This window comes from Streptomyces sp. NPDC021080 (genome assembly GCF_044333225.1).
Classification (GTDB): domain Bacteria; phylum Actinomycetota; class Actinomycetes; order Streptomycetales; family Streptomycetaceae; genus Streptomyces.
Genome location: NZ_JBIRQM010000031.1, coordinates 1 through 55,053 on the forward strand (window position 1 = coordinate 1; position 55,053 = coordinate 55,053).

57 protein-coding genes and 4 pseudogenes (1 of these 61 only partly in view) are annotated in these 55,053 nt (G+C 71.0%); 25 read left to right on the forward strand and 36 right to left on the reverse strand.

Annotation, left to right across the window (positions count from 1 at the left end; genetic code table 11):
- A partial coding sequence (locus tag ACH4S8_RS42420) for a maltotransferase domain-containing protein (protein ID WP_398404194.1) occupies positions 1–626 on the reverse strand: 626 nt, incomplete at its 3' end.
- 101 nt (positions 627–727) lie between these two features.
- Positions 728–919 (reverse strand): annotated as a pseudogene (locus ACH4S8_RS42425) (DUF5133 domain-containing protein); the annotation flags it as partial.
- Between the two features lie 302 nt (positions 920–1,221).
- Between ACH4S8_RS42425 and ACH4S8_RS42430 the strand changes: the two are divergent.
- Positions 1,222–1,737, forward strand: a complete 516-nt coding sequence (locus tag ACH4S8_RS42430) for a pep a2 (RefSeq protein ID WP_398404196.1) — start codon at positions 1,222–1,224, stop codon at positions 1,735–1,737.
- A gap of 279 nt (positions 1,738–2,016) precedes the next feature.
- A complete protein-coding gene (locus ACH4S8_RS42435; protein ID WP_398404198.1) occupies positions 2,017–3,414 on the forward strand; it encodes an FAD-binding oxidoreductase in 1,398 nt (465 codons plus the stop codon).
- 18 nt (positions 3,415–3,432) lie between these two features.
- Here ACH4S8_RS42435 and ACH4S8_RS42440 read toward each other — a convergent pair whose 3' ends face one another.
- The 4 genes from ACH4S8_RS42440 to ACH4S8_RS42455 form a co-directional block, all read right to left on the reverse strand.
- Entirely contained in the window at positions 3,433–4,239 is an 807-nt protein-coding gene (locus ACH4S8_RS42440) for an SAM-dependent methyltransferase (RefSeq protein ID WP_398404200.1), read from the reverse strand.
- 35 nt (positions 4,240–4,274) lie between these two features.
- Positions 4,275–4,823, reverse strand: a complete 549-nt coding sequence (locus ACH4S8_RS42445; RefSeq protein WP_398404202.1) for a hypothetical protein — start codon at positions 4,821–4,823, stop codon at positions 4,275–4,277.
- Positions 4,824–4,914: 91 nt separating this feature from the next.
- Positions 4,915–5,151, reverse strand: a complete 237-nt coding sequence (locus tag ACH4S8_RS42450; RefSeq protein WP_398404204.1) for a DUF397 domain-containing protein — start codon at positions 5,149–5,151, stop codon at positions 4,915–4,917.
- 3 nt (positions 5,152–5,154) lie between these two features.
- Positions 5,155–5,976, reverse strand: a complete 822-nt coding sequence (locus ACH4S8_RS42455) for a helix-turn-helix domain-containing protein (RefSeq protein WP_398404306.1) — start codon at positions 5,974–5,976, stop codon at positions 5,155–5,157.
- 297 nt (positions 5,977–6,273) lie between these two features.
- Between ACH4S8_RS42455 and ACH4S8_RS42460 the strand changes: the two genes are divergently transcribed.
- Positions 6,274–7,683 carry a hypothetical protein gene (locus tag ACH4S8_RS42460; RefSeq protein ID WP_398404206.1) on the forward strand — a complete coding sequence of 470 codons (1,410 nt, stop codon included), beginning with the start codon at positions 6,274–6,276 and terminating at the stop codon, positions 7,681–7,683.
- Positions 7,684–7,774: 91 nt separating this feature from the next.
- Here the strand turns inward: ACH4S8_RS42460 and ACH4S8_RS42465 are convergent, their stop codons facing one another.
- Entirely contained in the window at positions 7,775–8,566 is a 792-nt protein-coding gene (locus tag ACH4S8_RS42465) for an SDR family NAD(P)-dependent oxidoreductase (protein ID WP_398404208.1), read from the reverse strand.
- A gap of 176 nt (positions 8,567–8,742) precedes the next feature.
- On the opposite strand from ACH4S8_RS42465, the gene ACH4S8_RS42470 reads away from it, so the two are divergent.
- From ACH4S8_RS42470 to ACH4S8_RS42485, 4 genes are all read left to right on the forward strand, one after another.
- Positions 8,743–9,495: an ATP-binding protein gene (locus ACH4S8_RS42470; protein ID WP_398404210.1), complete on the forward strand. Its 753-nt coding sequence runs from the start codon at positions 8,743–8,745 to the stop codon at positions 9,493–9,495.
- A complete protein-coding gene (locus ACH4S8_RS42475; RefSeq protein ID WP_398404212.1) occupies positions 9,492–10,070 on the forward strand; it encodes a DUF6624 domain-containing protein in 579 nt (192 codons plus the stop codon). The genes ACH4S8_RS42470 and ACH4S8_RS42475 overlap by 4 nt, the downstream gene beginning before the upstream one ends.
- Positions 10,071–10,242: 172 nt before the next feature.
- Entirely contained in the window at positions 10,243–10,758 is a 516-nt protein-coding gene (locus tag ACH4S8_RS42480; RefSeq protein WP_398404214.1) for a hypothetical protein, read from the forward strand.
- 114 nt (positions 10,759–10,872) lie between these two features.
- Positions 10,873–11,706, forward strand: coding sequence for a hypothetical protein (locus ACH4S8_RS42485; RefSeq protein WP_398404216.1), 834 nt, complete (start codon positions 10,873–10,875; stop codon positions 11,704–11,706).
- A 233-nt stretch (positions 11,707–11,939) separates the two neighbouring features.
- Here the strand turns inward: ACH4S8_RS42485 and ACH4S8_RS42490 are convergent, their stop codons facing one another.
- On the reverse strand, positions 11,940–12,482 hold the full coding sequence (locus tag ACH4S8_RS42490) for a hypothetical protein (RefSeq protein ID WP_398404218.1): 543 nt from the start codon (positions 12,480–12,482) through the stop codon (positions 11,940–11,942).
- Positions 12,483–12,951: 469 nt separating this feature from the next.
- Between ACH4S8_RS42490 and ACH4S8_RS42495 the strand changes: the two genes are divergently transcribed.
- Entirely contained in the window at positions 12,952–13,602 is a 651-nt protein-coding gene (locus ACH4S8_RS42495; RefSeq protein ID WP_398404220.1) for a DUF4360 domain-containing protein, read from the forward strand.
- A gap of 84 nt (positions 13,603–13,686) precedes the next feature.
- Here the strand turns inward: ACH4S8_RS42495 and ACH4S8_RS42500 are convergent, their stop codons facing one another.
- Entirely contained in the window at positions 13,687–13,893 is a 207-nt protein-coding gene (locus tag ACH4S8_RS42500; protein ID WP_398404222.1) for a hypothetical protein, read from the reverse strand.
- Between the two features lie 195 nt (positions 13,894–14,088).
- On the opposite strand from ACH4S8_RS42500, the gene ACH4S8_RS42505 reads away from it, so the two are divergent.
- The 5 genes from ACH4S8_RS42505 (at position 14,089) to ACH4S8_RS42525 (ending at position 18,681) form a co-directional block, all read left to right on the forward strand.
- Positions 14,089–14,325 carry a chaplin gene (locus ACH4S8_RS42505; protein ID WP_398404224.1) on the forward strand — a complete coding sequence of 79 codons (237 nt, stop codon included), beginning with the start codon at positions 14,089–14,091 and terminating at the stop codon, positions 14,323–14,325.
- Between the two features lie 235 nt (positions 14,326–14,560).
- Positions 14,561–15,442 (forward strand): hypothetical protein, encoded by an 882-nt coding sequence (locus ACH4S8_RS42510; RefSeq protein ID WP_398404226.1) that lies wholly within the window; start codon positions 14,561–14,563, stop codon positions 15,440–15,442.
- 129 nt (positions 15,443–15,571) lie between these two features.
- Positions 15,572–15,823 (forward strand): hypothetical protein, encoded by a 252-nt coding sequence (locus ACH4S8_RS42515; protein WP_398404228.1) that lies wholly within the window; start codon positions 15,572–15,574, stop codon positions 15,821–15,823.
- Positions 15,824–15,834: 11 nt separating this feature from the next.
- Positions 15,835–17,028 carry an SPFH domain-containing protein gene (locus tag ACH4S8_RS42520; protein ID WP_398404230.1) on the forward strand — a complete coding sequence of 398 codons (1,194 nt, stop codon included), beginning with the start codon at positions 15,835–15,837 and terminating at the stop codon, positions 17,026–17,028.
- Positions 17,029–17,205: 177 nt separating this feature from the next.
- Positions 17,206–18,681, forward strand: a complete 1,476-nt coding sequence (locus tag ACH4S8_RS42525) for an FAD-binding protein (protein WP_398404232.1) — start codon at positions 17,206–17,208, stop codon at positions 18,679–18,681.
- A gap of 181 nt (positions 18,682–18,862) precedes the next feature.
- Here ACH4S8_RS42525 and ACH4S8_RS42530 read toward each other — a convergent pair whose 3' ends face one another.
- From ACH4S8_RS42530 to ACH4S8_RS42560, 7 genes are all read right to left on the reverse strand, one after another.
- Positions 18,863–19,810 (reverse strand): TauD/TfdA dioxygenase family protein, encoded by a 948-nt coding sequence (locus ACH4S8_RS42530; protein WP_398404234.1) that lies wholly within the window; start codon positions 19,808–19,810, stop codon positions 18,863–18,865.
- A 354-nt stretch (positions 19,811–20,164) separates the two neighbouring features.
- Complete coding sequence (locus tag ACH4S8_RS42535; protein WP_398404236.1) at positions 20,165–20,632, reverse strand: peroxiredoxin; 468 nt, start codon at positions 20,630–20,632, stop codon at positions 20,165–20,167.
- Positions 20,629–21,009, reverse strand: coding sequence for a MauE/DoxX family redox-associated membrane protein (locus tag ACH4S8_RS42540; RefSeq protein ID WP_398404238.1), 381 nt, complete (start codon positions 21,007–21,009; stop codon positions 20,629–20,631). The genes ACH4S8_RS42535 and ACH4S8_RS42540 overlap by 4 nt, the downstream gene beginning before the upstream one ends.
- A 156-nt stretch (positions 21,010–21,165) precedes the next feature.
- Positions 21,166–21,609, reverse strand: coding sequence for a cell envelope biogenesis protein OmpA (locus ACH4S8_RS42545; protein ID WP_398404240.1), 444 nt, complete (start codon positions 21,607–21,609; stop codon positions 21,166–21,168).
- 90 nt (positions 21,610–21,699) lie between these two features.
- Positions 21,700–22,110 carry a hypothetical protein gene (locus tag ACH4S8_RS42550; protein ID WP_398404242.1) on the reverse strand — a complete coding sequence of 137 codons (411 nt, stop codon included), beginning with the start codon at positions 22,108–22,110 and terminating at the stop codon, positions 21,700–21,702.
- A gap of 110 nt (positions 22,111–22,220) precedes the next feature.
- The gene (locus ACH4S8_RS42555; RefSeq protein WP_398404244.1) at positions 22,221–22,655 is read right to left on the reverse strand and encodes an ATP-binding protein; all 435 of its coding nucleotides are present in this window, start codon (positions 22,653–22,655) and stop codon (positions 22,221–22,223) included.
- A 111-nt stretch (positions 22,656–22,766) separates the two neighbouring features.
- Positions 22,767–23,027: a WhiB family transcriptional regulator gene (locus ACH4S8_RS42560; RefSeq protein ID WP_398404246.1), complete on the reverse strand. Its 261-nt coding sequence runs from the start codon at positions 23,025–23,027 to the stop codon at positions 22,767–22,769.
- 199 nt (positions 23,028–23,226) lie between these two features.
- Between ACH4S8_RS42560 and ACH4S8_RS42565 the strand changes: the two genes are divergently transcribed.
- Complete coding sequence (locus ACH4S8_RS42565) at positions 23,227–23,931, forward strand: GAF and ANTAR domain-containing protein (protein WP_398404248.1); 705 nt, start codon at positions 23,227–23,229, stop codon at positions 23,929–23,931.
- An 81-nt stretch (positions 23,932–24,012) separates the two neighbouring features.
- On the opposite strand, the gene ACH4S8_RS42570 is transcribed toward ACH4S8_RS42565, so the two are convergent.
- Positions 24,013–25,227, reverse strand: a complete 1,215-nt coding sequence (locus ACH4S8_RS42570) for a phosphatidylserine/phosphatidylglycerophosphate/cardiolipin synthase family protein (RefSeq protein ID WP_398404250.1) — start codon at positions 25,225–25,227, stop codon at positions 24,013–24,015.
- A gap of 462 nt (positions 25,228–25,689) precedes the next feature.
- Here ACH4S8_RS42570 and ACH4S8_RS42575 point away from each other — a divergent pair, with 462 nt between their 5' ends.
- Positions 25,690–26,100, forward strand: coding sequence for an ATP-binding protein (locus ACH4S8_RS42575; protein WP_398404252.1), 411 nt, complete (start codon positions 25,690–25,692; stop codon positions 26,098–26,100).
- A gap of 235 nt (positions 26,101–26,335) precedes the next feature.
- Positions 26,336–26,812: a MarR family winged helix-turn-helix transcriptional regulator gene (locus ACH4S8_RS42580; RefSeq protein WP_398404254.1), complete on the forward strand. Its 477-nt coding sequence runs from the start codon at positions 26,336–26,338 to the stop codon at positions 26,810–26,812.
- Positions 26,813–26,914: 102 nt separating this feature from the next.
- Here the strand turns inward: ACH4S8_RS42580 and ACH4S8_RS42585 are convergent, their stop codons facing one another.
- The 6 genes from ACH4S8_RS42585 to ACH4S8_RS42610 form a co-directional block, all read right to left on the reverse strand.
- On the reverse strand, positions 26,915–28,687 hold the full coding sequence (locus tag ACH4S8_RS42585) for a PP2C family protein-serine/threonine phosphatase (RefSeq protein ID WP_398404256.1): 1,773 nt from the start codon (positions 28,685–28,687) through the stop codon (positions 26,915–26,917).
- Complete coding sequence (locus ACH4S8_RS42590; protein WP_398404258.1) at positions 28,684–29,757, reverse strand: SpoIIE family protein phosphatase; 1,074 nt, start codon at positions 29,755–29,757, stop codon at positions 28,684–28,686. Before ACH4S8_RS42590 ends, ACH4S8_RS42585 begins: the two co-directional genes overlap by 4 nt.
- Positions 29,754–30,149 carry an anti-sigma regulatory factor gene (locus ACH4S8_RS42595; RefSeq protein ID WP_398404308.1) on the reverse strand — a complete coding sequence of 132 codons (396 nt, stop codon included), beginning with the start codon at positions 30,147–30,149 and terminating at the stop codon, positions 29,754–29,756. The genes ACH4S8_RS42590 and ACH4S8_RS42595 overlap by 4 nt, the downstream gene beginning before the upstream one ends.
- A 47-nt stretch (positions 30,150–30,196) precedes the next feature.
- Positions 30,197–30,610 carry an STAS domain-containing protein gene (locus ACH4S8_RS42600; protein ID WP_398404260.1) on the reverse strand — a complete coding sequence of 138 codons (414 nt, stop codon included), beginning with the start codon at positions 30,608–30,610 and terminating at the stop codon, positions 30,197–30,199.
- Complete coding sequence (locus tag ACH4S8_RS42605) at positions 30,607–31,506, reverse strand: STAS domain-containing protein (protein WP_398404262.1); 900 nt, start codon at positions 31,504–31,506, stop codon at positions 30,607–30,609. Before ACH4S8_RS42605 ends, ACH4S8_RS42600 begins: the two co-directional genes overlap by 4 nt.
- A 176-nt stretch (positions 31,507–31,682) precedes the next feature.
- Positions 31,683–32,858 (reverse strand): PP2C family protein-serine/threonine phosphatase, encoded by a 1,176-nt coding sequence (locus ACH4S8_RS42610; RefSeq protein ID WP_398404264.1) that lies wholly within the window; start codon positions 32,856–32,858, stop codon positions 31,683–31,685.
- 198 nt (positions 32,859–33,056) lie between these two features.
- Here ACH4S8_RS42610 and ACH4S8_RS42615 point away from each other — a divergent pair, with 198 nt between their 5' ends.
- Positions 33,057–33,488, forward strand: a complete 432-nt coding sequence (locus ACH4S8_RS42615; protein WP_398404266.1) for a MarR family winged helix-turn-helix transcriptional regulator — start codon at positions 33,057–33,059, stop codon at positions 33,486–33,488.
- Positions 33,489–33,782: 294 nt separating this feature from the next.
- Here the strand turns inward: ACH4S8_RS42615 and ACH4S8_RS42620 are convergent, their stop codons facing one another.
- Entirely contained in the window at positions 33,783–34,160 is a 378-nt protein-coding gene (locus ACH4S8_RS42620; protein ID WP_398404268.1) for an STAS domain-containing protein, read from the reverse strand.
- A gap of 184 nt (positions 34,161–34,344) precedes the next feature.
- Here ACH4S8_RS42620 and ACH4S8_RS42625 point away from each other — a divergent pair, with 184 nt between their 5' ends.
- The 6 genes and pseudogenes from ACH4S8_RS42625 to ACH4S8_RS42650 all read left to right on the forward strand — a co-directional run.
- Positions 34,345–34,806, forward strand: a complete 462-nt coding sequence (locus ACH4S8_RS42625) for a MarR family winged helix-turn-helix transcriptional regulator (protein ID WP_398404270.1) — start codon at positions 34,345–34,347, stop codon at positions 34,804–34,806.
- Positions 34,803–35,711: an ATP-binding cassette domain-containing protein gene (locus ACH4S8_RS42630; protein WP_398404272.1), complete on the forward strand. Its 909-nt coding sequence runs from the start codon at positions 34,803–34,805 to the stop codon at positions 35,709–35,711. Before ACH4S8_RS42625 ends, ACH4S8_RS42630 begins: the two co-directional genes overlap by 4 nt.
- Positions 35,671–35,910, forward strand: a pseudogene (locus ACH4S8_RS42635) (multidrug ABC transporter permease); the annotation flags it as partial. The gene ACH4S8_RS42630 and the pseudogene ACH4S8_RS42635, both read left to right, overlap by 41 nt.
- Positions 35,911–36,193: 283 nt before the next feature.
- Complete coding sequence (locus ACH4S8_RS42640) at positions 36,194–37,291, forward strand: RNA-guided endonuclease InsQ/TnpB family protein (protein ID WP_398404274.1); 1,098 nt, start codon at positions 36,194–36,196, stop codon at positions 37,289–37,291.
- 14 nt (positions 37,292–37,305) lie between these two features.
- Positions 37,306–37,638: a zinc ribbon domain-containing protein gene (locus ACH4S8_RS42645; RefSeq protein WP_398404310.1), complete on the forward strand. Its 333-nt coding sequence runs from the start codon at positions 37,306–37,308 to the stop codon at positions 37,636–37,638.
- Positions 37,539–37,929: pseudogene (locus tag ACH4S8_RS42650) on the forward strand (multidrug ABC transporter permease); the annotation flags it as partial. The gene ACH4S8_RS42645 and the pseudogene ACH4S8_RS42650, both read left to right, overlap by 100 nt.
- Before the next feature lie 61 nt (positions 37,930–37,990).
- Here the strand turns inward: ACH4S8_RS42650 and ACH4S8_RS42655 are convergent.
- The 5 genes from ACH4S8_RS42655 to ACH4S8_RS42675 all read right to left on the reverse strand — a co-directional run bounded on the left by ACH4S8_RS42655 (position 37,991) and on the right by ACH4S8_RS42675 (position 44,720).
- Entirely contained in the window at positions 37,991–38,854 is an 864-nt protein-coding gene (locus ACH4S8_RS42655) for an NAD-dependent epimerase/dehydratase family protein (protein WP_398404276.1), read from the reverse strand.
- Positions 38,855–39,302: 448 nt separating this feature from the next.
- Positions 39,303–41,660: an arylsulfatase gene (locus ACH4S8_RS42660; RefSeq protein WP_398404278.1), complete on the reverse strand. Its 2,358-nt coding sequence runs from the start codon at positions 41,658–41,660 to the stop codon at positions 39,303–39,305.
- 204 nt (positions 41,661–41,864) lie between these two features.
- Entirely contained in the window at positions 41,865–42,293 is a 429-nt protein-coding gene (locus ACH4S8_RS42665) for an SRPBCC family protein (protein ID WP_398404280.1), read from the reverse strand.
- 166 nt (positions 42,294–42,459) lie between these two features.
- The gene (locus ACH4S8_RS42670) at positions 42,460–43,722 is read right to left on the reverse strand and encodes a cation:proton antiporter (RefSeq protein ID WP_398404282.1); all 1,263 of its coding nucleotides are present in this window, start codon (positions 43,720–43,722) and stop codon (positions 42,460–42,462) included.
- 26 nt (positions 43,723–43,748) lie between these two features.
- The gene (locus tag ACH4S8_RS42675) at positions 43,749–44,720 is read right to left on the reverse strand and encodes a formylglycine-generating enzyme family protein (protein ID WP_398404284.1); all 972 of its coding nucleotides are present in this window, start codon (positions 44,718–44,720) and stop codon (positions 43,749–43,751) included.
- A 403-nt stretch (positions 44,721–45,123) separates the two neighbouring features.
- Between ACH4S8_RS42675 and ACH4S8_RS42680 the strand changes: the two are divergent.
- Positions 45,124–45,360, forward strand: a pseudogene (locus tag ACH4S8_RS42680) (ABC transporter permease); the annotation flags it as partial.
- A 71-nt stretch (positions 45,361–45,431) separates the two neighbouring features.
- Here ACH4S8_RS42680 and ACH4S8_RS42685 read toward each other — a convergent pair.
- Positions 45,432–45,830: a hypothetical protein gene (locus ACH4S8_RS42685; RefSeq protein WP_398404286.1), complete on the reverse strand. Its 399-nt coding sequence runs from the start codon at positions 45,828–45,830 to the stop codon at positions 45,432–45,434.
- Positions 45,831–46,075: 245 nt separating this feature from the next.
- A complete protein-coding gene (locus ACH4S8_RS42690) occupies positions 46,076–46,933 on the reverse strand; it encodes a hypothetical protein (protein ID WP_398404288.1) in 858 nt (285 codons plus the stop codon).
- 158 nt (positions 46,934–47,091) lie between these two features.
- Between ACH4S8_RS42690 and ACH4S8_RS42695 the strand changes: the two genes are divergently transcribed.
- Complete coding sequence (locus ACH4S8_RS42695) at positions 47,092–49,110, forward strand: trypsin-like serine protease (RefSeq protein ID WP_398404290.1); 2,019 nt, start codon at positions 47,092–47,094, stop codon at positions 49,108–49,110.
- A gap of 378 nt (positions 49,111–49,488) precedes the next feature.
- Here ACH4S8_RS42695 and ACH4S8_RS42700 read toward each other — a convergent pair whose 3' ends face one another.
- The 5 genes from ACH4S8_RS42700 to ACH4S8_RS42720 form a co-directional block, all read right to left on the reverse strand.
- A complete protein-coding gene (locus ACH4S8_RS42700; protein ID WP_398404292.1) occupies positions 49,489–50,379 on the reverse strand; it encodes a prohibitin family protein in 891 nt (296 codons plus the stop codon).
- Positions 50,380–51,136: 757 nt separating this feature from the next.
- On the reverse strand, positions 51,137–52,345 hold the full coding sequence (locus ACH4S8_RS42705; RefSeq protein WP_398404294.1) for a DUF6236 family protein: 1,209 nt from the start codon (positions 52,343–52,345) through the stop codon (positions 51,137–51,139).
- A 430-nt stretch (positions 52,346–52,775) separates the two neighbouring features.
- The gene (locus ACH4S8_RS42710) at positions 52,776–53,318 is read right to left on the reverse strand and encodes a hypothetical protein (RefSeq protein WP_398404296.1); all 543 of its coding nucleotides are present in this window, start codon (positions 53,316–53,318) and stop codon (positions 52,776–52,778) included.
- 283 nt (positions 53,319–53,601) lie between these two features.
- On the reverse strand, positions 53,602–53,904 hold the full coding sequence (locus tag ACH4S8_RS42715; RefSeq protein ID WP_398404298.1) for a tetratricopeptide repeat protein: 303 nt from the start codon (positions 53,902–53,904) through the stop codon (positions 53,602–53,604).
- A protein-coding gene (locus tag ACH4S8_RS42720) for an NB-ARC domain-containing protein (protein WP_398404300.1) crosses the window boundary here: on the reverse strand, positions 53,838–55,053 show its 3' portion. 206 nt of this gene lie beyond the right edge of the window; the window shows 1,216 of its 1,422 coding nt (coding positions 207–1,422); its start codon lies beyond the right edge, outside the window; the stop codon is at positions 53,838–53,840. Before ACH4S8_RS42720 ends, ACH4S8_RS42715 begins: the two co-directional genes overlap by 67 nt.

Below are 55,053 nucleotides of genomic sequence, written 5' to 3' on the forward strand. Positions count from 1 at the left end.
TCGTACCACGCCCCGAACAACGCCCGCTCCCGCTCCACCAGCAGCGGCAACGGCTCGCAGGAGGTCACCAGGTCACGCAGCGGATGCTCCGCGAGAGTGGACGCGACCTCGGGGTCCAGGGCCGCCGCGAGCCGTTCGGCCGGGGGCAGGGAGTCGTCCCGCAGGGTGTCCGCGGCGGCCAGCACCGTGCCGCGGCCGGCGGCCGCGGGCACGCCCGCGGCGGCCCGCTCGTGCAGGGCCGCGCCCTCCTCGAGGACCGGTCCGACATCGATGCCGGCGGGGATCTTGATCTCGGCGGAGCGCCGCCACCCGGTCACCGGGTCGCTCCACGCCTCCACCCGGTAGGTCCAGTGGCCCGTCGCCGACGGGGTGACATGGGCGCCCCAGCGGTCGCTCCCGGGGGCCAGTTCGCGCATCGGAACCCGCGGGCAGGGGTGGCCGTCCGGATCGCACAGGACGACATCGGCGCCGACCACGGCATGGCCTTCGCCGAAAAGGGTGGCGGTGACCTGGAAGGTCTCGCCCACCACCGCTTTGGCGGGCCGTCTGCCGCAATCGACGACCGGCCGCACGTCCCTGACGGGTATGCGGCCGGTCGTCGTGTGCCCGTCCATGATCGCGTCCATGCGTGTCGCCTCCGCGGTTCCGGGCCGGAATCGTCGTCGCCGCGAAAGGCCCTCTCGTTGCGGTCCCCGAGGACCGTCGCTCAGATCCGTGCCGTGACGTCCTGCAGGTAGACCTCGGCGGCGTTCGCCGCCTCCCGCGCGCAGCGCTTCCCCATCAGGACGCACAGGGTGTATCCGGTGTTCTCGAAGTTCCCCCGCACCACACGGTCGGCGGGGGTCGCGAGAAGCAGGCGTTCCCACGCCCGGTAGCGCTCCAGATGCCTGGCGACCTCGGCTTTGGCAGGCAGCAGCATCACGCTGGTCACCTTCCCGATCTCTCGACCGCGTACGGCTCGCCTGGCCGGCGGATGAGGGCCGTACGCGAAGGGGAGCCGGTCCGGCACGGAGCGACACCCTCACTCATGGTGCCTGTGCGGCGACCGAGCGTCTTGTTGGTTCTTCAACCATCCAGGGCCGCGCTCGTGTTGCACGAATGGAGTAGCCCTCTCATGCTGAGGGTGACTCAGGAGCGATGAGTGCTCACGCTTCGCAATCGGGGCCCGGTCCCGCGGGGGGCGAAAGCGAGCGAGAGCTTCGCCGGTGAGGAGCCAACGAGATGAAAGCCGCAGTCCCCTGCTACTACCACCTGGATGTGGAGCTCAGTCAGGAAAGGGTCGGACAGGTCGGGCGGATCCTGGCCGCGCACCTCAGGTACTGGAACCTGGAGAATCTCGTCGAGTCCGTCTGTCGCTGTGCGGAAGCGCTGCTGCGCACCATCGAGCAGCACGCGACGGACAAGAACACGACGATCGAGATGTGGTGGAACGGCCGGCGTCTGTTCGCCGCCGTCTCGGACAACAGCCAGGACATCCGCCCGCACCGGGCGCCGCAGGGATGTCTGGCCCAGATCGCCGCGCTGAGCGACGGCTGGGGCTGCTGTGCCACGGACGCCGGCGGGAAGATCATCTGGTCCTCGTGGCGGGCCCGTGCCGCCGACCGCGCCCCGCTGGACCCGCCGGTGCCCGCGCCCTGTCTGCGCGTGGCGCGTCCGACCCCCCTGTACGTCGTCCTGCCGGAACCCGCGCTCGCCGCCGGATGCGACGAGACCGAGTCGGTCGCCTCCCACGGGTGAGCCGCCGCCGGCCCGGCAGGGCCGCCCGATCACATCGCCGAGCGCGTCGATCCCTTGCGGACCGACGCGCTCGGCGACGTCCGCCGGGGCCGCCGACGGGATGCGTCACAGGCGGACCGGGGTTGCCGAGCCAGGCGGATGGTGCGGGGTTAGGCTGGTCATTGATCGGGCTGAAACGGGCACATCGGACCCATCGACGGGAGCCGGTCCACGGCCCGGGAGCCGGTTCACGGCCCGGGCGCCGGGACCTCGGGGCGGTCTCCAGATACAGGGATGCACATGTCCATCACACCGGTACAAGCGGCACGCCAGGAACTGTCGGCGTTCAAAGGGCAGTTGATCGGCCCGGACGATTCCGGGTACGACGAGGCCCGCGCCGTCTACAACGCGATGATCGACCGGCGGCCCGCCCTGGTGGCGCGCTGCACCTCCCCGGAGGACGTCGCCCTGATCATCGGCTTCGCCCGCGACCACACCCTGCCGCTCGCGGTGCGCGGCGGCGGCCATCACGGGGCGGGCCTGAGCACCTGTGACGACGGAGTCGTCCTCGACCTCTCCCCGCTGAAGGACATCACGGTCGATCCGGCGGCGCGCACGGCACGCGTCGGCGGCGGCTGTCTCCTGGGCGAGGTCGACCGCGCCACCCACGAGCACGGGCTGGCCACACCGAGCGGCATCATCTCCACCACCGGGGTCGGCGGCATCACCCTCGGCGGCGGTCTCGGCCATCTCACCCGCGGGTTCGGGCTGGCCATCGACAATCTGCTGGAGGCCGAACTGGTCCTGGCGAACGGCGAACACGTCCGCGCGAACGCCGACGAGAACACCGACCTCTACTGGGCGATCCGCGGCGGCGGCGGCAACTTCGGAGTCGTCACCTCGTTCCTCTTCCGGCTGCACGAGGTGAGCACGGTCGTCGCCGGCCCCACGTTCTGGCCCGTCGAGAGCGGCGCCGAAGTCCTCACCGCCTACCTCGACTTCATCTCGGGCGCGCCGCGCGAACTCGGCGGCTTCTTCCTCTTCGGCTCGGTCCCGCCGGGGCCGCCGTTCCCGGAGGAGCTGCATCTGAAGAAGGTCTGCGGCGTGATGTGGTGCCGGGTCGGGGACGACACCGACGCGGCGGCCCGGGACATGGCCCCGCTGCTCGGCGCCCTGCCCGAGCCCCTGCTGCACGGCGCCGCGCCGATGCCGCACCCGGCCCTGCAGTCCGCGTTCGACGGCGTCTACCCGCCCGGCGACCAGTGGTACTGGCGGGCGGACTTCGTCGACGCGCTCCCGCGCGAGGCCGTCGACCTGCACGCCAGGTTCGGGGCCGGGATGCCGACCTGGAAGTCGACCATGCACCTCTACCCCATCGACGGAGCCGTCCACGACGTCGGCCCGACGGACACCGCCTGGGGCTACCGCAATTCCGGCTGGGGCGCCGTCTACGCCGGGGTGGACTCCGACCCGGCCAACGCGGAGACCGTCAAGCGGTGGAGCGTTGAGTACTCCGACGCCCTCCACCCGTACTCCGCGGGCGGCGCGTACGTGAACATGGTGATGGCCGAGGACCAGGAGGCCGTCCGGGCGAGCTACGGCGGCAACTACACACGTCTGTCGCAGGTGAAGGCCGCCTTCGACCCGGGTAATCTGTTCCGCCTCAACCAGAACATCGAGCCGGCGACGACCGACTGACCGCTTCGGCGCCCGCGTTCACGGTACGCGGGCCACGCCTCCGTGGACGTCCGTGGGCTCGGGTGACGTACCGGGCTCCGGACGCCACAGGGGGCAGGACACGACGCCCGGCTCGACCGGTTCGAGGCCGTCGTAGAACACGCCGATCTGTTCGGGGCTGCGCAGCACGTACGGGACCGCGCCCGTGTCGTCGTAGCCCTGCTGGGCCTCCTTGAGCGCCGCGTCCGTGTCCGTGCTGTCGTAGTGGACGAAGTAGCTGCCCGGCACCAGCGCGGCCTGTAGGCGCCGGACGATCGACCGGGCCTCCTCGTAGTCCTGGATGTGGCCGAGGATGCCCATCAGCATCAGCGCGACGGGCCGGGAGAGGTCGAGGATCCGGGACGCCGCCTCGATGATCTTCTCGGGTTCACGCAGATCCGCGTCGATGTAGTCGGTGACGCCCTCGGGTGTGCTCGTCAGCAGTGCCTGGGCATGGCGCAGCACCAGCGGGTCGTTGTCCACGTAGACGACGCGGGACGCGGGTGCCATCCGCTGGGCTACCTGGTGGGTGTTGTCGTACGTGGGCAGGCCGGTGCCGATGTCGAGGAACTGGCGGATGCCGCGCTCGCCCGCCACGAAGGAGACGGTCCGGATCAGGTAGGCGCGCGAGGCGCGGGCCATGGTCTCGATGTTCGGGGCGACTTCGCGGTACGCGTCACCGGCGACCCGGTCCACCTCGTAGTTGTCCTTGCCGCCCATCCAGTAGTTCCAGATGCGAGCCGAGTGCGGCACCGTGGTGTCGATCCTGGACAGCGCGTCCTCGTCGGGGGCGGCTCGGTCGGCCATCGGGTCCTCCTGCCGTGCGTCACGCGGTCGGTTCTCTACGCTATCGGCAACAGGCCCACGTACAGGCCGAGTTGGCGGATCGCCCGGGAGGGGTCGTGGGCGGCGCGGGCCGTTTCCCGGGTGTCGAGGGTGATCACGGGAACATGCTGGCCCAGGGTCCGCAGCACGCGCTCGTAGGCGCGGACCGCCTCGGCGTCGTCCGTCTCGCCCGTCACATGCACGAGCGCGCCGTCGCGTTCGGCCACCGCCTCCGCGAAGTCCAGCGCCTGGATCCAGGTCACACGGGAGCGGCCGCGGCGCAGCGGTCCGTAGACCAGTTCGTGGACGAGGCCGCCGTCGACGGCCAGCCGGCCCGGCGCGGACAGGAGCTCGCGGTAGGGCTGCGTGGGGTCCACGTGGTCGAGATGCCCGTGCAGCGGGCGGACGGTGAAGCGGTGGCGGGCCAGCTCGGCGAGGAGGGCACGCCGGTCGAGCCCGTCGGGACCCTCGACGACAAGGGTCCGGCACCCCGTCAGGGCCTGGTGGAGGATCATGCCCGTGTCCGCTCCCTCCGGGACGTCCGGCTCGGCCAGTATGGGGGACAACCCGCACGGCGGGAGTGTGCGTGCGGGTTGTCCGGTCGTGGGGGCGTAGTTGCGGACGCCCGGGCCCCGGGAGACGCGGCGGGGATCGCGCTCAGGCGATCAGGAAGTCGGCCTGCCCGGACTTGGCGCCCTCGATGAACGCGGCCATCTCCTCGCGCGACCAGACCAGCGCGGGTCCCTGGGGGTCCCGTGACTGGCGCAGCGCGACGCTCCCGTCGGGCAGCCGCTTGGCCTCGACGCAACTGCCGCCGTTGGTGCCGCTCCAGGGCTTGTGCCAGCCCTCGGTTCCGAGGCCGGCCGCGGACATGCCGTTGTGCACGGGTTCCATGGATCACAACTCCTTACGCAGTTCACCCAGGATGGCCCGGGTCCGGGCGACCGGCTCCGCCTGTACGGACATCCGGTCCAGTACTTCGAGATGGCTGACGACGTCGTCGGGGCGGTCGACGTAGACCGCGCCGAGCAGGCTCTCGGTGTAGACGATGTCGGGGAGTTCGCCGAAGCCGAAGCGGAAGTGGTGGAACGGTCCGAACGCGCCCGGGTGGGCGCCCGCACCGAAGCGCATGATCTGGATCCGGACCTTCGGCAGGTCCAGGGCCTCGGCCAGCCGGTCGAACTGGGCCCGCATCACCGCGGCTCCGCCCACCGGCCGGCGCAGCACCGTCTCCTCCAGGATCGCCCAGACGGCCGGGGCCTCGGGTTCGGCGAGCAGGTCCTGGCGCCTCATCCGCAGGGCGACACGACGGGCGATGTCCTCCTTCGGCTCGTTGGGGAAACCGACGCGCATCAGTGCCGTGGCGTAGGCGCGGGTCTGCAACAGGCCCGGGACGTAGTGGGGTTCGTAGAGACGGATGACACTGGCCTCGCTCTCCAGGCTCACGTAGGCGCTGAACCAGTCCGGCAGCACGTCGCGGTACGAGTACCACCAGCCCGGCCGGTTGGCCTCCCTGGCGAGGGCGAGGAAGTCCTCGACCTCCGCCGCCGGGACCCCGTACGTACGCAGCAGTTCCCTCACGTACGGGATGCGGAGTCCGACCTCGGCCTTCTCGATCCTGCGGACCGTCAGCGCCGTGACCTCGATGGCGCGTGCCGCCTCCTCGAAGGAGACTCCCGCCCGTTCCCGCAGATGCCGCAGCCGCTTTCCGAGAACCATGCGCAGGACGGTCGGCGCGCTGCCGCCGGAGCGGTTCTCGCCCACGCCCTACCTCCCGGGAACGGCCGTCTCGCGTGCAGTGTGCCACGCGGCCGATGAGAGGGACAGAGCGATGCGGATCGTTCCGAAATTATCAGAACGCCGGTTGCACAGGCGGCGGGCGGGCCACCATAGTGATCGAGTGATCTGCCGCACATTCGGTGACGATCACGCTCAACTGCGCTTGTCCGTACCGCAATTGAAGTCTCGCAAGGTAGGGCCGGAGCGCAGCCGCACGCGGATGTGAGGCGATACGCGATGGCCGCCGTGACCGAGGGGCAGACCAGGAACGCCGGCAGGAGCGCCGGGGGCAACCGGGCGCTGGCGGCCGTGCTCAAGGAGGCCGGCTGCTCCTACGCCTCCCTCGCCCTGCGGGTCAACGAGCTGGGGCGCCGTCAGGGCGCGGACTCCCACTACGACAAGGCGTCGGTGACCCGCTGGCTGCAGGGCCAGCAACCGCGGGGAAGCACACCGGAGTTGATCGCCACCGTCCTGTCCGAGCGGCTCGGCCGGGCCCTGTCTCCCGCGGACCTCGGCTTCCACTCCGATCCCGAGCGCCCGGTCGCGAGCAGAGCGCTCGTCTACGGCGAGGACGTGGCGGAGACCCTGCACACGCTCGCGGAACTGGGCTCCACGGACATATCCCGGCGCAGCCTCCTCGGTACGGTCCCCTTCGTCGCGACGGCCCTGACGAACCCTCAGCGCGAGTGGCTGCTCTGGCTGTTGGAGCACCAGGAGGCAGTCTCCTCGGCCCTGCCCGTGAGCGGCGGCCCCGTCGAGCAGGTACAGGCGATGATCGCGGTGTTCGACCAGATGGACAACCACTACGGCGGCGGCGGGGTCCGCACCAGCATCGTGCACTACCTGTCGACCGAGGTCGTCCCCATGCTCCAGCGGCGCGGCGCACCGCCCGGGCAGCGCCGCCGGCTGTTCGCGGCCGCCGCGCGCCTCGCCGCGATGGCCGGCTGGAGCTCGTACGACGCGGGGGAGTACGGCCTCGCCCAGCGTTACATGACCCAGGGCCTGCGCCTGTGCGCCGAGGGAGGCGACCGGGTGCTGGGCGGCCAGATCCTCGCCGGGCTCTCCCACCTGGCCACCAGCCTCGGCCGCCCCGACGAGGGCGTCGCACTCGCCCGCGCCGGAATCGTCACGGCGCAGGGGGCCGGCAGTCCCCTCGGCCTGATGCGGCTGTACGCCATGTCGGCGCGCGGACACGCCGCGCAGGGCCGCACGGACGACGCCTCCGAGGCGCTGCGCCTGGCGGAACGGCAACTGGCGGCGAGCAAGGGGGCCGAGCAGGAGTCGCCCTGGGTGCGCTATCTGGACCACCACTACCTCCAGGCCGAGTCCGCCCTGTGCTTCCGTGACCTGGGACTGGCCCGCCAGGCCGAGCGCACGGCGAGCGAGTCGCTCGGCTCGGGCGCCGACCGGCGCAGGCGCCAGGCCATCAGCCGGTCCGTCCTCGCGACCGCGCACCTGCAGCAGGACCGCCTGGACGAGGCGGTCGGCACCGCGACACTGGCCCTGGAGACCCTCAGCGCCGTCCACAGCGAACGGTCCGTCCAGGCCCTGCGCGACTTCCGCAGACGCCTCGAACCCCGGCGCGCCGAGCCCGTCGTGAAGGAGTTCGAACGCCGCTCCCGCGGGGTCCTCGGGGCGGCGGCCTGAGGACCGGGCGGACCACGGCGGGCCGGGCGCGGTTTCCCGGACCCGGCGCGGAGCCCCGACCGGGCGCGGAGCCGTCGTGCCGCCGCGGGACTCAGTACCCGTCGGGGGACGGGGCGTTCTGAGCGCGGTCGACCGGAAGGTGCGCGCCGGAGATCCCGCTCGACCAGTCCGACAGCAGGAACGCCACGACCCGGGCGACCTCCTGCGGCGCCACCGGCGCGCCGCCCGGCAGCTCCGCCGCCACGAAACGGGCGAACGCCTCGGGTTCCTCCCGGCGCATCCGGTCCCAGCGCCGGCCGGGGATCAGCATCGAGCCGGGGGAGACCGCGTTCACCCGGATCCCGTCCGGACCGAGCTCGCGGGCCAGCGAGGCGGCCAGCTGGATCTGCGCGGACTTCGCGACCGAGTACTGCGCGGGCGGGCCCGGCTTCCAGCCCGATATCGAGGAGATCACCACGACGGAGCCGCCGCCGGCGGCCCGCAGATGCGGCACCGCGGCCCGCACCAGCCGGGTCGCGTGACCGACGTTCACCGCCCAGGTCGCGGCCCAGTCCTCCGCCCGCGCCTCCTCGAAGCCGCCGCCGCGGGAACCGCCCGTACAGGCCACCACCCCGTCCAGACCACCGAACCGCTGCGCCGCGTCCTCGACGAATCCCTCCAGGTCCCCGGGCGCGGTGACGTCCAGCCGCCGGGTGAACAGACCGGGGCCCATCGAGGCGGCCAGCGCCCGAAGATCCCGGGCGGTGCGCGCGCAGGTGGCCACCCGCACACCCTCGGCGGACAGCAGCCGCACGATCTGCTCGCCGAGTCCTCGCGTACCGCCGGTCACCAGTACCCGCTTGTCACGCAGTCCCGCCGGGCCGATGTCACCGTCAAGAGACACCGTCGCCCCGCCCCCGCTCCCGTTCCTCACAAGATCGAACATACATCCCGCGCCACTACGTGCTTGCAACCGGACAACCCGAATACCCCCTGGTCGCCGTGACAGTCCGGCGTGTTGGCTGCACGGGCAGCCGCCGAGACAGCCGCCCCCCCCGGGCTGCACCCGAAGGAGGACCGATGCCGGTATCCAGGGCACCGCGCCGCGGGCCGTCGCCCTCACCGGCCCACGGCAGCCGGGTTCCGGGGCACGAGACGCGGACATCGGAGGAAGGGGTGCACCCGGCGGACGGCCAGCGGCTCCGTGCCCACCTCACCGAAGCGGCCGACCCCCTGGCACCGGCCGAGTCCCCGGTCCCGGCCGAACCCCCGGTCCCGGCTGATCCTCCGGTCCCGGCTGATCCTCCGGCCCCGGCCGAGTCTCCGGCACGGGCCGAGCGCCCGGCCCCGGCCGATCCCGCACGCGGGCCCGCCACGCCCGTTCCGGCCGTGGTGCCCGGGGGCGTCCCCACGTGCCGGGTGCGCGGGGCGCACGGCCTGCGGACCACCGTCCCGGCGCACCCCTCGCGGGTGCCCGGTGTGCGGGCCATGATCGCCGAGTACCTCACCCGCCTGCGGCTTCCCGCCCACCGCGTCGACGACGCGGTGATCGCGGCAGGGGAACTCTTCACCAACGCCCTCAGACACGGCAGCCCGGACCGCGGCGACACCATCACCGTCGGCATCGAGTGCGACCCGCGCGAACTGCGGGTGTCCGTCGCCGACCGCTCGTCCGCCCTGCCCGCGCGGCGGACGGCGGACGGGACGGAGGAGTCGGGGCGCGGACTGACGATCGTCGCCGCGCTGAGCGACGACTGGGGCATCGCGCCGGCCGACCCCGGCACCACGGGAAAGAAGGTGTGGTTCTCGATGGTGCTTCAGAGCGTGCCGTGAGCGTGGTCCCGAGGCACCCGGCAGGGCACCCCGGGGGCCCGGGCGCCGCGCCGATGGTCCCGGGGCTCGCCAGGGCCCTCGCGGGGGAGCTGGTACGCCGGGCGGACGAGGAACGCCACCTGATGCGCCAGGCGCGCGACCGTCCGGCCGGGCCGTGGCGCGGGCTCCTCACCGTGTGCCGTGCGCGCAACGCCGAAGCGCTCGCGACGGTCGTCCGGCGGCACGGCTGGCCGACCACCGAGGCGGTCGGCGCACCCGCCTCGACCGCGGCCCTGATGATCCTGCTGCACGCCCCGGACCTCGGCCTGCAGCTCGGCTGCCGCGACCTGATCGCCCGGGCCGCGGCCGACGGACTCTGCCCCGCCCTGCACCACGCCTACATCGCCGACCACTGCGCCGTCGAACTGGGCCTGCCGCAGTTCTACGGCACCCGCGTCGATCCGGTGACTCTGCGCCCGTATCCCGTACGTCGGCCGGGGACCGTCGACGAACGGCGCCGGGACGTCGGACTGGGCCCGCTCGACGAACAGCTGCGGCGGCTGCGCGACGACGTGTGGGACGTCCGGGGAACGTGATGTGCAGCACGCCCGGAAATGCCCCGTTGGGGTGGCGCGGAAAGATTCTGGCTGGGCACGGCTTGATCACCGATCAAGAAAGGAGAATTAGCTGGCCACGGCCCGTGCGGCGCATTTGACACTTCGTTGAGGGCACAGATAGGAACAACTCTCCGAAGTGGAGAGGTGGACTGTGCGCGAGCCGAACGTGGTCGGGGACTGGCAGGAGTACGACGAGCAGGCCGGCCTGCGTGTTCGCGTTCATGGTGTGGAAAAGGCCGAGCCCCCGAAGGGGCGCGACGAGGCCGCCGACGAACTCACCTACTTCAGGTTCCGGGTGACCGTCGAGAACCGTGCCACCGAACATTTCGGCATCCACCTCGAAGACGGCCAGATCGATATCCGCGTCGGCGCCGACGGTGAGAGCGCCTTCCTCGACTGGCGGAACTCGCAGTTCATCGAGGGCTACGACATCTATCCCCTGCGCCGGGCCACCGCGGTCCTGTTCGCGGCCGGCCCCGACGCCGCCCTGCCCCGGATGGACATCCAGATCCAGCTCAAGGTCGACGACGAGTGGACCGAGCGCTACCTCTGGGCGGGCGGCATCGACAACGACACAGCCGTCGACGCGGGCGCGCGTCCCGACACGGCCCGGGACAGCCTCGCCGGTCAGGTGAGCAACTTCCTCAGGCGCGAGGCGGAGTCCTGAGCCCCACCGGCCCGGGCGGCGCGGGGCGCGGGTCCCTCCCGTCCACGGAAACCACCCGAAAGGCGACGGGGCGGGCGAACGTCTGATTTCGGCGCGGCGGGCTAAGGTCGCCGGGTGAGTACCGAAGCGCGCTCCGAAGGGGCGGGTCCCTTCACGACCCGGCTGACCTGGCGCCTCATGGACGGGCGTATCGCGGTCTGGGAATCACGCCGGGCCCGTAAACGCGGCCTGCTCACCGTGCGCGTCCCGGGGGAGGCCGAGGCCCGTTCCCGGCGGGCGGACATCGTCTCCATCGCCCGGCTGCGCCGGCTGAACGCCATCGCCGCGACCGCGTTCACGGTCGGCGGGCTGCTGTTCGCCCTCGGAGCCGGGGTCGCCCAGTTCGGCTCGCGGGGTGCGACCGGCGTCTGGATCTACTTCGCGGGCGGCCTGTTCTTCAACACCGGGGGCTACTCGTCACTGCTCCAGGCCGTGAACGCCCCCCGCCGCGACAGCGAGTCGGACACGCTGGCCGGCCGACGCTGGAGGTGGTGGAGCTACGAGCCCGGCCGGATCGACTGGCTCGGCACCTTCCTGCTGTTCGTGGGAACGCTCGTGTTCGGCGTCAACCTGGTGGACTCGCTGATCAAGGGGCTGTCGGTCCAGCAGGTGGACCGGCTGATCTGGGCCCCCGACCTGGTGGGCTGCGTCCTGTTCCTGGTCTCGGGCCATCTCGCGGTCGTCGAGGTCTGCCACGGACGTCCGCGAGTCCTCGCCGACGACCTCGGCTGGTGGATCGTGGCGGTCAACCAGTTCGGATCCGTGCTCTTCTTCGTCTCGGCGCTCGCCGCCTACACGCGGCCGGCGACCGGCAGTCTCGTGAACGTCGACATCGCCAACTGGGGCACCCTCGCCGGGGCGCTGTGCTTCGCGGCCGGAGGCGTGATCCAGTTCTTCGAGCGGCCCTGAGGAGCGGGGCGGCGCGGGGCGGCCGACCCGTCGGCGGTCCACGGCTGTGACACGGGGAGCCGGCCCGCCGAGTGGTCTCTGCGGCGGTGGCGTGGGGTGCGCGGCCCGCCGGTGGTCTCTGCGTCCGCGGTGTGGGGCGTCCCGTTCTCCGTGCCGCCGCGACGGAAACCGCGTGGCGACCGTGTGGGGATCGCGCGGCGCCCCCGGCGCGTGGAGCGCCTGCCGGGGAGCGGCTACCGCTCGCTCGCCTGGTTGCCCTCCACCCACTGGATGAGCAGCTGCCGTACGTACGGATTGCCCTCCTGGGCGGCGTGCGCCAGCCGCTCGGCGCTCGCCCGGGCCGCCCGCCAGCTCGCGGGCGTGTCCTCGGCGTTGGCCTGGTCCGCGGCGGCCAGCGCGTCGGCCGCGAGGAGCCTGAGGTCCTCGGAGAGATCGTCGTCCGCGGCGGCCCGGTACGCCTCCAGCCGCAAGGCCGTGAGCGCCGCCGGGGAGAGGGCGGGCTGTGCGGGCGGCTGGGCGTAGCCGCTCACCGCTATGACCACGCAGAAGGTGGCGACGTCCCGGCGGCTCTCCGACTGGCCCTTGGCGATGGCCGGCGCGAGCCACTTGGGGGCCCGCCAGTGCAGGACCGCGGTGGCGATGGCGAGGGCAACGGCCAGCAGCGTGAAGGGAATCCAGCCACCGAAGAACCAGCCGATCGGCCCGAGGACCAGGAAACAGACGGCACTGCTCATCCATATCCGGCGGCGGCCGAGTCTCAGGTGTCGTGGATCCATGTGTCTCAGTGTCGCAGGGGCGCCCGGGACGCGCTGAGGGGGCGGGCGATTCGCACGGCCATGCCCCCGCCGGCCGCCCGGGACACGGGGAACGAGGGCCGGGGCGGCGGCCGTGGCGCCCGGTGGCACGGCTGTGGGTGACACGGCTGTGGGTGGCGCGAATCGTGGTGAACGCGGTCGGTGACCGCGACGGCGGGTGTGAACGGCGCGTATCGATTGGCCGGAGATGGTCCTGTCCATCGCGGCCCCCCGTACGTACGATTTCGTCGCTCCCGGCCTTCACAGCTCCTTCACAGCCAGGAGTGGACTGCGCATGTGCATTTGTCATGTGCACGCACAAATGAGTCACGCTTGATCCAAAGCACTGGTCCGCGACGGTTCCCCGTGATGACGGGGAGCCGCACCCCCCATTCATGGCGGCACGCCCACGCGCTGCCGCCGGAACACCGACGCAACGGATTGGAGCACCATGGCCGGTGGCCTGTTCATGGGCGGCGCGATCGCCGCCCTGTTCGCCACAGCGCTTCCCCTGTCGAGCCAGTCGTCCCCGTTCGACGACCCGCCCCCGGACAAGATCGTCATCAGTGTCGCCACGGTCAACGGATCCGGCTGTCCCCAGGGGACCGCCGCCGTCGCCGTCTCCCCGGACAACACCGCCTTCACCGTGACCTACAGCAACTACCTCGCCCAGGTCGGAGGCAACGCCGATCCCACCGCGTTCCGCAAGAACTGCCAGCTCAACCTGAACGTGCATGTCCCGCAGGGCTTCACCTATGCCATCGCCAGCGCGGACTACCGCGGCTTCGCCTCGCTCCAGTCCGGTGCCAGCAGCACCGAGAAGGCCTCGTACTACTTCCAGGGCTCCCCGAACACCGCCTCGATCACCCACCCCTTCCGCGGCCCGTACGGCGACGACTGGCAGGCCACGGACACCACGGACTGGGCGCAGCTGGTCTGGGCCCCCTGCGGTGTCCAGCGCAACTTCAACATCAACACCGAACTCCGCGTCAACGCGGGCACCTCGACGCCCGGCAGCTCCAGCTTCATGACCATGGACTCGACGGACGGTGACATCAGTACCGTCTACCACCTGGCCTGGAAGGAGTGCCCCTCCGCCTGACCCGCCCCGGCGTACCGCAGGTCCTCGGCCGGCCCGGCCGGCTCCGCCGCACCGGAGCCGGCCGGGCCGGCCTGTGGACGGGACCTAGGGCAGCAGCTTGTCCATCGCCTTGGAACCCTCTGCCTGGAGTTTCGCCTCGGCCCAGGCGAGGGTCTGCGGTGTGACGTCGCGACCCGTGGCGAGGACCAGGTCCTCGGCTGTCACCGGGCCCTCGGCCCCGGTGTGCAGCAGTGTGTCGGGGGTCGCCCTGTCGTCGGAGGGCGTGGACGCGTCGGGCTGGCTTTTCGGCATTGGTTTCTCCCTGTTCCACCGGATGTATTCACGCTACGGGCATTCCGTACGGCTCGCGCGACACGCCCGGTGTCAGGCCCGTTCCGCGCCCGCCGCGGCAGGCGAACCCTCGTTCGGCTGCGCTGGAATGTCGATATTTGTTCGCGGAGGTGATGGTGGAGGAGCTCGCACCACTGCGAATGAACGGAGCTTGGAATGCGTATTCGTCTGATGGCCGCCGCCGGACTTGCCAGTGTGGCCCTGCTGGCCACCGCCGGGACCGCCGCCGCCGACCCCGGGCCGGTGGTCGGTGTGGCGTCGAACAGCCCCGGAGTCCTGTCCGGCAACGTCATCCAGATTCCCGTCGACCTCGACGCCAACGTCTGCGGCAACACGATCGACGTGGTGGGCCTGCTGAACCCGGCGTCCGGAAACACCTGCAAGAACAAGTGACGGTCGACGGTCCGTAGGGTCCGGGTGGCAGCCGCCCGGACCCGACGGCCGGGCGCGGCCCGGCGGCACACTCCTCCTCCCGAGTGAGCCGCCGGGCCGGCCGCGTTCGGGGCGGCGGCGCCGAGCTCGGTGACGGCGGGGCGGGCCACCCGCGTTCCCGTATTGGTCTGTACATGACCACGATGGCGGGCCAGACTGTGCGCCGACCAGTCGCCCCCATCGAGGAGCACCATCCATGCGCAAGCCCGCACGGCAGCGTTGTCACGCGGTCCTGGCCGGTCTCGTCACCCTCGCCACCGCCGCCGTCCTGTCCGTGGCCACCGGAACGCCGGCCTTTGCCGCCGACACCTGGAACGAGGTGGGATCGGACCGCGCCGACCCGCTGACCGAGAGCCAGGGACTGACCTCCGTCGAGGTCCCGGCCGGCAACGCCAACCGCTACACGGGCATCGGCACGATCCCCGCGAGCGTGTCCAGCCGCGGCTGGAACCACGTGGGCGACCCGGACGCCTCGTACGACGGCTACTACGTGGAGCCGTACCAGAGCGACTCCGGCGGCGCGAAGATGTTCCGCGTGCAGGCGCCCGGCGGCGCCTGGTCCGAGTACGTCCACAGGCTGAGCGCCGGAGAGGCGCTGAACAACTCCTTCGTCGCCATCGCGCCGAGCGGTACGTGGATGGTGTCCGGCGAGTACGGCACCATGAACCGGCTCCTGGTGTTCCCGACCCCCGGCGTCAACCCGGCCACCTCGCCCTCGGCCGACCTCCCGCAGGCGTCCACCGTCACCCTCGACCACGCCGTACGCGACGTACAGGGCTGCGACTTCGTCACCGCGACACAGCTGCTGTGCTCGTCCGACGACCCCGCCGGCACGCTCTTCGGGATGACCAAGCCCCTGCTGCGGATCGACCTGTCCGGCGAGCCGAACGGCTCGTCCGACGTGTCCGGACACGTGACCGCGCTGCGCCAGTTGCCCCTGCGCAGCTCCTGCTCGGGCACCTTCGAGGTGGAGGGCATCGACTACGACCGCCGCAGCGCCACCCTGCGCGTGATCGTGGTGTCCCCGGGCTTCTGCGTGCTGACCGACAGCAAGACCTATCGCTTCACCAGGAGTTGAGCCCACACTGATTCCGGGCCCGGGCACGTGCCCCGCCGAGAGGCCGTCGGCGGACGGGGGGCGTACGTGTCCGCGAAGGGCTGGGTCTAAGGTCAGAGGCAGATTCAGAGTGATGGGGGGTGGCCGGCGATGGTGGAGGACGAAGCCGTGATCGGCTGCACGGGGGAACTGCTCATCGGCACCCGGGGGGCCGCCGGACCCGGCGAGATCCTCGTGCGCGTGAGAGGCGGATCCGAGACCTTCCATGCCTGGTCTCGGGAGCCCCTGCCGAAAGGGGCGACCGTGCTGGTGATCGAGTCCAGGGGATGCCGTGAGGTCGACGTCATCGAATGGCTCGATCCGCTGGACGCGCTGGACGGCGACGCCGTCGGCGCCGGTTGAGAAGGAGAAGCATGTTCGGTTATCGCGTACCCGCTCCCGATGAGGCGATGTTGATCTCGGGTGGCAGGCGGGGACTGGGGGGCGCGCCGTTCCGAGTGGTGACGGGGCACGGCAAGTTCGTGCTGCCCGTCTTCCGTAAGACCCGCTTCCTGACGCTGTCCATGTGCGAGGCGGAGGTCACCGAGACCTGTGTCACCAAGCAGGGCATCTCGCTGCACGTCCGCGCCGTGATCGCGTTCAAGGTGGGCAACGACACCGAGAGCATCATCAACGCGGGGCAGCGGTTCCTGTCCGACCAGGACCAGATGTCGATCCTGACGGGCCGGATCTTCGCGGGTCATCTGCGGTCCATCATCGGTTCGATGACGGTCGAGGAGATCGTCACCGAGCGGCAGAAGCTCGCCGCCGAGGTCCTCGACACCTCGAAGCTGGAGATGGCGAAGATCGGCCTGATCGTCGACTCGCTGCAGATCCAGTCCATCGACGACGGCGACACCGGCTACATCGACGCGATGTCCGCCCCGCACAAGGCGGCCATCCAGCGCCAGGCCCAGATCGCCCAGGCGCAGGCCACGCAGGCCTCCGTCGAGGCGGAGCAGGTGGCGGCGCGCAACCAGGCCGAGTACGCCCGGCAGACCGCGATCGTGAAGGCGGAGTACTCGGCCGAGGTGGACCGGGCGCAGGCGATGGCGGCCCAGGCGGGTCCCCTCGCCCAGGCCCACGCGCAGCAGGAGGTCCTTGCCGCGCAGACCGAACTCGCCCAGCGAGCGGCCCAGCTGCGTCAGCAGCAGCTGGTCGCCGAGGTCGTCAAGCCGGCCGAGGCCGAGGCCGAGCGGATCAAGGTGCTCGCCATCGCCGACGCCGAGCGCATGAAGATCCAGGCCGAGGCGGCCGCCTCGCACGACCGCGTCGCGCTCGACCGGATGCTGATCGACCAGCTGCCCCTCATCGTCAAGGAGGCGGCCGGCGGTCTCGCCGGCGCGAACGTCAACGTCCTCAACGGCGCCGACGGTCTCGGCGAGATAGCGGCCGGCCTGGTCGCGCAGGGTCTGACGATCCTCGACTCGGTCCGCCAGAACCTGGGCGGACAGAACTCCGAGAGCGGCGCCGCGAAGGCGACCGGCCCGCTCGAGCTCCCGGGGTACAGCCGCACGCAGGTCGACGTCGACGGTGACGAGCCGAAGGGCACCTCGCCGGCCAACTGACGGTCCACGGCCTTCGGTCCACCGCGTCCGCCGTCCCTCCCGGGGCGGCGGACGCGGCCGTTTGCGCACGGCACCGGCGAACCTGCGGCCACGTTCGGATCAACCGGCCCCAGGGACTCTCAAGTCCCTTACACTCAGGCCCAGTTGATCTCGAAGCGGCCGCCCCTGGAGGAGCGCATGCCCCGGACACCCTCGCGACGTACCGCACTGCAGGGCCTCGCCGCCGCCGGCGCCGCGGTCGTCGGGTTCGATCCCTTCACCCGCAGCTGGGCGGCCACCACACCCCGTACCGGCGGCCGGCCGCTCGCCGGCCTGCCGCGGCTGGACGGCAGCGTGCACACCGACGACGCCGCCCTCACGGCGGACGCCGACGACTTCGGCCACATCGTCCACCGGCGTCCGGCAGCGGTGCTGCGGCCCGGCTCCGTCCGCGACGTCGTCGCCATGGTGCGCTTCTGCAACGAGCACGGCGTGTCCGTCGCACCGCGCGGCCAGGGCCACGCCACCCAGGGGCAGGCGCAGGTCGACGGCGGCCTGATCATCGAGACCACACCGCTCGCGTCCATCGGCCCGGTCGGCCCGGACAGCACCACGGTCACCGTCGGCGCGGGAGCCCGCTGGAGCGAGGTCGCCCGGGCGACCCTGGCCCACGGACTCACCCCGCCCACCTTCACCGACTATCTCGAACTCTCCGTCGGCGGAACCCTCTCGGTCGGCGGCATCGGCGGCCAGACCCACCAGCAGGGCGCCCAGGTCGACAACGTGACGGAACTCCAGGTGGTCACCGGCGCGGGCGACCTCGTCCGCTGCTCCCCGGCCCGCCACCGCGATCTGTTCCACGCCGTGCTTGCCGGACTCGGCCAGTGCGCGATCATCGTCGGCGCCACGCTGCGCCTGGTCCCCGCGCCCGGGACCGTACGTCACTACCTGCTTCCCTACGACGACCTGCGTACGTTCCTCGACGACCAGCGGCTGCTCGTCGAGGAGCGCCGTTTCGACTACGTCGAGGGCCAGGTGAACGCCGACGCCGACGGGGCTTTTCGCGGGTATGTCATCGAAGCCGTCGCCTACGGTCCGCCCGTCGGCCCCGCCCCCGACGACACGGCGCTGCTGCGCGGCCTGCGGCACGACCCCGCGGGCGTGCAGGCGAGCGACCTCGGCTACCACGACTTCCTCGACCGGCTCGCGGCCGGCGTCGCCGCACTCAAGGAAGCGGGCCTGTGGGCCTTCGCCCACCCCTGGCTGAACCTGCTGCTGCCGGGCCGTTCGGCGGAGACGCTGGCCGCATCCCTGCTGGCGGACCTCACCCCGGCCGACCTCGGACCCGGCGTCGTCCTGCTGTACCCGGTGCTGCGCGAGAACCTGCACACCCCGCTGCTGCGCACCCCCGACGACCCGGTGTCCTATCTGCTGGCCGTCCTGCGCACGACCCCGCCCGACGACACCGCGACCGTCGACCGGCTCCTCGCGGCCAACCGGGCCGCCTACGACACCGTCCACGCGGCGGGCGGCACCCACTACCCGGTCGGATCGGTCCCCTTCGGCGCGGCCGACTGGCGCGAGCACTTCGGCCCCGCCTACCGGCGGCTGGCCACCGCCCGGCACACGTACGACCCGCGAGGAATCCTGGTGCCGGGGCAGGGCATCTTCTGACGGAGACCGGATCGCGGCGTACGGCCCGGTTCACCGACCGCCGGGCTCGCGGGCGTGCGGACCCGTCCGGCATCCGGACCCGTCCGGTTCCCGGCGGACCCGGTATCCGGGCGGACCCGGTATCCGGGCGGACCCGGTATCCGGGCGGACCCGGCACCCGGCTCACGCGCGGCCGGGCGGCTCACCAGAGGCCGGGCTCGCTGCCCACGATCGGCGCCGACGGCTCACCGTTCACCCCCCTCGGGACATCACCGGCCAGCATCACCCGGTGCATGACCCGGGGGTGGTCGAGGTGGGCGGTGTCGCTCGGCGCCAGATGAATGGTGGCCCGGTTGTCCCAGAAGGCCACGCTGCCCGGCTCCCACCGGAAGCGGACCGTGTACTCGGGCCGGGTCGCCTGCTCCAGCAGCAGGTCCAGCAGCGCCCGGCTCTCCGGCCGGGACACCTGGAGGATCTGTTCGACGTAGTAGCCGTTGACGAACAGCACCCGCTCGCCCGTCTCCGGGTGCACCCGTACCAGCGGGTGGTCGGTGGCGATCTGGCGGTCCAGCAGATGCCGGACGTACGCGTCGTCGCCGGGCCGGCTCTGGTACCCGACCCCGAGCCGGTGCTCGGCGCGCAGGGTGTCGACGAAGGCGCGCACCGGGGCCGACAGACCCGCGTAGGCGACGGCCAGGTTCGACCAGGTCGTGTCGCCGCCGTACGGGGGTACGGTCTCGGCGCGCAGAATCGTCGCGGCCGGGGGATCGACCCGGGCGCCGTGGTCGCAGTGCCAGCCGCGCAGCAGCGAGTGACGGCGTCTGCGCAGCCACTCCTCGTGGTCCATGCCGTAACGCCCGCCCAGCTCGAGGCGGTCGGCGGTCGTCTCGACCTCGGGGAAGGCCTCGGGCGAGGCGCTGCCCCGGGACCGGAGACGGACCGGTGTCCCGAACCGGCGCGCGAGGGCGACGTGCAAGGTGTGATCGAGCCGCTGGCCGCGGAAGAACAGCACCTTCCAGCGCAGCAGCGCCGCCCGGACCGCGGCCACGGCCTCGTCCGTCAGCGGCTCCGCCAGGTCGACTCCCGTGATCTCGGCACCGATGTGTCCCGCCGCCGGCTTCACCTCGAGAGATGTGACCTGGTCCGTCATGGGGCCTCCGTGGTTCGCGTCCGTCTCGTCGGCTCCAGCATGACCGCTCGGCCCGGCACCCGACAGGCCGCCTCGCCCGCCGGAACGAGCGCGGGCAGGGGCCGGCCGAGTGCCCCGGGATGCACGGGCGCACACGGGACGCGCGCCGCGCACACGGGGTGTGTCCGGTGTCCCCCACGTCACCGGGCCGCACTCCCTGTCGGCGGACGCGGGCCGTGCCGAGAATGGGGCGCAGTGAGCGGGGCCCGCCCTCCATCCGCATAGGGGCGGGGCCCGTTCACTGCGTTCGCACGCGGGTGGGACCCGTTCGCCGCGTCGAGGCCGTGGACGGCCGGCCTCCGGAGGTCCCGGCCCTCAGCCCTTGTGTTCGCGCAGCGCGGCGAGGGCCCGGTCGGCGTGGGCGCTCATCCGCAGCTCGCTGCGGACCACCTCCAGGACGGTGCGGTCCTTCCCTATGACGAAGGTGACCCGCTTGGTGGGGGCGAGGGTGAAGCCCCGCTTCACCCCGAACCGCTCCCGTACGGTTCCGTCGGCGTCGGAGAGCAGCGGGTAGCCGAGCGTGTGCCGGTCGGCGAACTCCTGCTGCCGGTCGACCGCGTCACCGCTGATCCCGACCAGCCGCGCGCCGGCGGCCGTGAACTCGGTGGCCAGATCACGGAAGTGACAGGCCTCGGCGGTACAGCCGGCCGTGAGGGCGGCGGGGTAGAAGAAGAGCACCACCGGCCCCTCGGCCAGCAGCTCGGACAGGCTCCGCGTCGCCCCGGTCTCGTCCGGCAGCGTGAAGTCCTCGACCCGGTCGCCCACGTTCACCTGAGATGTCATGACTGTCCCTTTCCGGACCGGGCGACTCCGCGCGCCCACAGTACGAGCGGCACCTGGAGCGGGAGCCGGGCGAGGGCCGCAGCCCTCAGCGGTGCGGGGCGGCGGCGCCAGTCCACGGCCATCTGCACGTTGGCGGGGAAGACCCCGACGAAGAACGCGGCGGTGGCGAGCGCGGCGACCCGGCGGGTCCGGGGGAGTGCCACCCCTGCCGCCAGGGCGAGTTCGGCGGCGCCGCTCGCGTACGTCCAGGTCCTCGGCGCTCCCGGCAGAGCGCGCGGGACGATGGCGTCGAACTGCCGTGGTGCGGCGAAGTGGGCGACGCCGGCGGTGGCCAGAAGGCCCGCGAGCAGCAGGGGTGATCGTTCGGGCCGTGGCAAGGTTCCTCCTCCAGGGGGCCTGCCGCGGATATTACTGCAGAGTAGGTGCTGGTGGTACGGGCGGGACGCCTCGGCCTTCTCGGCGGGACGCGTCCGTCCGCGGGTGGGACACGCAGGCCGGACGCCCCGCCCGCGCCTCGCGCGCCGGGCGGGCCGTCAGGCCGTCAGAGCAGCCCGGAAGACGCTCGATTCCACCGCCTCGGTGCTCCCCCTCACCTCGGTCCGGCCGGTCGTCCCGGTCCGGCCGATCACCTGGGCCGGGTCGGCCCTCTCCGTCCGGCGGGTCGGCTCGCTCCGGCCCGTGGCGGTGGTACGTGCCGCCGACTGGACGGCGTACGTGGTCTTCGCGGGGTCGACGAGCGGGGCGCCGAGCACGATCCGGCCCGCGGCGTGCAGCGCGTCGCACTCGTCGGTGGGCAGGGCGACGTAACAGCCGCCGCGTCCCGTCGAGGGATCGAACGGAAGCCAATAGCCGTACCGGCGGCGGCCGTTCGCATGCACGGTGAGGAGGACGGGGAACCGCCGCTGGGTGATCAGACGCAGGACTTCGGCGTCCTCGGGGCCGAGCGGGGCGCGCGTGCGAGGCAGCGGCCGCACCATGGTCACCGGCCTCCGATCGGCGCTCGCGGCACGGCACGAAGGTGCGAGGTCGGCGTCATGTGCGGGCGGCCTTTCGACGGACGGACGGGATCACGCGGCACCGGTGCGGTGACGTTCCTGCTGACCAGCATTGTTCCGCAAAGCACTGACATCGGGGGAGGGGTGACGGCCAGTCATGTCGCACGGATGTTCACGCGCGGGCGGCGCGCGGTGGGAGCGGGCGGCGAGCTGCCCCTGGACGAAGGGGTCCGTGGCGGGGTCGTACGGTCCGGCGTGGTCGGCCAGAGCGTCGGTGATCCGTTCCCACTCGTCCGCCTCCGTCCGCGTGTCGGCCGTCGTTCCGCCATCGGCCGAAGTGTCCTCCACGGCCTTCCGCGCGGCGCCGAGGGCCGCTTTCGCCTGGTGGTGGTTCATCCCGGTGGCCGCGCGGCGCACCCGGTCCCACACGGCGTGCTCGCGTTCGGACGGTTCACGTTCGGACGGTTCCCGCTCCGGACTCAACGCTCCACCTCGATCCCTCCAAGGAACGGCTTCCCGCACCGGGACCGGGTGCCCGGGCCGCGCGGAACGACACCTCCGGGCCGGTGTGCGCCGCCTCGGGACGCGTCCCGTCACCAGGGCAGGAACGCGTGGACGTCCTTGCCGTCGGGCCGCACGATCACACTGACCTGGTCGCAGAGCGCGTGGATGAGATGCCAGCCGACGCCGCCCCCGCCCTGGGAGGGGCGGAAGCGGCGCGGGGCGGGCGCGGTGGTGCTGCTGTCGTGGAGCGTCACGTGCACACCGTCGACGGTGGGACGTATCCGGAGCTCGAAGGGGCCCGGAGCGTACTGGACCGTGTTCGCGGCGAGTTCGGTGACCACCAGCAGGATGTCGTCCCAGTGCTCGGGCGCCGAGGGCGGTGTCGCTCGCGCGAGGACGCGCAGAAAGCCGTCCGCGGCCAGCCGCGCGTCCGTCACGTTGCGCAGCTCGCCGCCGAACGCGCTGGTGAGCGTGCCGAGTTCCTCGAAGGACGGCTTCCTGTTCCGGCTCGGGTCGATCTCCATCGTGTCCTTCGTTCGGATCTCGTCGGCGGAATGTCCCTCGCTGCGCCGCGATCCGGTCACCCGTGTCCGAACCCGGCCCCGTGACGAGGCCCGGTGCTGCCCCGCCCTGGTCTACGCGGAGGTGTCGTGGGAGCGCCGACGGGAGCGGCGGCGTGCCAGCGCGCGCCGTTCCGCCTCGCTCGTACCGCCCCAGACACCGACGGTCTGACCCGTGTCCAGGGCCTGGCGCAGGCACTCCTCGCGGACCGGGCAGCCCCCGCAGACCGCCTTCGCCTCCTGGATCTGGAGCAGCGCGGGGCCGGTGCTGCCCACGGGGAAGAACAGATCGGGGTCGACGGTGCGGCAGGACGCGCCTTCGCGCCAGTTCTCCATGTGAACCTCCTGATCGAGTCGGACGTGTTCTCCGGAATCCGGTCCCTTCCCGGGTCACCCTTGATCCGCCGGATGAAACAGGAGAGTCGTGCACATCCCGTGGACACCGGGACGGCCGTACGGGGCGGGGACGGGCCGGGGTGGCAAAATGGGACCCCGGACGAAGGCTGGTTTCGTTTGGCGGATGAACGGATGGCCCATGGCACAGGAGTCCGGCGAGGTCTGGGAGAAGTTTGCCGTCGCCCTGGCGGACATGGCACGGGACCTGCTCGCCCAGGACTCGGTGCAGGCCACCTTGGACCGGATCGTGGAGCACGCGACGGTGCTGATCAACGGCTGCGACGAGAGCGGCATCCTCACGGTCCGCCGCGGCGAGGTCAGCGCGCTGGCCGCGACCAGCGACATCGTGCGCAAGGCGGACCGGATCCAGCAGGACCTGCGGGAGGGCCCGTGCTTCGACGCGGTGACCGAGCGCGAGCAGCTCTACGCCATCGAGGACCTGCGCCGGCCGCACCCGAAGTGGGCCCGCTTCGCGCCCGAACTCAGAAAGCTGGGCATGGGCAGCATGATGGGCTTCCTGCTGTTCACCGACGACGACGAACTCGGCGCCCTCAACGTGTACTCGCGCCGTCCGGACATGTTCGGCGCGTCGGCCCAGAGCGCCGGCTGGGTGCTGGCCTCGCACGCCGCGGTCGCCCTGTCCTCGGCCCGTACGCACCAGCAGCTCGGCCATGCCCTGGAGACCCGCCACGAGATCGGTGAGGCGATGGGCATCCTCATGGAGCGGCACGGCCTCGCCGAGGAGGACGCGTTCGCCGTGCTGAAGAAGGCCTCCCAGGACCACAACATCAAACTGCGGGAGGTCGCCCGCAAGGTCTGCGAGACCGGCGAGCGGCCCCGCTGACCGCCCGAGCCGCCCTTTTCCGGTCCTGCCTCGGGACCGGAACGGTGCGAGGGACGCCTCGCCGGTCCCGCCCCGGCGGCCCTAGAGGAAGCGGCGCACCGGTGCGACGGCCAGCTCCCTCGCGCGCTGGACCGGGGACCTGCGCCGCCAGCGGTCCGGATCGATGCCCACGGCGTTCTCCCGGTCCTCGTCGAAGTCCCGGTCGAGGGCGGCGGTGAACGTCTCGTCGAGGACGGCCAGCATGACCTCCTCGTCGTGCTCCATCGAGCGGCGGTTGAAGTTGGTGGAACCGACGAGGGACGCCACCCCGTCCACCGTCATGATCTTGGTGTGGAGCATGGTCGGCTGGTACTGGCGTATCTCGACGCCCGCGGCCAGCAGCGTCCCGTAGTGGTTCTGGCCGGCCAGCTGACAGGCCCGCTGGTCGGTGTGCGGACCGGGCAGCAGGATCTCCACCCGGACACCGCGGCGCGCCGTCGCGCACAGCAGGTCCACGAAATAGGCGTCGGGGGCGAAGTAGGCGGTGGCGAGACGGAAGCGTTCCTCGGCGGAGCCGAGCATCACCCGGACGAGGGTCTGCATGTCCTGCCAGCCGAAGCTTGCCGATCCCCGTACCACCTGCACGGTGGCCGTGCCCGGCCGACCGTGCCCGGTGAAGCGGTCCCGGTCGTCGAAGAGCTCGTCGTGACACTCCGCCCAGTTCTGCGCGAACGCCGCGGCGATGCCGTCCACGGCGGGCCCGCGCACCTCGACGTGGGTGTCCCGCCACTCGGAGGGGCCGCGGGCGTCACCGCACCACTCCTCGGCGATGCCCACGCCACCGGTGAACGCGGTGTGCTCGTCGACGACGAGCGCCTTGCGGTGACAGCGGTGGTTCTGCTTCAGGGGCGAGAGCCACAGCGGTTTGCGGAACCACGCGACCTGGACACCGGCGGCGGTCATGGACCGCAGCAGGTTCTCCTCGATCCGCTTCGCGCCGTATCCGTCCAGCAGCAGCCGTACGCGAAGACCCGCGCGGGCCCGTTCGGACAGGGCGGCCGCGAACTCGCGGGCGATCTCCCCGCGCCAGTAGACGAACGTCATCATGTCGATGGTGTGCTCGGCGGACCGCACCGCGCCGAGCATCGCGGCGAAGATCCGGTCGCCGTTGCGCAGGGGAACCAGTTCGTTCCCCTCGGTGGCCGCGATGCCGATGAGCCGCTCCAGACGTCTGCGGAACCGCTGCTTGCGGCGTCGAGCCTCCTTCGGGTCCACCGTTCCGTCCGCCTCGACCCGTGCCGTGCCGGTCCGGGACATCCGCCGCCTCCTGTCGTCCGTTCCGCGTTCCGCCTCGTCGCCCCGGGCGGGCCAGGCGCAGTGCCGGGGTGGTGGCCCCGTCGGCCCTGCCCGGTGAGAGCCACCACCCCGGCCGCTCGACCGTGCCGGCCCAGGAGTCGCCCTGTCCCCTGGGACCGCCACGGGAGCGATGTCGCCGGACCACCCGCAGGTGGCCCGGGACGCGTGACCTTGTGCCCCCGATCCGCGGCGGCAGTCCCCCTTCGCCCCACGGCTTCGACCGGCCGGGCGGCTCCGCCCGTCACCTCGCGGTGCCGCCCGCGACGGGGCTCGTGTGACCGCGGTGTGAAGGTGGGGGAACCCGCGACATGGGCCACCGCGCTCCGGGAAGAAGGGGGGACAGCCCGCCCGGAGCACCGGACCTGTACGGAGGGCGCCGCGGTGCGGCGCAGGGGCGGGACGTACGGCAAGGGAGGCGAAGGAATGACCACCGTCGAACCGCCCTGCGACTTCGGCCCCGGTCTCGGCGCGAGGCTGGAGAGGGATCCGCAGGCCGCTGTGCACGCCCGGCGGCTGGTCCGCACGTTCCTCGGAGACCTGCCGCGCACGGTGCCACGAGAAGCCGCCGAGTCCGTCATGCTCGTGGTCTCCGAGCTGGTGACGAACGTGGTCCGGCACGCGCGCGGCCGGCTCTGCGGCCTGGACCTGAGGGACATGGGCCACGGAGTGGGGATCTCGGTCTCCGACGACGACCCCGAGCCGCCGCGTCCCCGACGTCTCGACCTGACCGGACAGGGGGGCCTCGGCTGGCCGCTGGTGTGCCGGCTGTCCTCCGAACTGACCGTGCTGTCCCGCCCGGACGGCAAGACCGTTCGCGCCGTCGTGCCGTTCTGACACGTCCCGACGTCGCCCTTTCCCGCTTCTGACGATTCCGAGGGAACGAGCATCATCCGCGATTCAGCTGCGACCGCCGGCCGCGACGGAATTCCCCGTCCGTGGGGCGGGGTTGCCCGTCCGTACGGCGAGGGTCTCCCGCCGCGCCGCGAGGCTCTCGGTCCGAACGGCGGGCGCGGGCGTGCGGAACACAGCCCCGGCAAGCGCGTGACGACCCGTGACGGATGACGCGGACGTGGACCGCGCAGGGGGTACCGACCCCCGTCCCGAGGCGGTCGCCCGACGGCTGGCGGACGCCGTCGAAGATCTGGTGGAGCTGTGGACCTCGGCCGGTCGGTCGGTCGTCCCACGGCTGTCCGCACAGCAGTTGAAGGCCCTGAAGGCCGTCGCGCGCCGCCCCGCGGCCACCCTCACCGACCTGGCCGAGAGCGTCGGCACCACCCTGCCCGCGGCGAGCCGTCTCTGCGACCGGCTGGAGGCCGCCGGCCTGCTGCAGCGGATTCCGCACTCCCACAGCCGGCGTGCCCTGAGCCTGCTCCTCACACCACAGGGCAGAAGGGTGCTCGCGGAGATCGGTGCGCGGCGGACCCTGGACCTGGCGGCCGTGCTCGCGGCGATGACCCCGCTCCAGCGGGCCTCACTGGAGGACGGCCTGCGCGCGTTCCGGGCGGCACGGGGTGCGACGGCCGCCGACCGCCGGACGGACGAGTAGGCACGGAACCCGGTCCGCGCCGCCCCGCGGCATGTCGGACGCGGTGTGTCGGACGAGATGTGCCGTACGGCATGTCGGACGAGGTGCGCCGGGCGCGGGCCGTCAGACGGGCGGCCTCCCGGGGCCGTCGTGCCGCTCCGCGCCGCCGAGGTGGACGAGCAGCAGACACACGTCGTCGTCGCGCTGCGAGTCGCGCAGCATCGGGTCCAGAATCCGGTCCGCGGCGCCCTCCAGATCGCTGTCCAGATCGGCCGCGCGCTCGGCGGAGAGCGCCCCGGCCAGCCGCCGGATGCCCGGGTCGATGCCCTCCCTCCGCCGTTCCACCAGACCGTCCGTGTACAGCGCGAGGGTGGATCCCGGCGCGATCCGCGCCGTGTGGTCGCGGATCTCCTGGTGCAGCGGAATGCCGAGCATCGCGCCGGGTCTGGCGTCCAGGACCCGCACCTCGCCGTCCGGGGCGCGCAGCACCGGCGGCGGATGCCCGGCGGCGGCCCAGGTGACCTCGGGCTCGTCCGGGTGGAACCGGGCGATGACCGCGGTGGCGTACAGGTCGGGCTGGAGGTGGTGCAGGAACGCGTGCAGGCGGGTGAGCAGCCGTCCGGGTGTGCCGCCGTCGACGGCGTACGCCCGCAGCGCGGTGCGCAGTTGGCTCATCATGACGGCCGCGTGCAGCCCGTGGCCGGTGACGTCGCCCATGACGGCGACCAGACCCCCGTCGGGCTGCCGGAACGCGTCGTACCAGTCACCGCCGATGTTCAGACCGTGGGTGGCGGGGAGGTAGCGTGCCGCCAGGCTCAGCCAGGGTGTGGCGGGGAGGTCGGTGAGCAGGGCGCGTTGCAGGGTCTCGGCGATGTCGCGGTTGTGCTCGAAGCGCTGCGCGTGGTCGACCGCGATGCCCGTCCTGCGCGCGAGTTCGACGAGCATCACGGCGTCGTCCGCGCTCCACCGCTCCCGCGGCGGGGTCAGCGTCACGACGCCGAGGGGCGTGTGCCGGCTCGGCAGCGGGATGCACAGCAGCGGCTGCCGCGGGTTCAGCACCGAGGGCGGCAGGTCGTCGACCCCGGGCAGCCGGCCCGGATGGTCGGCGGCGTACTGCGGGCGGCCGGTGCGGGCGGCGGCGACGGCGGCCGCCGGACGGGTGGTGTGCCTGCGGGCCTTGTCGTCGGCGGCGAAGAGCCATACGTCGACGCTCCGGGCGTAGTCCGGGACGAGCAGCCGGGGCAGATGGCCCAGGATCTCCTCGTGGTTGAGCGAGGCGGTCAGGGCCGCGCTGGCGTCGGCGAGGAAGGTCAGTCTGCGCCGGGCGCTCTCGGCTTCGGTGCGGGCACGGCGTTCGGCGCCGAACAGCTCGCGCTGGACCCGGCCGGCCGCGTCGAGCTCCGCGTGCAGCGCGAGCACACCCTGGTTGGTCTGGTGCAGTTCCTCCCGGTGGAAGGCGACCAACTGCTCCTGTTCGGCGAGCTTGTCGAGGACCCGGGAGGTGTCCTCGTCGGCGCCGAGCAGGGCGTCGGCGAGAGCCGCCCGGCCGCGCGGCACCCGGACCGGGCCGTGCTCGGCCCGGCCGGCCTCGCTCCGGCCCGGCTCGGTGGTGCCCACGCTCGCCTGCCAACTCGGGCCGCTCTCCGCCCCGTTCGCCTCTGCGCCGAGTGTGACGGTCAGCCGGCCGGCACACCGCTCGCCCGTGGACCCGGTCGCCCGGAGGGTCAGGCGCCAGCCGCCCCCTTTGACCAGACACTGCCGCAGCTGCGCGCTCAGCGCGGTGACCAGGCGGGTGCGCTCCACCGTGGAGACGCCGTGCGCCGCGGCGATCCGGGCGGCGGCGACGCGGGCACGGGCGGCGTCGTCGACCGTGGTGATCTGCCAGGTACGGGTCATGTTCGGTGATCCTGCGGGGTGGGGGCCAGCACGGCCACGGTGGTGTCGTCCCGCGCCGGACGGGCGGCACTGCTGGAATCGCGCGTGATCACGGCGGCGGTGACGGCGGGGTCCGAGGTGGTGAGGTGGGCGAGGGGCGGGGGAACCCAGCGGCTCGGCAGCCCGTCGCTGTGGAGCACGAGCAGGCTGTCCCGGGTCCACGGCAGGCTGCTGTGCGGCAGCCGCGCAGGACGGTGGGCGCCGACGATCCCGGGGTGGGACAGCAGCGGACTCCAGGTGTCGCCGGTACGCAGCCGGGCTCCGATGTTGCCGATCCCCGCGAAGTCGAGGCGCAGGGTCACGAGATCGAGCCGGGCCACCGCGACCGCGGCTCCCCGGGTGTCGTGCAGCGCCGGGTGCAGCGCGCCGAGGAGTTCGGCCGGCGGCAGATGCGCGAGCCGGCGCAGTTCTCCGACGGCGGCCCCGGACGCCTCCGCGGCGGCGGGGCCGTGGCCGAGGCCGTCGGCGAGCAGCAGGGTGACCAGGTCGCCGGAGCGGACACAGGCCCAGGCGTCGCCGGAGTGCTCCGCGGCCGCGAGGGGGATGTTGATGCCTCCCGCGCGGACCGGGGCGCTCACGCCGGGGGAGCGGTGCCCGGCCCGGTCCCTGCGGACCGCGTGGACCCGGGCCAGGGCGACGGTGCCCCGGCCCGGCACGGTGTGCACCTCGAAGTGGTCGCAGACGCGCCGGCAGGTGCCGAGCCCCGCGCCGAGCGAGGCCGTCGTTGAGAACCCGTCGCGCGAGGCGGCCGCGAGGTCGGCGATCCCCGGGCCGTGGTCGATCGCGGCCATCTGCAGGGCCGGGCCCAGCCCGGTGCCGGGGAGCGCGAGGTCGGCGTGCACGGTGTCGATGAGCATCCGGCCACCGCCGCCGTGCTTGAGCAGGTTCGTGGCCAGCTCGGTGGCGACCAGCGCGGCGACGGCGCTGCGGTCGCGGCCGAGTCCCGTGTGCTCGGCGGCGGCCTCGGCCGCGACCCGGACGTCCCGGATCCGGGTCGAGTCGTGGACGGGTACGTCCCAGACGCGTGTCATCGGCTCTCCTTGCGCGGCCGCGGCGCACCCGCGGTCCAGCAGATGACGGTCACTGCCGTGCCCTCGCCGGGACGGGAGTCGATGGAGAACTCGTGCACCAGGCGGCGGGCTCCGCCCAGGCCGAGGCCCAGACCGCCGCCGGAGGTGTAGCCGTCGCCGAGGGCCCGTTCGACGTCCGGGATGCCGGGACCCTCGTCGGAGAACGTCAGGCGCAGCCCCTGGGCGGCCCCCGCCTCCAGGACGGTGGACTCGACCCGGCCGCCTCCGCCGTGCACCAGTGTGTTGCGCGCGAGTTCACTGGCCGCGGTGACCAGCTTGGTCTGGTCCACGAGTCCGAATCCGAGCCCGGCGGCCGCCTGGCGCACGTGCTGGCGCACCCACGCGAGATCCATGTCGGTACGGATCGGCAAGGAGGCGGTGACACTGCCGGAAGTGTCCGTCACGGGCTCTCCTGGCGTACGGGGCTGAGGCGGAGGGGAGTGGAGGCGAGCAGGCGCATGGCCTCGTCGGTGTCGAGCGCGGTGCGCAGCCCGGGCAGGGTGAGGCCGAGTTCGACCAGGGTGATGGCGACGGCGGGGCGCATGCCCGCGACCACGGTCTGCGCGGCGAGCAGCTTCGCGTGCGCGGCCACCTCGGCGAACACGCGCCCCAGGAACGAGTCGACGATCTCGACCCCGGAGATGTCGATGACCACACCGCCGGCGGAACTGGCCGCGACGGCCTCGCCGATGTTGCGCTGCAGCTCCTCGGCCGCCTCGTCGTGCAGGTCGCCCTGGAGCGTGACCAGGAGGATGTCGCCGATCTTCAGAACGGGGACATGGGGACTCGAGGAGCCGGGGACCGGGGCGCTCACCGCGTGCTCGGGCCGGTGCGGTCCTGGTCGACGACGGCGATGCCCTGCCGGTGCAGGGCGTACGCGAGGGCGTCGGCGAGGCTGGCGCGTGTGACCACCGATCCCAGGTCGATGCCGAGGTGGACGATGGTCTGCGCGATCGCGGGCCGGATGCCGGAGACGACGCACTCCGCTCCCATCAGGCGAGCCGCGGCCACGGTCTTCATCAGATGCTGGGCGACCAGGGAGTCGACGGTCGGCACACCGGTGATGTCGAGGATGGCGAACCGGGCCTGCTGGCTGACGACGGCGTCGAGCAGGCTCTCCATCACCACCTGGCTGCGCGCGCTGTCGAGGGTGCCGATCAGCGGGACGGCGACCACACCGGTCCACAGCTTGATCACGGGTGTGGCCACCTCCAGCAGCTGGAGGCGCTGCCGGTCGATGAGTTCCTGCCCGGCGCTGAGCGCCGTCTCCAGGACGACCAGGCGGAGCGTGCCCAGCAGCGCGGTGAGCGTGACCGCGCAGGCCTCGGCGAACGCGCGGGGCCCGTCGGCGAGGTCGGCACTCAGCAGCTCGTAGGCCGCCGGACGCAGCGCCGCCACCTCGTCGGCTATCTGGGCGGAAGCGGCGCCCGCGCGTGCCCGGGAGGCAGCCATGCGTCCCAGCTGTTCGCGCACGGTGGCGAATCCGGCCGCTCCGAGGTCCTCGGCCCGGTCCGCGGCCGCGACCGCGGCGAGCGCCTCCACGACGACCCGGCCCGCTTCCACGGCCTCGTCCCGGGAGACGGTGAAAACGGTGCGGAACAGCGCCTCGTCGGCCCAGCGCTGGGCGATCTGCTCACTGCGACGGCGCAGGAACGCGCCGACCTCCTGCGCCGGCGACTCCTGCTGTACCGCTGTCCGGTGGTCCGCCACGTGTCCTTCTCCTCAGTCCGTGCACCGTGCCGGGCTCCGCCGCCCGGCACGGTTTCTTGTCGTACGACAACTGTAGTCATGGTCCCGGTGCGTACGGCGCCCCCTCTTCCCGGGGAGAGGGCGGCGCGGGACCGGCCCGGACGCCCGGGCCCGGCCCTTCGGGGCTGCTGATCGGGCTACTGCCCGTCGTCCGACGGCCCGTGCCAGTCGAGACACACCACCAGGGCGTCGTCCTCCGGCCTGGGCCTGCCCCGGTGGCCGGTCAGCTCCCTCAGGACGGCGCGGGGCACCTCCGTCGCGGGCAGCAGCCGCGTGGAGGTGATCGCCATGGCCAGGGCCTTCTCCCCGTACTTCTCCCCGCCCGGTCCGGCGACGGCGTGGACGCCGTCGCTCACGAAGAGGAGCCGGTCGCCGGGTTCCACCCGGAACTCCTGCACGCGGTAGTCGGTCTCCTCGAACATGCCGAGGGGCAGCTGGGCCTCGAAGTCGACGCGTTCCACGGTCCGGCCGCGCAGCCGCAGCATCTGGGGCGACCCCGCGTCGATGACCCGCATCCGGCCGGTGGCCAGCTCGAAGTCGAGCATGAGCACGGACAGATAGCGGTCGCCCCGGTACTGGGCGTAGATCGCCTGGTCGGCCAGCGCCGCCTGGTCGTGGAGGGGGATGCCGGCCCGGCGCGCGTTGCGCAGGGCGTTGATGCCGAGATTGGTCAGCAGCGACGCCTCGATGCCCTCGCCCATCCCGTTCGTGACGTAGAGGGACAGCCGGGCGGCGTCGGCCGACCAGTCGAAGTTGTCGCCGAAGATGGCGTACGCGGGTTCCAGCTGGGCGCCGAGCTCGTACTCGGGCCGGGAGCAGGAGCGGCCGGGCAGCAGCTGCCACTGCATCTCCGCGGCCAGCGTCAGCCGGTCCTTGCGGCGTGCCTGGAGATACAGGTCGGTGTCCCGTTCGGCCACGAGCACCTCGTGGCCGAGTACCTCCGCGATGTCGGCGAGTTCGGTGAGCGTCTCCTCGTCGCAGTCCGCCGAGGGCAGGGTGACGGACAGGATGCCGAGCCGGTCGCCGCGCACCGTCACCGGGAGGTGCGCGCGTACGGCCTCCTCGCCGCGTTCCTCGACGAAGGGCTCCTGGGCCCCGAAGGCGCGGCCCTCGGGACTGGTGTGCACCGGAATGGGTTCCAGGGTGTGCGGAAGCACCGACACGGGCTGGAGCACGGTGAGCCCGTAGTCGGCCATGAAGAGCTCGACGGAATCGGCCGCGTAGTGACCGCACAGCACGTCACGGACGGCGTCCAGCAACTGGTGGGGTGCCGCGGTGCGCAAGGCGCGCTCCGCGACCACGAATCTGTTCACGATGTCGGATAGGCCATTCTTCGACTAGTACGATGCCGGGTCCACGCTCCGGGCGAGCCGGTCCAACACGCGCGGGTGTCGTTATCCATTGTTTTGCCCCTCTTGTCGCCTCCGTAGGCTGACAGCGCCAGAGAAGACTGGGAGAGTTGGACGGTGACTTCTTCCGGCCCGCGTCCGCACCCCGGTGAGGTGGCTCGCGTGACCGCCGAGGCGGCCGAGCTGCTGGAGATCCTCTGGGGGCGCGCCTCGACGGCACCCGTCTCCGCCTCACAGCTTCGGGTCATGTTCATCCTGGAACACGACGAGGGGATCAATCTGCGGACCCTCGCCGACGCGCTCGGCTCCACGCCTCCCTCGACCAGCAGGCTCTGCGACCGGCTCCAGGCCGTCGGGTTCGTCGAGCGGACGCCGAGCGACGTCAGCCGCCGGGAGCTCCGGCTGTTCCTCAGCCCCAGGGGCCGGACCTTCCTCGCGGAGCTGCGCGAGCGCCGCGAGCGCGCCGTGGAGGCGGTCCTCGAGCAGATGCCGGCCGCCGGGCGGGCGGCGCTCGTGGAGGGGCTGTCGGCCTTCTGTGCGGCCGCGGCGGCGCAGCTGCACGAGGGTGACGAGATCGGCGTCCGCTCGGCCTGAACGGCGCGGCGGCCCGGACCGGGAACCGGTCGTCGCGGGCCGGTGTGCCGCGGTCGCCGCACGGGGGCGGCCGGTCTCGCGCGCTGCGCCATCTCGGTTCCTCTCTTCGGTCCGGGGTGATCACTCTCCTTCTGTGAGGCGATCACTCTGTTGTCTCATGCTCATAGTTGTCAAATGGCAACTGTTGCCCATGTGCTTCCGCACCGGGCCCTGCGCGGGCCCGGCGGGTCCGGGGCTCGGCCGGTCCGCCGATGGGACGCGCCGCGCCTGCCGGGATGCCGAGCCCCGGCCTCCCTAGTGGCGGGCCGTCCCCTCGCCCATGCGGACCAGCGCGGCGTCCACGTCGTCCACCGACGGGATGGCGAGGCTGACGCCCGTGAGATCCAGAACGCGCTGGACGACCCCCGACGGGGACACGAGGCACACGCCGCCCCCCGCGCGTCCGGCGGCGTCGTGGGCCTTGAGCAGGGCGTTGATGCCGGAGGAGTCCATGAAGGGGACCGCCGACAGATCGAGCAGCAGGTGCCGCCGGCCGCCGCGGATCTGGTCGGCCAGTCGGTGGTGCAGCTCGGGGGCTGTCTCGACGTCCAGCTCCCCGGCGACGGTGACCAGGGCGATGTCCTCGCCGTACACGGTCGCGTCGATGGACACAGGAGCCTCTTCGGCCGGCACGGTTACCTCCAAGGGTCGAGGGGGAGCTGACCCGTCGGGATCGATCCGGCGCTGGGGTACGCCGGTGAGCAGGTCAACGGTTACCCCCCGAACCGAGGTGCACACCTTGGGTCCGCGCCGCCGGATCCGGCGTCTTGACCCTCCCTTTCCTGGATTACCTCTGACACAGAGGTAATCTCGGGACGTGAAGGCGGATGCGGAGCGTTTCCCCGAGACCCTGGCGGACGCCCTGGCCGGGCTGCAGCGGCTGATCAGACGGCGGCTGCGCGCGGGCACGCCCGGACCGGGCCTGCGCGGTGCCGAGGTCGACCTGCTGCGGCTGGTCGTCGACCGGCCGGGCATCGGGGTGTCGGAGGCGGCCAAAGAGCTCTATCTGGCGGGCAATTCGGTCTCGACCCTGGTCAACCGGCTGGTGGGGGACGGCTATCTGATCCGCGAGACGGACCCGGCCGACCGGCGCGCCGTACGACTGCTCCCCACTCCCGCGGCCGACGCACGGCTGCGCGACTGGCGGCAGCGGCGCGCGGTGCTCGTACGCGGCCAGGTGGCCCGTCTCGACGCGGCCGACCGTGCCGCCCTGGAGGCCGCCCTGCCCGCCCTGCGCAGACTGGCGGCGAACCTGCACGAGGAGGCCGAGGAGACATGACACGGCACACCAGCGGAGACACGGACCCCGCACCGCCGCCGGGCCCCGGACCCGGACCCGAGAGCCACGGCGACGGCACCGCCGACGCCGTGTCCTGCGCCGGACTCGTCTACGCCTTCGGCGAGACGACCGCCGTCGACGGTCTCGACCTCGCCGTCCGTGACGGTGAGGTCTTCGGGCTGCTCGGGCCCAACGGCGCGGGCAAGACGACGGCCCTGCAGTGCATCACCACGCTGCTGCCGGTCCCCGCGGGCAAGGTCCATGTCTTCGGACACGACGCCACCCGTGAACAGATGGCGGTGCGACGCCTGTTGGGGTACGTGCCGCAGCAACTGTCCGCCGACTCCGGACTCACCGGCAGGGAGAACGTGGCCCTGTTCGCCCGTGTCTTCGACGTGTCCCGGCGCGAGCGCGCGGCCCGTGTCGCCCAGGCGCTCGACGCGGTCGGCCTCGCCGACGCGGCCGACCGGCTCGCCAAGACGTACTCCGGAGGCATGGTCCGCCGTCTGGAACTCGCCCAGGCTCTGGTCAGCGCGCCGCGGCTGCTGATCCTGGACGAGCCGACCATCGGCCTCGACCCGATCGCCCGCACCAGCGTGTGGGAGCACATCAACGCCGTACGGGCCGCCACCGGCATGACCGTCCTCGTGACCACCCACTACATGGACGAGGCCGACCAGTACTGCGACCGGGTCGCGCTGATGCACCGCGGCCGCGTCCGCGCGCTCGGCACGCCGCGGCAGCTGAGGGTCGGCCTCGCCGAGCGCCGCGGGAACACCGGCGACGGTGAACCGCCCACCCTGGAGGACGTCTTCCGTGACGTCGCCGGCAGTGGACTCGACGACCGATCAGGAGACTTCAGCGATGTCCGAAGCACCCGCCGTACCGCTTCCCGCGTCGGCTGAGCAGGTCCGCCCCGGGAGTCTCGACCTGCTCGTGATCCCGCCCAGGGCCCGGACGGGCTGGCGCGTGCTGCCCGCCCGGGTCGCCGCGATGTGCGCGGTGGAGCTCCAGAAACTCCGCCACGACCGCACCGAGCTGTACACCCGGGCGGTCCAGCCGGCCCTGTGGCTGCTGATCTTCGGCGAGACGTTCACCCGGATCTACCCTGCTTTCGGGCAGGGTGCCCGGTCCTTCAGGGCCGGGTGAATGCCCGCTCCCGCAAAGCGGGGCAGGGGAAGTCGAATCGCCGCCAGGGCGGTTCGGTGTCTCGGGAGAGGCGGTGGTGAGGCCGGCCTCGAGCGGGTGCGGCACCTCGGAGCCGACGGTGGCCGGCTGACTGGCGGTCGGTGGTCGGGTGGGTCGGTGGCCGGGAACGGTCACTCGCACGGGTGATGTCGATCGATGGTGTGGGCGGTCGGGGAACGTGCGGGCTAGGTTCACGGTCGTGGCACGGTTTCGGATGTATCCGACGGGCGAGCAGGCGGGCGTGATGCTCGGTCGCTGCGCGCACGCCCGGTACGTCTGGAACCTGGCCGTCGAGCAGCACACGCACTGGCACAAGGGTCGTAGGGCGGCTCCGGGTTTTGCCGAGCAGTGTCGTCAGCTCACCGAGGCCCGGCGTGAGAACGCCTGGCTGGGCGCCGGGAATGCGGATGTGCAGCAGCAGGCGTTGAAGGATTTCGCCGCGGCGAAGAATGCCCGCTTCGCGTCCGGGTTCGGTGAGCCGACCTGGCGCAGGAAGCACGTGCACGAGGGCTTTCGCGTCATCGGCACCGACCGTGTTCCGGAGTTTGAGGCGGACGGCTTACCGAAGCTGAACGCCAGGGGCAGGCAGGTCATGGGCCGGTCGGTGGTGGTGCACAGGCTCAATCGCAGGTGGGCGCGGGTGAAGGTGCCCGGCTGCGGCTGGGTCCGCTTCCGGCTCAGCCGCAACGGCAAGGGCTCCCGGCTGCCGAAGGCCAAGACCTTCCGTGTCACCTTGCGCAACGGCCGGTGGCACATCGCCTTCGCCGTCGTCCCCGCCCCTATCGATGGGCCCGGCACGGGTGAGGTCATCGGCATCGACCGGGGCGTGAAAATAACCGCCGCCCTCTCCGACGGGCGGAAACTGAACTGCCCGCAGCTCACCGTCAGGGAACGCGCCCGGATCCGCAAACACCAGCGCCGGGCCGCCCGCGCACCCAAGGACAGTGAGCAAAAGAGCGCCGAGTACGCCAAGGCGGCCCGTATCAGGGCCCGTGAAGCGGACCGGCGCAAGGACTGGTGCGAGAAGACCAGCACCATGCTCGCCCGCACCTACGACCTGGTGCGGTTCGAGAAACTCAACATTCGGAACATGACCCGCTCGGCCAGGGGCACCGCGGCAGAACCCGGCAGGAAGGTCGTACAGAAGGCCGGGCTGAACCGGGCGATCCTCGCCCAGGGCTGGGGCCTGCTGCGGCAGCGCACCGGACACAAAGCCCCGGGCCGCATCCAGGACGTCCCCGCCCCCTACACCAGTCTGCGCTGCAGTGCCTGCTGGGGGCACCTCCCACGCCCTTAAGGCAGTGGGGGAGGATCGACAAGAACTCGCGCAAGAACCAAGCCGGGTTCGTCTGCTCCTCCTGCGGCTTCACCTGCAACGCCGACACCAACGCAGCAGTCAACGTCGCGGCAGGACAGGGCGGGATCCCCCGCCCCCGGCGAACAGCCGGTGCCGGAGGGGTGACAACGACCACCAGCCGTTCGAACACCCGTGAACCCCAACCCACCCGGGCTGGAATCCCCCTCTTTCAAGAGGGGGAGGATGTCAAGCGATCCCGACCGGCGGAATCCCCTACCTCGACTATCTGGCGCCTGGCATCATTGCCCAGTCCGCCATGTTCATCGCCATCTTCTACGGCATCATGATCATCTGGGAGCGGGACGCCGGAATCCTCACCAAGCTCCTCGTCACCCCCACGCTCCGCGCTCATCACCGGCAAGATGTTCGCCGCCGGGGTGAAGGCGCTGATCCAGGCCGTGGTGGTCGTCGTGATCGCCGCGCTGCTCGGGGTGGCGATGACCTGGAACCCGCTGCGCTTGTTCGGCGTGGCCGTGGCCGTGGCCGTCGTACTCGGCTCGGCGTTCTTCTCCTGCCTGTCGATGACGATCGCCGGCATCGTGCTCACCCGGGACCGGCTGATGGGCATCGGGCAAGCGAACGCTGTCAGTCCGGTGATCTTGAGGATCTGCCCTTCCGCGGTGTCCTTCACGATGGTGGTCAGCCGCTCGTGCGGACCTCGGTCAACAGCGCCGTCACCCCGTGGCGAGGACGGTAGCCGAGCACTGCGCCGGCCCGCGCCGACACGTACACCCGGTCGATGGACATCGGCAACGCCCATCCGAGCTGGCCGAAACCTGCTGCCACTTCGGGTATCCGCTGCGTGATGAGCACGACCGGATCGTGCCGCAGCTGTCTTCGGTCCTCTGCCTGCCATGGATACGGGCCGGCGATGTTCAGCACTCCGGTCACCTCCTGGGGGCCGCGGACGGCGAGCAGGTGAGCCTCTGTCACGTCGGCTATGTCCACACCCCGGTAGAGCCGGTGCCGTGCCCGAACCGCCGGCGGTTCGGGGAAGCACCTGGCGATCCGCAGACACACCGTACTCATCGAGCCCCTTGCGGAGAGCACCAGGCGTTCGGCCGCGAGTTTCGTCTCGTCGTAGATGTCGCGTGGTCGGCAGGTGACGTCCTCGGTGACCCAGACCGCCTCGTTCCTCGGTTCCAGGGCGTGCCCGTACACCGAGGTCGAGCTCGTGTACACGAAACGGCGCACCCCTGCCGCGGCCGACGCATCCAACAGGTCCCGGGTCGCCCCGACGTTGATCTCGCGGAACTCGTCGTCCGGGCGTACACCGACGTGCGGTGCGTGCAGAGCCGCCGTGTGGACAACGGCACCGGCCCCGGACAGCGCCTGGCGCCACGCCGCAGGGTCGCGCAGGTCCGCCACCACGGACGTGTCGGGCGACGGCACGCGGTCGATACCCATGACCGGGCAGCCCGCAGCTCTGAGACGGCGCACGATCGCCGAACCGACCAACCCCGCGGCCCCGGTCACCACGACATGCCCCGACTGCTGAGACACGGACACCCTCCCCTGGACGAACTGGACGGCACGATCGCCGACTTGAGCGTACGACCTCCCAGGGCGTCCACGGCCGGCACACGGCCGGTCCCGGGCCGCTGGTGACGGCCACCTTCCCGTGATGGCGAACACCTTGCGAACCGGCATTGACCCAAGTCACTTCCCTCCCTGCTTTCAGTCGCCAACGAACTCGACAGGGAGCTCCGTTCTCGCTGCCCCCCCGCGACTTCCACGAGCGCGCTTTGACCATCACGCGAGGCGCAACGACACCGGAGCTTCCCTTCTGACATTCGTGGCGATCGTCCGTCAGAGGGGCGCGGATTCCCCGGCGGGCGTCGGGAGAGCTCCGCTGTCGTAGCCGCATACTTTGATCACTCGGTCGAGTGGTTACTTCCCGGCGAGGTGAAGGCACCGCATCTGACGAGGTCCGTGCCTTGCCGTCTCGACGTCATTGGCGTGCCATGGCGATGCGGATGCGTTGCTGGGGGTCGATGTAGTGGTCGGCATCGTTGGTGCCGGTCTCGACCTGGACCCAGTGGATGTCGCCGTTGAAGGCGCCGTTGCGACTGTCGTAGTCGTCGGCGACCGGCGTGCCGGTGTCCTGTCCCACATCCGCGGTCTCGTCCGCGGAGAAGATGAACGGAACCGTGTGCTCGACGTGGCCTTCACCGACCTTGTCACCGTCGTAGAACAGCGAGACGGTCCCGCCTTTGCCGAGGCCGCCGCCGTCGTAGTCGAACTCCATGCGCACCTGGTGCTCGCCGGTGGGTACGGCGCGGTCGGCCTCGATCTCGACGGTTTCGAGAGAACAGAGGTTGTAGGCGAACTTCGCCCGTCCCTGCTTGGCGTACAGGCTCCAGCCGCCGAAGCTTCCGCCCTGGGCGAGGATGACGCCCGAGAGGGGCCCGTCGGCGGACTCGATCTCAGCGGTGACCGAGAACGACTTGTTCTTGATGTTCACCAGGCTGCTCTCGGTCAGCCGACCCATTCCGCCGTACAGCAACTGGGAGTCGGCTTGGACGAGTTGCGGTCGTCCGGCGATGTCGGCGTTCAACCGCTCGGCCGTACGGTCGTCCAGGGGCAGGACGTTGTACCTGGCAGCCTCGATCAGCCACAGCCGCTGCAGCTCGTGCAGCTTGTCCGGCATCTCGGCGGCCAGGTCGTGGGCCTGGCTCGGGTCCACGGAGCCGTCGTAGAGCTCCCATACATCGTCGTCGAAGGCCAGTTGTTCTCCCGACACCACCCACGGGGTGCGGTGCTTGGTGACCGCGGACCAGCCCTTGTGGTAGATACCGCGATTGCCGAACATCTCGAAGTACTGCTGGTCGTGCCGCTCAGGGGCCTCGGCGTCGTCGAAGCTGTAGAGCATCGAGATGCCCTCCATCGGCGATTGCTGGACTCCGTTGACCATGGTCGGCTCGGGGATCCCCGCGGCTTCAAGAATCGTGGGGGCGACGTCGATGACGTGGCAGAACTGGCTGCGGATCCCGTCGGCCGACCGGATGCCGCGCGGCCAGTGGACGATGGTGCCGTTGCGCGTGCCGCCCCAGTGCGAGGCGACCTGCTTGGTCCACTGGTACGGAGTGTCCATGGCGTGTGCCCAGCCGACCGCGTAGTGGTTGTAGGCCTCCGGCGTACCGAACTTGTCGATCCGGGCCGTCATGAATTCCGGCGTCTCGACCTGTGCCATGGCGTTGAGCACGAGCAGTTCGTTGAAGGTGCCCCGCAGACCGCCCTCGGCGGAGGCCCCGTTGTCGCCGGTGATCAGATACAGCAGCGTGTCGTCGGTGATGCCGAGGTCGTCGAGTGCCTCAACGAGCCGGCCGATGTGGTGGTCGGTGTGCGTGAGGAACCCGGCGTAGACCTCCATCTGCCGGGCGAGCACGGGTCGCAGCGCGGGATCGAGCTCGTCCCAGGCGGGGATCTCCTCATGACGTTTGGTCAGCTCCGCGTTGGGAGGCACGACCCCGAGCTCCTTCTGCCGGGCGAGAGTCTCCTCCCGGATCGCGTCCCAGCCCTGATCGAAACGTCCGCGGTAGCGGCCGGACCACTCTGTGGGCACATGGTGCGGTGCGTGCGTGGCACCGGGTGCGAAGTAGCAGAAGAGCGGCTTGTCGGGCATCAGGGTCTTCTGCTGGCGCACCCATGCGATGGCCTTGTCGGTCAGGTCCTCGGTGAGGTGGTAGCCCTCCTCGGCGGTCTTCGGCGGATCGATCGGAGCCGTCCCCTCGTACAGCGCGGGGTCGTACTGGTTGGTCTCGCCGCCGACGAACCCGTAGAAGTGCTCGAAGCCGCCCCCGCCGGTCGGCCAGGCGTCAAAAGGCCCGGCAGGACTGGTCTGCCAGACCGGCACTTCGTGGCACTTGCCGAACTGCGCGGTGGCGTACCCGTTGAGCCGGAGGATCTCCGCGAGCGGGGCCTTGGTGTTGGGGCGGAGCGAGTTGTAACCGGGAGCCGAGGTGGCGATTTCGGTGATGCCGCCCATCCCCACCGAATGGTGGTTGCGTCCGGTCAGCAGCGCCTGTCGGCTCGGCGAGCACAGAGCGGTGGTGTGGAAGCGGGTGTAGCGCAGGCTGCGTGCGGCCAGGCGCTCGAAGACCGGGGTCTCGCAGGGGCCGCCGAACACGCTCGGCGCGCCGAATCCGACGTCGTCGAGCATGATCACTATGACGTTCGGCGCACCCTCCGGCGGTCGCAGAGGCCGGATGGGCGGGAAGGATGTGTCCGGGTCCTTCGCGTCGTACGTGACCGGCCCCGAGCGAGGCACGTCCGGGATCGGAAGGATCTGCCGCTGGATGTCAGCCATGAGAATTGCCCCTTCTCGCCGTGGCGTCTGAGGGGCCGCTGCTGCCCGCGAAGGACCGCGTACGTGCAAGGCATATCCGCGCGCAGTACCCCTGTATCCAGCCTGTGCCAACGGCTTGGGTCCCGCCACTTCACATGGTGAAGGTGGGAGCCGGCCCATTCCGAGGCGGGTACTCCGTCGTCCAGCTCGGCCAGGGCCGTCGGCTCAGCCGTGGGACGCCGCGGCGGCGATCCGCATGTCCAGTCGGCGGGCCGCCCGCCGGAAGGCCCGGACCAGCAAAGGGCGGCTGCCACGCCACACCGCCCGTAGCGGTTGCCCCACATCCAGGGCGATGGTCCAGTGCAGGATCGTGCCGCCGTAGCGCGAGGGGGTCAGCTGCCAGTCCTCCATCATCGCTCGTACGCCGGGCACGCCGGCCTCCTCCACCCGGTAGGCGAAGCGTCGCACCGGATTCGAGACCAGTACCGTCTCCAGAGCGTGCACGCCGCCGACCAGCCGGACGCGGCGGCTCGTGCCCGCCCCGTACGGCGGATCCCCCACATACCCCGCGGAGGCAAATCCCGGGAACCACGCGGGCCAGCCGTAGGGCGTCTCGGCGAGCTCCCGGAAAACCGCGTCCGGCGGTGCCTCCATCTGCGCTGCGAACGTCAGCCGAAGCGGCGCGAGCTCAAGGAACTCAAGCGTCTCTGGGCGCAAGTGCCAAACCATCTCGCTGCCCTCCGTTCCGAGAACGGCGGCCCTCAAGCCACCACGGATGTGATGCCACGATCGGTGATTCCTCCGCAGCCCGTCGTCTCCCCTAGGGTGCGCTGACCGACGACCCGGTGCCCGGCTCTTCGGGTTCCCCTTCACGTAGTCCGGGCCGTTGGGCGGCGGCCTTCTTGTGCCACGCGCCATACCGTTCTGAAAGGACGACGGCCGATGTTCCGTGCAGAAGGATGCTCAGCGCGACGGTGACCGCGACCACCCGGCTGAGGAGTTGGACCCCGGGGACGTGTTCCTCCACCACGAGAAGTCCGAAGACGACGGAGGCGAGTCCGCGCGGCCCGAACCATCCGATGTAGGAGATCGTCGGAAGGGCCAGGCCGCTCCCGGTCAGGGAGAGGGCGACGGGAAGCATCCGCACCAGGGTGAGGCTCAGCACCGCATAGGTGATGATCCGCCAGTCGAGGTGCTCAAGCGCCGGACCGAGTAGGACGGCGCCGAAGACCAGAAAGCTCAAGGAGGCCAGGAGCTCAGCAAGACGTCCGGCGAGGTCGGCGGTGTCGTCGGTGGCGAGCGCCTCCGCGGACGGGCCCTGCCGTAGGGAGGCACCGAAGGCGAAGCCGGCCACCCAGGCCGCGATGAACCCGCTCCCGTCGACGACGACCGCCAGTGTGTACGCGCCTGCGGCTACGGCCAAGGTGAACACCTGCCGCCAATCACGACTGACCCAGTCCCGCTCGCGAGACCGGCGCAACAGCCACCCGCCGAGCCCAGCCACGGCGAGGCCCAGCGCGGTGCTGAGCACGAGCGCCCGCCAGAAGACCCCGGCAACACCCTCCTCCGAGGTCACCGTGCCGGGCAGAGCGGCGAGGAAGAGCAGGAAGAAGGGAAGCGCCATACCGTCGTTGAGGCCGCTTTCGACGTTGAGGCCGCTGCGCACCAGCGGGGGGACGCGCAGGCTGGTGACCGCGGTCTTGCCCAGAGCGGCGTCGGTGGGGGCCAGGATCGTCCCGAGCAGCGCCAGTTCCCATGCGGTCAGGCCCGGTAGCAGGGGCCAAGCCAGGAGCCAGCCGACCCCGATGGTCAACGGCAGCCCGATCCCCAGCAGTCGGCCGGGGAGGAATCCGCCGACGCGCAGATCCCGTCGGCGTACGGACATCGCGTCGGTGAAGAGGATCAGGGTCAGGGCTGCTTCGACCAGGGTGAGGACCGGTCCCGCGTCGTGCTCCAGGTCGAGAAGGCCGAGCCCGACCGGGCCGATGGCGACCCCGAAGCCGGTGAACACCATCGGTGCTGACACAGCGGTGGTCGCCAGCCGCCGGGAGAAGAGCGCGTAGCCCGCCGTCACGGCGGCCACGGCCGCCCCCGTCCACGCGCCACCGCTCACCGGGTCGCTGCCGCGGTGTCGTCGCGGGCGCAGCGGAAGCCCTGGTTGCCGGTGCTGCTGTCGGGGGTGCTGGAGCTGCGGGCGGCGACGCGGTAGCGGCGGCAGTAGGAGGCGTGGCAGAGGTAGGACCCACCCCGGATCACCCGTTGCACGCCGAGTGAAGGGCCGCGCGGATCGTCCTTCGGGCTGCTCCGGTAGTAGGTGGGCGAGTACCAGTCCGCGCACCACTCCCAGACATTGCCGCACATGTTGTGCAAGCCGTAACCGTTGGCGGGATACGTGGTGACGGGTGCCGTGCCGTACCAGCCGTCCGCGCCGGTGTTGTGGAGGGGAAAGCTGCCCTGCCACACGTTCATCCGGTGCTCACCGGCGGGTTCCAGCTCATCGCCCCAGGGGAACACGTGCTGTTCGAGGCCGCCACGGGCGGCGTACTCCCACTCGGCCTCGGTCGGCAGTCGCTTTCCCGCCCAGGCGGCGTAGGCCATGGCGTCGTTCCACGAGACGTGGACGACCGGGTGCTGAGCGCGATCACCTACATCAGATTGAGGGCCCTCGGGATGGCGCCAGCACGCCCCGTGCACCTGTCGCCACCAGGGGGCATCGGCGACCGCCCCGGTGGCGGGAAAGTCGAGCGGCAGGAGCCCGGCGAAGACGAACGACCAACCGAAGCGCTCGGCGTCGGTGACATGTCCGGTCGCGTCGGTGAAGTCCTGGAACTCCGCGTTGGAGACGGCGCATCGGTCGATCCGGAAGGGGGCGAGCCGCACCGGGTGAACAGGGTCCTCTCCATCGCCAGGCACGGCCCAGCCGTCCTCCGCCCCCATCAGGAACTCACCGCCGGGAATGCGCACCATGTTGTCCGCCTGCGTACCGGCCGGGAGCGCAGACGGCACCGGCGTGGTCACATGACGCGCCGTCTCGGCTCGGGACGGACTGCAGCACCGCCTGCCTGATTCACTTTCCGACATGGAGCACCAATCGGGATGTAATGTGCCAATCGTCTCATGATCGGGCTCTGGCACGTCCGTACCCGACATCGACACGGCGTGCGCGAGGCCCATGTCGCCCTCTCCGGCCGGGGAGGCAAACGTCACGGCGCGGCGTCCTTGACGGTCAGAGACAGGAGTTTATTGCCGGTCGGGCAGATTTGTGTGGTCGCGTCCATCCGCGGTCAGACGGTGCAGTCGAAGACGGGGCTCTCGGCGACGTACAAAGGAGTCGCGGTCTGTCCTACGCGCCGGTACTGGGTGGCAGGTTCAGATCGCCTCCGTGGTCCCCTCGGACGCAGGCCGGTGCGTGCTTGACGTGCGTCGGACGCTCCGGCAGTCGGACGTCAGTCGACAGCCAACATCTTGCGAACCGGCATTGACCCAGGCCATCACCATGCCCCTGTTCTTCGGCTCCAACGCCCTCTACCCGGTGGCCGTCATGCCCGGCTGGCTGCAGGCCGTCAGCCTGGTCAACCCGCTCAGCTACCAAGTCGACGCCCTGCACGGCCTCTTGCTCGGCACCCCCGCGCACCTGCCCCTCGACTACGGCGTCCTGGCCGTGGCCGCGGCCCTCGGCATCTGGTCCGCGTCGTCCCTGCTGGGCCGGCTGGCCAGATGAGATCCGGGCCCGGACCCGGCCCGGACGGGCGCCGCCCGAGGCTGTCGGCAGGTGAGAGTCGGTCGGCCTCGTCATCCCGTGGCGACGTGCCAAGACCGATCTGCCGAAGCCCTGGCCACCTCGGCGTCGTACTGCCCGGCCTCGAAGTGAAATGCCGGAGGCCGTGTTCCACCTCCAGGCACCTGCCAGTCGGACCACTCCACGATGTCCCCGTGCCGCTGCACGAAGACCGAGAGGTGGCCGCAGCATCCGCCCGTGCACTCGGGCTCCCCCAACACCACACGTCTTCCCTCTGCGGTCGCCCACAGCGGGCTGCGACCGTCGGCGGGCAGTGCCTCTTCCGCGAACGGGCCACGGCCTCCCTCGCCGACCGGCTCTGCCACCACGTCTTCGCCGTCGATCCACAACCGCAGCTGGGCAGCCCATCGGGACCCTGGCGGCAACATCATGATCTCCAGCCGATTGAGCATCGGATCATCCTAGAGGTCGGCTCTGACGTGACCTGCGTACGTTGCGGCGGTGGAGACGGCGGCATCCGGCGAGCCGGGCATCGGTGTGCTCGATGGTCCAGCAGCGGCGTCCCAGCCGTTCGGAGGACTCGATGTTCTCCCGGCTGGTGCCGCCGGTGAGCTTGAGGGTCGGTGTGGGTGCGTGGACCGCCCGATCGCGTCAGCGCGGCAGCGATCCAGGCCGGCCGACGAGCCGCGAGGTGCGCTCAGGTGGAGCGTGTGCGGCGGGACTTGGCCCACAGAAGAAGTCCGGCGCCGGCTGCGGCGGCGAGGAGTACGCCGCCCACGGCCCAGGCCGGCGTGCCGGTACGGGATGTCCCGGCCGAGTGCTTCGCGGCTTGCTGAGCGGCGCAGGTCTTTCCGGGTAGGGCGGGGGCGATCCGCAGACGGGCCCATGGTTTGCCGGGGCCGGCTTGGTCTGCGTCATGCCGGTAGACGACATGGAGGCCGGGTGCGGAGTCGCATCTGAGGGTGGTGGTGGCGGTCAGGACGGCTCTGGCTCCGCGCAGGACGGAGCGGTCGGTGAACGCGCGGGAGGTGAGGGTGATGTCACCGTCCGATCCCTCGTCGTAGTTGTCCGTGATCGTGATGCGGCTGCCGGCCCGGAAGGTCCGCACGTCCCATTCCGACTGGGGCCACGTGCTGGCGGGAGCCCAGCGTTCCTCCAGGCTGGGCGGGGGCAGTTTCCGGACCTTGTTCCGGCAGGCGCGGCGTGCCGCCTCGTCGGTGGCTTCGACGCGTACGCGTGCCCAACGGAACGGATGCTCCTCCGGGCCCACGTCTCCGGCGCCGTGCAGCAGGACCGGGTAGGTGCCGGGCCGGGTGTCGCAGGCGACGGTCACGGTGGTGGTCAGCAGCGGATTCATCATCCGCAGCTTTCCTGCCCCGATGAACGCGGACGAAGTGATGGTCTCGGCGTAACCGGCCTCGCCGGACTTGGCGTTGACCGTCAGTGTGTCGCCGGGACGCACCGACCGGACGCTTCCGAACGGGAGGGACGACTCGAGCGGGGAGGCCGAGGCCGCCCCGGCTGCCAGAAAGGGCAGCAGGAGAGGGAGTGCCACCCACGCGGTCCTGCGGAGTCGGTCCATCGCCTTGCCCATCTCTTATTTGGCGATATGTCAGTTATTGATGGATAGTACAGTGCAATTGAACCCGTGTACGACAAAGGGGAGTTCGGGGTTCGCTCACCGTACGACCCCCTACAAGACGGAAAGGCACCTTGTTGCGTTCCAGACACAGATGGATTCCTGTCCTGGCACTGGGACTGGGCGTCGGCGTTCTCGGCGCCGGGACGGCATCGGCCGCGACGGGCCGTCCGACGCCGGCGCTTTCCGCCCCACCGACGGCCTCCGCCTCACCGACGGCTCCCGGCACCAGGCATCGGGTCCCGCCGAAGCCGCCGGCACCCTCGGCGCCGTCGACGGTCGCGGGGGCCGTCGAGCCGACCGACTCCGCCACACCCTCGGCGTCCTCGACGCAGTCCGCCGAGCCGACCTCCTCTCCCTCCCCCTCGGACGGGCAGAGCCTGAGCGAGGAAGAGAAGTACTGGACGGCGGACCGCATGGACGACGCGGTCCCGATCGACTCCCCGCCGGCCCCCGCTTCGGCCGTGGCGAAGCACGGCATCACGGCCGGCACGGCCGCCGCGCACAGGCCGCCGCCATCGGGCACCCCCGCCCCGGAGCACTTCCTCGGCCACCCGATGGTGGGCACGTTCTTCTTCGACGGCAAACCGCTCGGCGGCCCGAAGACGTACTGCACCGGCAGCGTCGTACACACGGCCGCCAAGGACATCGTCCTGACCGCCGGACACTGCGGCCGCGGCCTGGAGAGGGCCACCCACCGCATCTTCGTTCCGCAGTACCGCATCGGCAGGTCCGCCGTCGAGCAGCCGTTCGGCGTGTACCCGGTGTCCCGCCTGTACGTGGACCCGCGCTACGACGCGAACACCAAGAAGCCGACCTCCGACCTGGACCTGGCCTTCGCGCAGGTCGACCCCAACACGCGGGGCAAGGTGGAGGACGTCACGGGGGCTTTGACCTTCACCCCGGCCGACGGCTACAAGCACAAGGTCACCGTCATCGGCTATCCCGACGACGCCGGTGTCAACCCCGACCACGTGCCGGTCCGCTGCCCCGTCAGCACCTCTCGACTGCCGGGCTTCCGGCAGATGCGCATGACCTGCACCGGCTTCTACGGTGGTGTTTCCGGCGGCCCGTGGATCGAGGACTACAACAGCACCAACGGCACCGGCAAGGTGATCGGCAACACCGGCGGATACAACGGTGGTGGCAACGACGCCAACGACGACTGGGTGACCTACTCGCCGGTCTACGGCAAGGACGCCCAGGACCTGTTCGCCGACGCCGCCGCGCACCGGAAAGTGGAGGAGGACAAGCCGCCGTACCAGCCGTCCGGAGACCCCTGGCTGCCGGGCGCGGCGACCACCTGGCAGAACGCCGACCTGATGGCCTCGGGCGACTTCCGCCGGACCGGCCACAGCGACATGATCGTGGTCTGGTCCGACGGCGAGGTCACGCTCTACCCCGGCAACGGACACGGCGGCTACGATCCCGAGCGGCAACTGCTGCCCAAGAACTCCACGTGGAAGAACGCCAGGACCATCACGGCGGGCGACTTCACCGGGTCCGACCAGTTCGACCTGCTGGTCCGCTGGGTCGACGGCGAGGTGACGCTGTACGGCGACGTCGGCTCCAGGGGACTGGACCGGGCCGGCACCCAGATGATCAAACCCAACGACCTCTGGAAGAACGCGACTCAGATCGCCGCGGGCCGCTTCGCCGCCTCGACGTACGTCACCGACCTCGTCGTGCGCTGGGCCGACGGTGAGCTGACCCTCTACACGAACGTCAGCGCCGGCACCTTCGGGCAGGAGCACCGGCTGAAGCCGAAGAACGACACCTGGCGGGACGCCACACTCCTGACGGCCGGTGAGTTCTCCGGCAACCAGAAATGGGACCTCATGGTGCGCTGGGTCGACGGCGAGCTCGACGACTACGTCGGTACGACGACCTCGGGCCTCGGCGGCGAGCATCGCATCCTGGACCCCAACGGGCTCTGGAAGCACGACGCGGCCATGACGACCGGCGACTTCACCGGCAACGGCCGTACCGACGACCTCGTCGTCCGCTGGTCCGACGGCGAGACCACCATGTACACCGACACCCTCGCCAACCAGCTGGGAACCGAACACACGCTCGTCGCCCCGACCTCCTGAGCCCATCCGAACCACACGGCCGGCCACGGGACGACCTCCGCGCCGACGCCCGAAGCGTTCGTGACCGACGCGGCGCCCGACGTGCCGGAAGGGTTGGACGCGGCCGGCAGCACCGAGCCGCCGGGTCGGGCAGACCTGGAACGACTCGTCCGGCCGATCGGGCCGGCCTCACCAGGCACGCCGTTCGGCACACTTCCACAACGACCAGCAGGTCCGCCGGCCTTCGTCCTCCCGCTCGGGAGGACGAAGGCCGGCGGACGTCATGGGCTGGACACGCAGGGCAGACCAGGCTGTTGCCGGTCATGCGGATCCATCGCACCTGTCACACCCATCGCACCCATCGCACCCGGAACGAGGCAGGCATCGCCGACGGCGGCATCAGTTCTTCCCGCCGTCCACGATGACCGGCGTGCCGTGTGCGTCCGTACCGCACGGCACCGCGTACACCGGGTTGGCCTTCGCGGCTTCCTTGTACGCCTCAAGGCACTGGTTGTACAGCACCTTGTCGCTCAGCGACTGCCCGATGATCCTGTTGGCGCGGGCGATGCCCTCCGCCTCGATCCGCTTGCGCTCCGCCTCCGCCTTGGCCGTACGTGCCGCCTCGGTGGCCCGCTCCGTGGCCTGCTCCTGCTGAATCTTCTTGTCGATCTGATCCTGCAGTTTCTCCGAAGGCCTCACGTTGCGCAGGTTGACGGAGGTGACGTCGATGCCGCGTGGTGCCAGTCGCTCCTTGACCAGGTCGGCGATCTCCGAGCTGATCTGCTCGCGGGCGGACGCATAACCTTCCTCGCTGGTGTGCTTCGCGAAGACGTTGCGGATGATCTCGCGGCTGTCCGGCAACACCAGTCGCCCCTCGACGGCTTCCTCGCTGCCCGCCAGTCGGTACAGCGCGACCGCCTCGGTCGGCACCACGGCCCACTTGATGGTGACGTCCGCATAGAGCACGCCACCTTGCGATGAACGGACCTCCACCACGTCCTTGTCGATGAGGTCGAGGTCCACCGGGCGGGTGGAGAAGGACGTGACGTCGGTGAACGGTGACGTGAAGTGGACGCCCGAGACCAGTGGCGTGCCGATCCTGCCGAAGGTCACCGGCACACCGACCTCGGAGGCACTCACGACATGGACACAGGCGAAGGCGCCTGCCAGCAAGCCCGCCACGGCACTGAGCGCCGCCCCGAGTCTCCAACGGCCCGCGGCAGTGCGGCCCCGGCCGACGAGAAAGAGCACTACCGCCGCTATGAGCAGCAGGATGGACAGCACGAACACAGAGATCCCCCTTTGAAAACGTCTCCGCGCCTCCTGGGGCGCGGCCCCGGCGCATCGTAACGATCCCGGTGCCGGGCCGCATGCAGCCCGAACCGAGCAGGAACCGCAGAACGTCATCCAGCCCGGGTGAGCGGGGCCGGGCGGGGCCACGACTTGGACCGAGCCCCCGTGACCGCGCCGTTGCGGCTACCGAATCCCCGCCGCTTCTGGGGTCATCTCCCTTGTGGTGCAACACCGTCCTCTGCCGGCACGCCGACGACGATCGACAGCAGGAAGTCGCTGCCGGACTCGACATGACGGTCCGCAGAACACGCCGGGAAGCACAGGAAGCTGCTGCCGTGCCGGTAGAGAACACCGATGATCCGGACGATCAGCGTCCTGGCACGGATCTGGCAGGCGGCGAGTGATCACAGCGGACAGCGAAAAGGCCCGGGTCCATGACCTGGGCCTCTGCCGTGGAGCGGATGACGAGAACCGAACTCGCACCCTCAGCTCGGGAAGCTGGGGTCTTCTGGACGCCACCACCGTGCTGACCTGCGGTTGAACTGTGCTACGGCCCATGGCGGTACGCGGTCGATTCCCCGTTGTTCCCCCTGAGTCCCCGCAGGATCTGGCACGCGAATGGCACGCTTGCGCGCCTCTCGCCGCGAACTATCGGCTGCGAGGTCATTGCGGTCCAGGTCGCTGGTCGAGTGGTCATCTGGGCCGTTGGTGGTCGAAGGCGGTTGCAGTGGTTGCTGTACTCCGCTGCTGTACGTCAGCGGCGGCGAGTGAGCCGATGAAGCAGAGTTGCCGGAGTAAGGCCGCGTTCGATGGAAAGCAGGTAGGCGGCTGGCGACTCCTTGAGCAGGGTGCGGCGTCGCCCGACTGCGGAGCGACCTAGCGTCCCGAGGGCGAAGGCCGCTCCCGCCGCGGCACCGAGTAGCGGATGGTTTTCGATCGTGCCGAGAGCGCCGGCGCTGACCACGGTGGGCAAGCTGAACTTCAGATCGGCGGCACTGAAGGCGGTGTCGATGCTCAGCCCGTTCATGGCGCGGCGCAGTTCCCGCAGGGGCGCGGCGAAGCGTTCCTCGACTCTTGCGGCTACCTGTAGCTCCCGCGCCTCCTCCAACCTGACGGCGGCTAGCTCTTCGGCGAGTTCATCCACAGTGCGGGTGACCTCGGCACTGAAACGGTCGAACAGATCTTGATTCTTGGTCCGTATGCGGATGATTTTTTTGACGGGCACGTCCGCCAGGTTTTCAGGGGTGACGATGCGGAGGGCCAGCAGCCCTACCGCATGAAGGTCGTTGTCGGCCGAGGCGGCGACGGGTTCGCCAAGCAGAGCCGATGCGAGGTCGTCGGAGTCCGAGCCTCCGGAGGCGATATGAGCGCTCGGCTGGTCGGTTATGGGAGAGAAGTTCCCAGCACGGGCAATCTCCTCGACGAGGGAGTACTTGTACACCCATGCCAAGGCGGCGTCCGTGGTGATCCACCGAGGGGAACTTTGCACAGCGAGTCCCGAGTCGAGTAGCGCGGCGCAGAGTCGGCTATCGACCTCGTCGCAATGAAGCTCGGCCAGCGCCTGACCACCCTCGGTCCGTTTCCAGGGCGGTGTGGCTCTCAGCGACCACGGTTGGTGCGGCCGTGGGCCCTGCCGACCCGGGTGTTCGCCACCGGACGAAAGGCCGCGCCCATCTCCGGGCATCCGGTACCACCGGCGCAGCGCAGGTTCGTACCGTTCGAGCAGGTTCAGGAAGGCGGGGGCCAGTTGCTGCGCGATCCGCATCGGGTCGACAGGTACGACGAAACCCAGCTCGTCGTTCAGGGCGCGCACCGTGGGCGAGTCGACGATGCTGTAACCACTGGGCACGATGCGAGCCAGCTTCGGCATATACAGCGCGGCGGTTTTGACCCACTGCTCGTCTCGGACGCGGACGTACGGGTAGTACAAACCAACGCGCTCAAGCACAGCATCCTCCAGCACGAGTCTGCGCCCATTTTCTCAGCACCGAATGCCCAACGCGAGCGAAACGGGCAGATAACGCGACCGGACGCCTCGACACCCCGCTTGTCAGCGATCAACGGCCGAGCCCAGGGACAACCATCGCTGTGCGTGGCCAACAGCGGAGCCGCCTCCGGGAAGGTGACGGCAACCGGACACGTCCAGCTCCGGGTTCGGTCGAGCTGTACGCCAAATGGGTCCAGGCCTCATCTCCCGACCTCGGCTGTCAACACGCTTTCCAACTGTGTTGGTGGGGTCATGGGGTGTGTGCAGGGGCGTTCACCTGCGTTCATGGGCGGTTGACCGCCAGGGTGAGTTGGCCTGGTGGTCTCAGCTGAACGGCCGTGAACGTGGCTGAATGAGACGGAAACTGAGACGGCCACGGTCACGCCCTGGTGGGCCGAGACTCCCCCTATGAGAGGGGATCGTCACAGTACTCGGCGAGCAGAGCGATGGTGCCTGAGCTTGCTGGATCTGCGACGGCATCCAACTGCCTTTTGAAGGTGGCTATGTCATCAGCCGAAGCCAGTTCTGCCGCGTCGGCTACGTTCTCCGCCTCTGTTTGGGCTCTCAAGCCGCCGTCACGGTCCAATTCCTTGGCTGCCTGGCACACGGTCTGCCTGTTCGGCTTGCCGCTGTTGCCAGTCTCAATCCCGCACACTGATTCGGAGACGCTCTTCAGGCCCTGAGCCTCCTTCACGATTCGTCCCGCTGAGGTCAGGGTCTGGTCACTCAAGGACACTGCAGTCACCAGGAGCGCACCAGACGCAGACAGCGCTTCGTCGGCTTGTGCAGATGCCTGGCAGGCGGGAACGGTGGGAGACGCGGACGCCACGTTGCTAGCCGGTGCCGCAGTGGTACCGGCAGGCGATGTCTGGCTGGATGCCGCGGGCGTGGGTGAGCAGCTTACGGCGCAGCTGCCGGCCATCAGCACGACCATGACGAAGCGACGCACGGCTCACTCCTGGAACAGATGGGGAAGACGGCTGAGCATACGGCGACAGGTCCGTGCCAGACCTATCCGACAGGGAAACTGCCAGCGCCCCGAGCCTGGGAAGCTCAGGTGCTCCGGAGGCGCCTTCCCTTCTGGCCTGGGCCGGAGCGGTTCCGGTGCTTGGCTGGCCTCTCCTCGATGCCCCGGTGTTCCCCGTGGTTCCTCGCTGCATCTGGCACGCGTTTGGCACGACCTCTTCGTCCCGAACTCTCGGCGGGACGGTCATTGATGGTTCTCGGGCTGCTCAATCAGCCGTGGACGGCTCTTGAGGTACAGCCTCGGTCTCTGAGGTTGCTGTACTTCCGTGCTGTACCGTTCCGGTCTTCTGGCGGGCGTTGGCGAGGTTGTTGCGGCTCATCAGGGTGCTGGGGTGGGTGTCGCCCAGGACCTGCTCGCGCTGGGCGAGGGTGGTCTCGTACAGGGGGATGGCCCGGCCCAGGTCCCCCGCCGACTCGTAGGCGCCGGCGAGGTTGTTGCGGCTCAGCAGGGTGCTGGGGTGGGTGTTGCCCAGGACCTGTTCGTACTGGGCGAGGGTGGTCTCGTACAAGGGGATGGCCCGGACTGCGTGGCCTTGCTGGTGGAGCCGACGGCCAGCGATTTCGTACGTGTTGGTGAGGGGGGCATTGTGGTATCCAGGCGGTCTGGTGGCGGCAAGGGTGACGAGGTGGGGGTGAGGGTGTCCCACTGGTCTTCGCTGGGGCTGTCCTGGCCCGGCGGCGGGGTCAGGCTGTGGAGGACCGCTTGTTCGGCGCGGTCTCGCCCTTCCACATGCCGGGGCGACTGGGTGCCGTCGGCGGTCTGCGGGGTCCGTAGGACGGTCTGGACCAGTCGGTGAACGCTCAGAGTACTGTCGGTGTCGGTGACCATGCTGTAAGCGGCAAGGGTTCCGACGGCTTCGGCGATGTCGTCCGGGTTGGTGCCGGGCGGAGTGAGCAGGCTGTGGGGGATTTCGTCGGGGGTCAGCCAGGCGGCGGTGTACAGCACCTCCACGGCCAGCGGATCGACCTTCTCCAGGGTTTGGAGGGTGACGTTCCAGATGCGGGCGAGGGTGCGTTCGGTATCGGTGCCGTGGGCGGTCTTGGCGAGTTTGGTGTCCAGGCGGCGGCGGTAGGAGTCCAGGCTGATGCCGCGGTTCTGGGCCAGGTAGGCGCCGGCCTGTTTGATCGCCAGCGGGAAGTACCCCAGCTCGGCGGCAAGGGACCGGGCTTCGGCCTGCTGGCGGGGTGTGGGGTTGGTCTCCTTGAACACGAGCCGGCACAGCAGGGTGGTGGCGTCGTCGGGGTCGAGGTTGCCCAGGGTCAGGGTGGGGGCGCTGTCGGGCCAGCCGGTGGTGCGGCGGCTGGTGGCGAGGTGGAGGGCGCCGGTGTAGGGGGTGAGGTCGTCGGGGTTTTCCACGTTGTCGTAGACCAGCAGCCAGCCCGGGTGCCAGGCCAGCCACTGCATTGCCCACGCCACCTGCGCCTCCCGCTCAGCGGTGGCGGACCAGTCGGGGACCAGGGCGTGGGCGAGGCTGGTGAAGGAGGTCTCGATCTCGTCGGGGGACGCGGCATTGATCCACCAGACCAGGGTGTAGTCGCTGCGGTAGCGGTGGGCGTAGTGCAGGGCGAGCGTGGTCTTGCCGATCCCGCCCAGACCGTGCACCGTCCCGCTCTGCGTGATCGCACCCTCGTGCCGGCTGGCCAGGATGCGTCGCAGC

What these genes read in the sequence shown, in the direction of transcription:
- ACH4S8_RS42430 (WP_398404196.1), top strand. Translation starts at nt 1,222, where the DNA reads ATGAAAGCCGCAGTCCCCTGCTACTACCACCTGGATGTGGAGCTCAGT.
- ACH4S8_RS42435 (WP_398404198.1), top strand. Translation starts at nt 2,017, where the DNA reads ATGTCCATCACACCGGTACAAGCGGCACGCCAGGAACTGTCGGCGTTC.
- ACH4S8_RS42440 (WP_398404200.1), bottom strand. Translation starts at nt 4,239, where the DNA reads ATGGCCGACCGAGCCGCCCCCGACGAGGACGCGCTGTCCAGGATCGAC.
- ACH4S8_RS42450 (WP_398404204.1), bottom strand. Translation starts at nt 5,151, where the DNA reads ATGGAACCCGTGCACAACGGCATGTCCGCGGCCGGCCTCGGAACCGAG.
- ACH4S8_RS42455 (WP_398404306.1), bottom strand. Translation starts at nt 5,976, where the DNA reads ATGGTTCTCGGAAAGCGGCTGCGGCATCTGCGGGAACGGGCGGGAGTC.
- ACH4S8_RS42460 (WP_398404206.1), top strand. Translation starts at nt 6,274, where the DNA reads ATGGCCGCCGTGACCGAGGGGCAGACCAGGAACGCCGGCAGGAGCGCC.
- ACH4S8_RS42470 (WP_398404210.1), top strand. Translation starts at nt 8,743, where the DNA reads ATGCCGGTATCCAGGGCACCGCGCCGCGGGCCGTCGCCCTCACCGGCC.
- ACH4S8_RS42490 (WP_398404218.1), bottom strand. Translation starts at nt 12,482, where the DNA reads ATGGATCCACGACACCTGAGACTCGGCCGCCGCCGGATATGGATGAGC.
- ACH4S8_RS42495 (WP_398404220.1), top strand. Translation starts at nt 12,952, where the DNA reads ATGGCCGGTGGCCTGTTCATGGGCGGCGCGATCGCCGCCCTGTTCGCC.
- ACH4S8_RS42500 (WP_398404222.1), bottom strand. Translation starts at nt 13,893, where the DNA reads ATGCCGAAAAGCCAGCCCGACGCGTCCACGCCCTCCGACGACAGGGCG.
- ACH4S8_RS42505 (WP_398404224.1), top strand. Translation starts at nt 14,089, where the DNA reads ATGCGTATTCGTCTGATGGCCGCCGCCGGACTTGCCAGTGTGGCCCTG.
- ACH4S8_RS42510 (WP_398404226.1), top strand. Translation starts at nt 14,561, where the DNA reads ATGCGCAAGCCCGCACGGCAGCGTTGTCACGCGGTCCTGGCCGGTCTC.
- ACH4S8_RS42515 (WP_398404228.1), top strand. Translation starts at nt 15,572, where the DNA reads ATGGTGGAGGACGAAGCCGTGATCGGCTGCACGGGGGAACTGCTCATC.
- ACH4S8_RS42520 (WP_398404230.1), top strand. Translation starts at nt 15,835, where the DNA reads ATGTTCGGTTATCGCGTACCCGCTCCCGATGAGGCGATGTTGATCTCG.
- ACH4S8_RS42525 (WP_398404232.1), top strand. Translation starts at nt 17,206, where the DNA reads ATGCCCCGGACACCCTCGCGACGTACCGCACTGCAGGGCCTCGCCGCC.
- ACH4S8_RS42530 (WP_398404234.1), bottom strand. Translation starts at nt 19,810, where the DNA reads ATGACGGACCAGGTCACATCTCTCGAGGTGAAGCCGGCGGCGGGACAC.
- ACH4S8_RS42535 (WP_398404236.1), bottom strand. Translation starts at nt 20,632, where the DNA reads ATGACATCTCAGGTGAACGTGGGCGACCGGGTCGAGGACTTCACGCTG.
- ACH4S8_RS42545 (WP_398404240.1), bottom strand. Translation starts at nt 21,609, where the DNA reads ATGGTGCGGCCGCTGCCTCGCACGCGCGCCCCGCTCGGCCCCGAGGAC.
- ACH4S8_RS42555 (WP_398404244.1), bottom strand. Translation starts at nt 22,655, where the DNA reads ATGGAGATCGACCCGAGCCGGAACAGGAAGCCGTCCTTCGAGGAACTC.
- ACH4S8_RS42560 (WP_398404246.1), bottom strand. Translation starts at nt 23,027, where the DNA reads ATGGAGAACTGGCGCGAAGGCGCGTCCTGCCGCACCGTCGACCCCGAT.
- ACH4S8_RS42565 (WP_398404248.1), top strand. Translation starts at nt 23,227, where the DNA reads ATGGCACAGGAGTCCGGCGAGGTCTGGGAGAAGTTTGCCGTCGCCCTG.
- ACH4S8_RS42570 (WP_398404250.1), bottom strand. Translation starts at nt 25,227, where the DNA reads ATGTCCCGGACCGGCACGGCACGGGTCGAGGCGGACGGAACGGTGGAC.
- ACH4S8_RS42575 (WP_398404252.1), top strand. Translation starts at nt 25,690, where the DNA reads ATGACCACCGTCGAACCGCCCTGCGACTTCGGCCCCGGTCTCGGCGCG.
- ACH4S8_RS42585 (WP_398404256.1), bottom strand. Translation starts at nt 28,687, where the DNA reads ATGACCCGTACCTGGCAGATCACCACGGTCGACGACGCCGCCCGTGCC.
- ACH4S8_RS42590 (WP_398404258.1), bottom strand. Translation starts at nt 29,757, where the DNA reads ATGACACGCGTCTGGGACGTACCCGTCCACGACTCGACCCGGATCCGG.
- ACH4S8_RS42595 (WP_398404308.1), bottom strand. Translation starts at nt 30,149, where the DNA reads ATGGATCTCGCGTGGGTGCGCCAGCACGTGCGCCAGGCGGCCGCCGGG.
- ACH4S8_RS42630 (WP_398404272.1), top strand. Translation starts at nt 34,803, where the DNA reads ATGACACGGCACACCAGCGGAGACACGGACCCCGCACCGCCGCCGGGC.
- ACH4S8_RS42660 (WP_398404278.1), bottom strand. Translation starts at nt 41,660, where the DNA reads ATGGCTGACATCCAGCGGCAGATCCTTCCGATCCCGGACGTGCCTCGC.
- ACH4S8_RS42665 (WP_398404280.1), bottom strand. Translation starts at nt 42,293, where the DNA reads ATGGAGGCACCGCCGGACGCGGTTTTCCGGGAGCTCGCCGAGACGCCC.
- ACH4S8_RS42675 (WP_398404284.1), bottom strand. Translation starts at nt 44,720, where the DNA reads ATGTCGGAAAGTGAATCAGGCAGGCGGTGCTGCAGTCCGTCCCGAGCC.
- ACH4S8_RS42685 (WP_398404286.1), bottom strand. Translation starts at nt 45,830, where the DNA reads ATGCTCAATCGGCTGGAGATCATGATGTTGCCGCCAGGGTCCCGATGG.